This window comes from Pseudomonas syringae group sp. 247E2, from assembly GCF_032587795.1.
Lineage (GTDB): Bacteria > Pseudomonadota > Gammaproteobacteria > Pseudomonadales > Pseudomonadaceae > Aquipseudomonas > Aquipseudomonas amygdali.
In genome coordinates this window covers 1-57,405 of the sequence record NZ_JAWHPK010000011.1, presented here as the reverse complement: position 1 = coordinate 57,405, position 57,405 = coordinate 1, and the positions used below count along the sequence as shown (strand labels likewise).

Sequence of the window (57,405 nt, the reverse complement as noted above, 5' to 3'; positions counted from 1 at the left end):
TCCGGTGGCGGGCCTCGGCATGAGTCGGCGACCGGCACGGCGTTTGTGGTCGGCCCGGCGCACGTCATGACCTGTGCGCATGTCATCGAAGACATGGGCGTGTTCTACATCACTTCACTGGAGGGCCGTTACAAGGCCGAGCCGGTGGTGATCGACCGTCGCAACGACATCGCGCTGCTGCGAGTGCAGGGCGCGCCGCCGTTGTCTCCGGTTACATTCCGGGACGGGCAGGGCTGTGAGCCGGGTGATACCGTAGCGGTCCTGGGTTACCCGTTGGCGTCCATTTCCGGTGGCGGGCTGCAGGTGACGCAGGGCGGAATCTCCGGTCTGTTCGGCCTGCACAATGACGCCAGCCTGTTTCAGTTCACGGCACCGATTCAGCCAGGGTCCAGTGGCAGCCCGCTGTTCGACAACGGTGGCGCGGTGATCGGCATGGTGACGTCCACCGTGCCGGACGGGCAAAACATGAACTTCGCAGTGAAGTCCGCACTGCTGCTGTCCTTTCTGCAGGCATGCCGTATCGATGCGCCGCATGCCCGCCCGGAAAGGTCGTACACCACCACAGAAATCTCACGCGCCGCACAGTCATCGTTATGGCTCGTTGAAGCTTCTCGCCAATGACGTCGGTGTTGCCTGCTCAAGTGGCAGGCGTCTGGGGCTGCGGCCCCGTTACTCAGGAATTTATCAATGGACAGCAGCGCAGCTTTTTCCAACTCTACAAAGCTTCGTGCTGACCTGCTTCGTGGTCGTCTCGACGTCAGCGTCGATTCGTCCACTATTGCCCCGGATTCTCTGTTCGGCTTCGCTGAACGGCGCAACCCCAAGCGTGCATTTCTGTTCGTGTCCCGGGTGCTTGGGCGTCATATTCCCGCGCGTCCGGGCGTGATGCTGAAAAGTTTTCAGGACCTGGCGCACAAGATTCCGGCAGACCTGCCCGGCCCGGTGCTCGTCATCGGCATGGCCGAAACCGCAGTCGGTCTCGGTGCCGGCGTGCACCGTGCCTACAGCGCAACGCGATCTGATGCCTTGTATCTGGTCAGCACGCGTCATCCTACCGGCAGCGAGCTGTTCGCCCGCTTTGAAGAAGAGCACAGCCACGCCAGCGCTCACCTTATCCATCTGCCTGTCGATCCGGCGCTACGCGAGATGATGCTCGGCGCACGTTCGCTGGTGCTGGTCGATGACGAGGCGTCGACGGGCAAGACCTTCATTAATCTCCATCAGGCGCTGGTCGAGGCCGGGCTCAGCAACATCGAGCGGGTGGTGACGTGTGTGCTTACCGACTGGTCGGCAGGTGCAGTCAGCACGTCGATGGGCGCAGTGGCCGAGCAGGTCTCGCTGTTGCAGGGCTCGTACTCTTTCGATGAAGACGTGAGCGCGCCATTGCCGGATATGCCTGAGGTTGGCACCGTCGCAATGGGCAACTGGCCGCTGGTAACCGCCAATGACTGGGGGCGGATGGGCGTGTTGTCGGTTGCCGATACGCTGGCGCCAGGGCTTACCGTGCAAAAGGGTGAACGCGTTCTGGTGGTGGGCACCAGCGAGTTCGTCTGGCGGCCGTTTCTGCTGGCCGAGCGTCTGGAAAAAGCCGGTGCCGATGTGCATTTCAGCTCTACCAGCCGTTCACCGATTGCACTGGGGCATGCCATCGACCATGCGCTGTCGTTCTCCGACAACTATGGCCTGGGCATTCCCAACTTCCTGTACAACGTGCGGCCGGGTCAGTTTGACCGGGTGCTGATCTGCACCGAAACCCCAAGGCAGGCCGTACCCGCCGAGCTTATCGAAGCGCTGAACGCCGAGGTTATCTGCGATGAGTAACGACCGCCCGCTGATCTTCGTCGATCTGGACGACACACTCTTCCAGACCGCCCGCAAAACGCCCGCGAACATTGAAAAACATGTCGCAACGCTGGATATCAGCGGTAACGCCAATGGCTACATGACCAACGTGCAGAAGTCCTTCGCGCACTGGCTGCTGGCGCATTCCGATGTGGTGCCGGTGACGGCGCGCAGTGTCGAGGCCTACAGCCGGGTCAAACTTCCGTTCACCGCAGGCGCGATCTGTTCGCACGGCGGTGTGATGCTCGATGTCATGGGGCGGCTGGACCAGGACTGGAACGAGCAGATGAAAAATACCCTGGCCAGCTATCAATCGCGGTTGCATGAATTGTCTGCCGCCACACTGGCGATTGGTCATGAGCTGGGCTTTTCACTGCGCGGCTGGGTGGTTGAAGAGGCGCAGCTGTTTCATTACGTGGTGACAAAGCATAACGAGAGCGATGACAGCGTGCTCAGCAAGGTGCTGGCCGAAGTGCAGGCCCGCGGCCTGCTTGACGGCATGCACATCCACGGCAATGGCAACAACCTGGCCTTTCTGCCCGAGGGGCTGGCCAAGCGTTACGCGGTTCAGGAGTGGCTGAGGCGCGACAAGGCCATCAATGGCGAACGCCCGGTGCTCGGTTTTGGCGACAGCATTACCGACCTGGGTTTCATGGACGAGTGCCACTGGTGGGCGACACCCGCCCGCAGTCAGTTGGCGAAAATGTTTGTCGGAGCAGAGCATGAGTGATCCCGTTCACGGGCTCGATACGGTAGGCAGTGGCAGTTATCTGTACGACGACGTGCATTTTCTGCTGCGCAGCGTTGCGATGCAGACCACCAGCGTGGTGGAGAAGGAGCGCCTGATCCAGACACGCCAGAAGCACTACTCGGAAATGATCAGCGAGGAGTCGCCTCCCAGCGCCGCTCACAAGGCGTTGTATGAGCGGGCGCTCAGTCAGAACGGTTTGCGCATGGCCGATGACGTGCAAGCTCTGGCGCAGGCGCTTGACCGCGAATGCACCGGCGCTGAAATCGTTCTGGTGTCTTTCGTGCGTGCCGGTTTGCCGCTGGGTGTGTTGTTGCGTCGGGCGCTGATCGATCTGCACCGCGAAGCGCATCACTACGGCATCAGTATTGTTCGTGATCGCGGCATCGATAAAGTCGCGCTGGAGGCCATCATTCTGGCCCACGGCGCGCAAAACATCGTGTTTGTCGACGGCTGGACCGGCAAGGGCGCAATTTCGGGTGAAATCCGTCGCAGTCTGGCAGGTGACACGCGCTTCCCTGAACAGCCACGACTGGTAGTGCTGGCCGATCCCTGCGGCAGTGCCTGGCTGGCGGCGTCGGCAGAAGACTGGGTGATTCCGTCCGGTATTCTTGGCGCGACCGTGTCCGGGCTGGTGTCGCGCTCTATCTGGCCGACGGACGGCGGGCTGCATGGTTGTGTGGTTTACGAGCAGTTGCAGGGCCACGACGTCACGCAGTCTTTTATTGAATACATCGACAGCCAGCGTCGTCAAAACGGTTCTACGCTCACGCTGACACCCTGGACGCTGACTCAGCGAGCCGGACTCAAGTACGCCGCATCGCAGGTGGTCGACCGCTTGGCCGAGCGCTTTGATATCACTAACTTCAATCGCATCAAACCGGGCATTGCCGAAGCCACTCGCGCGGTCATGCGCCGTGTTCCAGACCATGTGCTGGTACGCAATCGGGCGGACAGCGATGTGCAATTGCTGCTGCACCTGACCGAAAAAGCGGGGATTCCCGTTGAAGAAGTCGGCGATGTGCTGGGGCCTTATCGGGCAGTGACCATCATTCGGAGTCTGAGCTAATGGCCTTATTTTCGCCTTATGCGTTGGGGGCAACGCTGTACATGCCCGCCACCCGCGATGACATCGTCGATGTGGTGTTCGGTGAAAAGATTCCCGAACTGCGTTCGCTGGTCGTGTGCCTGGAAGATGCGGTAGCGCTGATTGATGTCGATACAGCGCTGGTCAACCTTCGCCAGGTGCTGACCCGCATTCAGGACCGTGGCGGCCGCCCGGCCAACGGTCCGCTGTTGTTCGTTCGTCCGAGAGATGCCGCGATGGCGCGGATTCTCAATGACTGGCCGCTGATGGCGCACATTGATGGGTTCGTTGTCCCCAAGCTTTCGCTGAAAAGTCTGACGAGTTGGGAGCAGTCCGTTACCAACCCGGCACTGGCGTTGATGCCTACACTGGAAACGCCGGAAGTGTTCGATCCGACGGCAATGGTCGAGCTTGGGCAAGCGCTGAAAGCCAGTCTGTACGAGCGGATCATTGCGTTACGTATCGGTGGCAATGACCTGATGGGCTGTCTGGGGCTGCGCCGCAACCCGGCCATGACGCTGTATTCGACGCCCATGGGCTATGTGATCCCGATGCTGGCAGGAGTGATGGGTTCGCAGGGTTTTGCACTCACAGCGCCGGTGTTCGAGCAACTGGCCACACCTGACATTCTGGAACATGAACTGGCGCTGGATATTACCAATGGGTTGGTCGGTAAAACGGCAATTCACCCCTCGCAGGTCAATATCATTCAGAATGCACTACGCGTCAGTCTGGAGGACATGAACTCCGCCCGGATGATTTTGAACTCTGTGGCCCCCGCAGTGTTCAAGTACAACGATGCGATGTGTGAACCGGCTACCCATTACAAATGGGCAACCCACATCATGGAGCGCGCCAAATGGCATGGAGTGTTATCCGCACCCGCTTCGATCATGGATGCCAGCATTCGACTCGCTGAGGCAGTTAGCTAGATGATAGAACCTGACCTTGAAACCGTAGAACCTGATCTTGAACCTGTAGGACCTGATCTTGAAATCGAAGTGGAACAACGCCTGCTGGCTGTTTTCGATTTCGACGGAACCATCACCCGGCACGACAGCTTTGTGCCTTTTCTCAAGTTCGCCTTTGGGCAACGTGCCTTTTCCGTGCGCATGGCCCGCCTGGTGCTGCCGAGCATCGGCTATCTCGCCAAGCGTGTGACCCGCGACGAACTGAAGGGGCGCTTGATCAAGGCGTTTCTCAGCGGCGTTGAAGTGCAATGGCTGCAGCAAAAGGCCGAGGCGTTCTGCCAGTCGCACTGGAGCCGCCTGATGCGCCCGGCTGCGCTGGAGTCCATCGCCGCCGAAATCGACAAGGGCGCCATTGTCACGCTTTGTTCAGCATCGCCTGCTATGGTTCTGCAACCCTTCGCTGATCGCTTGAAAGTAGAGCTGATCGGCACCAATCTGGAAGTCATCGACGGCAAACTGACTGGATTGATCGAAGGCAGCAACTGTCGTTGCGATTCGAAAGTCGCACGCCTTGAAAGTGTTTATGGGCCGCTCACGCAGTTCCGGGTTCGTGCCTGGGGCGACACGCGTGGTGATCACGAATTGCTCGCCGCTGCTCAGGATGCGCACTGGCGTCTGTTCCATCCGACGTGGCGTCGAGGCCGTTATAAAGGCCCCGTTAACGCCAAGTTACACAATCCTGATGGCAAAGATGGGCCAACACGGTAAGGCTGTAACACTTTTATCCGAATTCCGACGTTCACATGGAGCGAAAAATGGCACTCACTTTGGCAAAGAACCAGACGATCTCACTGGAGAAAACCGCTGGTACCGGCCTCAAGAAAGTCAGTATGGGCCTTGGATGGGACCCTGAAAAAGCCAGCGGTTTCTTCGGCAAGTTGCTCGGCGGTGGCGGCGGCGATATCGACCTGGATGCCTCCTGCATCATGCTCGACGCCGACAAGAAGCCCCTCGATCTGGTCTGGTTCCGCCAGTTGCAGTCGCGCGACGGTGCCATTCAGCACTCGGGTGACAACCGCACCGGCGAAGGCGCGGGCGACGATGAAACCATCAGCGTTGATCTGGAAAAACTGCCAGCCGCGGTCAAATACCTGGTGTTCACCGTCAACTCGTTCACCGGTCAGAATTTCGAAAAAGTCGCCAACGCCTACTGCCGCATTGTCGATCTGGGCAGCCGCAACGAACTGGGCCGCTTTGATCTGTCCGAGAAAGGTCAGCACACCGGCGTTGTGATGTCCTACCTGGCGCGCACCCCCGCAGGCTGGGATTTCACCGCAGTTGGTCAGGTTACCAACGGCCGTACTGCAGATGATCTGGTCGAACTGGCCATCGGAGCTGTACGCGCATGACCCAACTTGTCCCAGGCGCCAACGCGCCAGTCGCTGCCGGTCCGTTGACGGTCGAGGTCAGCTATTCCCCGCTGGCGGATGCGGATATCGACGTGTCTGCATTCCTGCTGACCGCCTCCGGCAAGGTGCGTGGCGATCAGGACATGTGTTTCTACGGCCAGAAAAGCGTCAACGGCGGTGCGGTCCAGCAGACGGAAGCGTCGGCCGGGCGTGCTGTGTTCAGTCTTGACCCGAGCCGTCTGGATTCAGTCATCGAGAAGGTCGCCCTGACGGCAACCATCTATGAGAACAAGGCCAGTTTTGGCAGCGTGTCACGGTTGGCTCTGAGCATCACTGGCGGTATCGAAGCCGATATCCCTACCAGCGGCATGAAAGAAACCGCATTGATTCTGGGCGAGTTTTATCTGCGTCAGGGCGCGTGGAAATTCCGCTGCGTCGCCCAGGGTTTTGCCGGCGGGCTTGAACCGCTGGCAAAAAACTTTGGCGTAGAGGTCGCAGCGCCCCAGGATCAACCTGCACCTGCACCTGCACCTGCACCTGCACCTGCACCTGCACCTGCACCTGCACCTGTTCCCGCGCCTGCACCCAAGTCGACCGTCAGTTTGAGCAAGATCACGCTCGACAAGACCCGTGCTTCGATCAGTCTGGAGAAATCCAGCGCCGGTTTCGGTGAGATTCGGGTCAACCTGAACTGGAACCGTCGTAACGACAGCAAGGGCGGCGGCTTCTTCTCGATGAAGAAGAGCAATGCCATCGACCTTGATGTAGGCTGCCTCTTCGAAATGCAGGACGGTCTCAAAGGCGCTGTGCAGGCGCTGGGCAATTCGTTTGGTTCGCTCAACACCGAGCCTTTCATCAAACTGATGGGCGATGACCGTACTGGCTCGATCAGTGACGGTGAGTGGCTGCATATCAATGGCGCGCACTGGAGCAAGATCCGTCGCATTCTGGTTTATGCGTTCATCTATGAAGGTGCGCCGAACTGGAAAGAAACCGACGGTGTTGTCACCATTCATGCGCCGGGCCAGCCGCCCATTGAGGTTCGCCTCAACGAAGAGGGTGGTCGTCAGGGCATGTGTGCAATTGCCTTGCTGGAAAATGACAACGGCGCAGTCAAGGTGACCCGCCGGGTGGATTTCCACAATGGCCACAGCAACATGGACAAGGCCTATGGCTGGGGCATGCGCTGGGCTGCCGGTTCCAAGTAAACAATACCGTGGTATTTCTGGGCTGGCTGTGCCGCCTCATGGGAGATAGACATGCTGGACTGGTTGAAAACAAACGCAACGGCTGCTCGCGACAAGCTGGCTTCGGAAGTTTCGAAGTTCAAGAACCGCGAATTCATGGAAGCTGTGGTTTCCGGCTGTGCGCTGGTATCGGCCGCTGACGGCGATATCAGCTCCAGTGAAAAGCAGAAAATGGCTGGCTTCATCCAGAACTCTCAGGAACTGAAAGTTTTTGACATGAAGGAAGTCATCCAGGGTTTTCAGGAAGCGTGCTCCAAGTTCGAGTTCGATTTTGAAATTGGTCGTGCCGAAGCGTTGAAAACCATCGGCAAGATCAAAAAGAAAGAAGATGCCGCCCGTTTGCTGGTGCGCGTCTGCTGTGCTATCGGTGGCGCTGATGGCAGCTTCGACGAGAAAGAGCGGGAAGTCTGCCGCACGATCTGCCGAGAGCTTGGCCTGAACCCGTCCGATTTCGACCTGTAATTTTTTACCCTAAGGAACGCAGTTAAATGGAAAGCACCTCTCTAGGCTTCCCTCCACTCACGATGGCGGTTTTCGTCGGCCTGGCCATTACGGCCATGGCTATCGACATGTTCTCCCACCGGGGAAACAAGCCGATCACCCTCGCGCAAGCCTCGGCGTGGTCGATTTTCTGGGTCGCCATTTCGCTGGCTTTTGCCGGTTTCCTGTATGTGCAGCACGGCTCCGAAGTCGCCACGCTGTTCGTTACCGGTTACGCGCTGGAAAAAGTGCTGAGCGTCGACAACCTGTTCGTGTTCATGGCGTTGTTCTCCTGGTTCAAGATCCCGGATGGCCTGCGCCACCGCGTTCTGTACTGGGGCATCATCGGTGCCATCGTCTTCCGCGGCATCTTCGTCGCCATCGGTACAGGCCTGCTGGCCCTGGGGCCGTGGGTCGAAGTGGTGTTTGCGGTCATCGTTGCCTGGACAGCCATCATGATGCTCAGAGCGGGTGATGACGACGACGAAGAAGTCGACTACTCGCAACACATGGCGTATCGCTTCGCCAAGAAACTGTTCCCGGTATGGCCGAAGCTGCACGGCAGCAACTTCTTCGTCCGTCGCTCGGTTCTGGAAGAAGAAGTCAAAAAACCGGAAAACGCCGGTATCACCCTGGCCGCCAAGGGCGCTCTGTTTGCGACCCCGTTGTTCCTGTGTCTGGTTGTGGCTGAAATCTCCGACGTGCTGTTCGCGTTCGACTCCGTGCCGGCAATCATTGCAGTGAGCCGCGAGCCGCTGATCGTGTTCTCGGCCATGCTGTTCGCGATTCTTGGTCTGCGTACCCTGTACTTCGTTCTTGAAGCCCTCAAGCGCTATCTGGTGCATCTGGAGAAAGCGGTTATCGCCTTGCTGTTCTTCATCGCCATCAAACTGGGCCTGAACGCAACCAACCACCTGTTCCACCACGGTTACGAGATCAGCGCCAATACCAGCCTGCTGGTTGTGGTCGTCGTGTTGATCATCGGTATCGTTGCAAGCCTGCTCTTCCCGGGTAAAGAAGAACCCGCTGAAGAAAAAGCGTAAACACTGGATAAAGGAGATAACCGAATCATGGCTTTGACTCTGCAAAAAGGTGGCAACCTTTCGCTGTCGAAAACCGACCCTACCCTGACCAATGTACTGATTGGTCTGGGCTGGGATCCGCGTGCCACTGACGGCCAGGAATTTGACCTGGACGCCAGCGCATTTCTGCTGGGCGCCAATGGCAAGGTCCGCAGTGAAGCTGACTTCATTTTCTACAACCAGCTCAAGAGCGCCGATGGTTCCGTCGAGCACACCGGTGACAACCGTACCGGTGCTGGTGATGGCGATGACGAAGTGCTCAAGGTCAATCTGACCAGCGTTCCTGCTGACGTGGACAAGATCGTCTTCGTTGTGACCATTCACGACGCTGACAGCCGCAAGCAGAACTTCGGTCAGGTGGGCGGCTCGTTTATCCGTGTGCTGAATGAAAAATCCAGCTCGGAAATCGTTCGCTACGACCTGGCGGAAGACGCCTCGACTGAAACCGCGATGATCTTCGCCGAGCTGTATCGCAACAATGGCGAGTGGAAGTTCCGCGCAGTGGGTAGCGGCTTCGCCGGTGGCCTGAAAGCTGTGGCCAACTCTTTCGGCATGAATTTCTGATTCGCGCCTAACCATTTTTCCAGAAAGGATTACGAACATGGCAGTAAGTCTGAGTAAAGGCGGTAACGTTTCGCTGTCGAAAGAGGCTCCGGGCCTGACAGAAATCACCGTGGGCCTGGGCTGGGATCCACGTGTTACCGATGGCACCGAGTTCGACCTGGACGCATCGGTCTTCATTGTTGGTGAAAGTGGCAAGGTGTTGGATGACAACAGCTTCATTTTCTACAACAACAAGAAATCGGCTGATGGCTCGGTCGAGCACTTGGGCGATAACCGTTCCGGCGCTGGCGATGGTGATGACGAGTCGGTAAACGTCAAACTCACCGGTCTGGCTGCTGCGGTCAAGAAGCTGGTTTTTGCGGTCACTATCCACTCGGCTGAAGAGCGCAAGCAGAGCTTTGGTCAGGTGTCCAACGCTTACATTCGCGTTGTGAACAAGGCTGACGGCAAGGAAATCGCTCGTTACGACCTGTCGGAAGACGCGTCGACCGAAACCGCGATGATTTTCGGCGAGCTCTACCGCAATGGCGACGAGTTCAAGTTCAAGGCCATTGGCCAAGGCTTTGCAGGCGGCCTGAAGCCGTTGGCAGAAGCGCACGGCGTGGCAATCGGCTAAACCCCGAGCAGCGCACGACAAAAACCCCTGCCAGCAATGGCGGGGGTTTTTTATTGGGGCTGATTACGAGGCTATCGTTGCGCACGCTCCAGCGTAGGACGCATCTTGCGACGCTCTGCATCGCAAAGAGGACGCAGAAGAGCGATAGTTGATGATCGTTCCGCACGCTCCAGCGTGGGAATGCAGTTCTCGACGCTCTGCGTCGCAAAGAGGACGCAGAGCGTCCGGAACGGCATGCGACGCGGAGCGTCGCACGATAGTTGAGATAGTTGAGATAGTTGAGATAGTTAAGATTGTTGTTCCGCAGGCTCCGGCTGGGAAAGCAGTTCTCGACGCTCTGCGTTGTACGATAGCTGAGAGCTCGATGCGTTACAAAATCCCTGCACCCTTTGCCGCTTTCAGCCAGTCGGGAAACTCTTCCATCAGCAGGTCATAAAGCTTTTCTTCCGGGATCTCGTCCAGGCGGTCGAGGGCGAAGAAGTTGCAGTTGTCGACAACGCGACCGCCCAGGTCATCAAGTTTTTCCAGAATGCCGTAACCGCGTCCGCCAAGGCCGACGAACTGCCAGAAGATCGGCAGCTTCGCCGCTTCGGTCATCAACCTTGTAATTTCGCGATCCTGATGCACGCCGCCGTCGCTGATGAACAGGATGTAGACCGGAGTCTTGTCACCGGACTTCTTGTAGTAGTCGATGACCATGCGCATTGCCTTGGGCTCATCGTTGATGCGTGCGCCCAGTTCCCAGTCTTTCCAGCCGCCATGGTCGGTTCTGATGAAGTTCTGAAAGTTGCTCAGCGTCACCGCATTCAACTGCTGTGGCTTCGCCCCGAAAGCCCAGCAGTCCAGTGCGCCGTCGTCGTCGAAATGCACAGCAAGCGGAATCAGGCGATCTACCACTTCCTGAACATGACCGCGGGTGTACTGCGGATTCATCGAACCGGACGCATCCAGTACCAGACCAACCCTGGCCTTGGTATCGGTCAGTCTGGCTTTTTCCAGGCTGACCTGAGCCTTCTTGGCCAGGCTTATCAATTGCGGCGCGGCGTCAGCGATTTTCTTTTCCAGCGAAATACGCGGGGGTGCTGCTGGCGCGGGTGCTGGAGCATCAGCCACCTCGCCGCCGAAATGCATCACCAGCGCGTCCAGCCCGGCGTTATAACCCTGCAGATTTGAGGCGATGCGCCACTCGCCGTTCTTGCGATAGATGTCGGCAACCATGATGGCTTTTTCGGCGGTGAAGGTTGCGCCGGAGAACTCACCGCGAGCCACTTCGCGGCCCTGACTGTGGATACTGAAATGGCTCGCCTGAATCTCGCTCATGGTGCCCGCACCATCGATGGACGCAGTAAATACCAAGCGCTCTATCGAGGCAGGCAAGCCCGCGAGCGATAGCTGAAAATCTCCGCCATTGACTTGTTTGACGCTGTTACAGGGGCTGCTCGGCTGATTGAAGAAAACCATGTAGCGGTCGTCCGACAGCTTGCCGTTGGCATCGACGCCGAAGCAGACGTAATCGATGACCTGTGCGGACTTGATGGCAATCGACAGGGTGAGATCAGAGCCCTGAACCAAGCTGGATAGGGGAACGCGTTGACCTTGAGTAATCTGCATGTCTCTTCCTTGGCAGTGAGGGCGCAGCATGGCCCTCGGTCGAATGGCGATGTGCTGACGTTAACGTTCGCTTCTGCCCACCCCGGCAGGCCCTGCTGCCAGCATGCGCCCGGCCAGTCGTGAGAAGGGCAGGCTTTGCAGCCACACAGTGCCAGGCCCGGTCAGCCTGGCGAAAAACACGCCTTCGCCGCCGAACAGCATCGACTTGATGCCGCCACCAACCATGCGGATATCGTAATCGACTGTCTGCGTCATGGCCGCCAGACATCCGGTATCGACATCCAGCGATTCACCTGCCGCCAGCTCGATCTTGCGCACTGTGCCGCCCATGTGCACGAATACCCAGCCGTCGCCTTCCAGCTTTTGCAGAATGAAACCTTCGCCACCGAACAGGCCAGTGAGGATTTTTTTCTGAAACTGGATACCAATGGATACACCTTTGGCACCGGCCAGAAAGCTGTCCTTCTGGCAGATCAGTTTGCCGCCGAAATCCCGCAGGTTCAGTGGCAGGATGGTGCCGGGGTAGGGCGCTGCAAACGCCACGCGTCCTTTGCCCGAACCCTGTTGCGAAAACACCGTGGTGAACAGGCTTTCGCCGGTCAGCATGCGTTTGCCTGCACCGAACAGCGAGCCCAGCAGCCCTGAAGACTGGTTGCTGCCGTCGCCGAAAATGGTTTCCATCTGCACGTCGCAGGTCTTGTACATCATTGCCCCGGCTTCGGCGACGGCGCTTTCGCCGGGATCAAGCTCCAGCTCGACAAATTGTGTTTCCGCACCGTACAGCTTGAAGTCCACGCCATCGGTGGTCTGCGCCAGGCCATAGCCGCCCGAGGCGTTCGGGTCTGGCGTGAATGAGGGACGCTTGGCAGGAGGTGCAGGTGCCGCAGGTGTGGATGCCGCCTGTGCGGGCAGCCCGGACGGCTTCGGCTGGATCATGTCTGGCGTCGGGTCCGGGAAGGGCGTCACGCCGTCCTTCTTCATGGCGCGCACCTGCGCCACCTGATAGATCGGCTGCCAGTCCGGCATGCCCTGTTTCCAGCACCATGCGCCGGGCGACTCACGGGCAATCAGCCGTGCAGCGTCCGCATCCATCGGGCCAAGCTGTCGGCCCGCATTCATCACAAACCATTGTTCCAAAGCGTCTACTCCCGAGCGAATCGTGACAGTCGTTTGTGCGCGATATCAGAGGCTCAGGCGCATGGACAGGTCCACGGCCTTCACGTCCTTGGTCATCGCACCAATGGAAATGTAATCCACACCGGTCTCGGCAATTACCCGCAGGGTGTCGTCATTGATGCCGCCGCTGGCTTCCAGACGGGCGCGGCCTGCGGTCAGACGCACGGCTTCGCGCATGTCATCGAGGCTGAGCTCATCGAGCATGATGATATTGGCACCTGCGTCCAGCGCCTGCTTGAGTTCACTCAGGCTTTCCACCTCCACTTCCACAGGCTTGCCCGGCGCAATCCGGTGGGCTGCCTCTACTGCCTGGGCAATGCCGCCACAGGCTGCGATATGGTTTTCCTTGATCAGAAACGCGTCGTACAGACCGATGCGATGGTTATGACAGCCACCGCAGGTGACGGCGTATTTTTGCGCCAGGCGCAGGCCCGGCAGTGTCTTGCGGGTGTCCAGCAATTTGACCTGGGTGCCCGAGACCATGTCTGCGAAGTACTGTGCACGCGTGGCCACACCCGAGAGCATCTGCAGAAAATTGAGCGCGCTGCGTTCGCCGGTTAGCAGCGAGCGAGCCGGACCTTCCAGGTGAAACAGCGCCTGATTCGGGCTGACCCGGTCGCCATCGGTCACCTGCCAGTGCACCGCCACGCGAGGGTCCAGTTGGCGGAAGACCGTATCGACCCATGCGGTGCCGGCGATCACCGCTGCATCGCGGGAAATGATGGTGGCCTTGGCCAGCCGTTCCGCCGGAATCAATTGGGCGGTGATATCGCCGCTGCCGACATCCTCAAGCAATGCGCGGCGCACATTGGCTTCGATCTCGGCGGTCAGGTCGGCAATTCGTAAATTCGGCATAGCGGGCTCCAGTAGCAAAGTCGTCCGAGTATAAGGCACCGCACACCGCTAACCCACCTGCGGCGATGCTCCGGTGCAGCCTTGAGAACATGCAGTTGGTCGGTTTGGCAAATTCGTTTGCGATGGAAAGCGAATATCGCGGTCTATCGCAGCATATGAGTGCCTTGTCACAGTTCCAACGACAACCATAGAAGTGTCACTGGCGTTGATGACAAGTTTTGAAAGATAATCCGACTTGTAATTGACGTCATGACTTTGACGTTTTGCAAGGCCAAGCGGGTCGCTTCACAGTGCGAGGGTAGCAAGCCACGTTTGTGATGGGGTTCAGGTTGTTTCCTGTCAGGGGGTGTAATGCCGAACGACGAAAAAGTAGTGCCGTTGAGCAAACTGCTCCCCGCGCAGGGGGCCGGTACTCCTTTGGCCCGATTACCTGTTGTGTTGTTGCAGGTCCGCGACAAGGCGGCCCAGCAGCTCAAGGATGCGTTGCAGGCGCTGTTCGACAACGCCGACGATACGCTGTTCGAAATGGCTGACCGCGCCCGCAGCAATACTGATCAGAACATCTTCTTTGAAGCCATGCGCGACCTGCGCCTCAAGCGTAAAAGTATCGAGCGTGGCTTCCTCGACAAGTTTTATGAGTCTTTTCTGGCTTTGGGCCAGTATCAGATTCACGAGCCCGTGCTGCCCACCGCCGTGTCGTTCGATAAGCTGGCGCTGGTGCATAACGATGATCTCGAGAAGACTGTGGCGGTGGATGCCATGGTCAGCAAGGTCATGAGCCGCGACAGCCTCGCGCTGGGCCAGCTCACTGCCCGCCTGAATGTTCTGATTCCGCAAACCATCGCCGAGGATGCCAACCCGTTGGGTCCGGCAATGCTGTGCCGGTTTTTCCTCGATGCAGGACGTAGCCTTGGCGTCGAGATCAAGGTCAAGCTGATCATTCTCAAGCTGTTCGAGAAATACGTCCTGGCCAATACTGACCACCTTTACAGTGAAGCCAATCAACTGCTGATTGCCACGGGTGTGTTGCCGGACATGAAAGCACTGCCGGCCCGTCGATCGTCTGATCGGGCGGCTCCCAGGAATCGCGTCTCCGAGATGTCCGATCCTGGGCTGAATGAAGCCGCCGACAAGCTCGACAAGGGGGTGCAAGAGGTTTTCTCTGCCCTGCAGGAATTGTTGCTGCAGGTTCGCGGCAACCTTGCTCCGCGTCATGAGCCCAATGCCGAGGTTCGGCCGATTTCCAGCAGGGACCTGCTGCGCCTGCTTTCTCACCTGCAGCAGTACGTCCCGTCTCAAGACACCGCAGACGATTTTGACCTGCGCAATCAGCTGGAACAGTTGCTGACCCGAGTCAACGTCAAAACCGGCAAATCCAGGATTGTTGGCGGCGGCGACGAGGATGTGATCAACCTGATTGCCATGCTCTTCGAGTTCATCCTTGATGATCGCAACCTGACGCCTTCATTGCGTGCGCTGATCGGGCGCTTGCAGATTCCGATGCTCAAAGTGGCGGTGCTCGATAAAAGCTTTTTCAGTCGCGGCAGCCATCCGGCCCGCCGCCTGCTCAACGAAATTGCCACTGCCGCGCTGGGTTGGGGCAGCCGTGATGACTATCAGCGCGACTCGCTTTATCAACGCGTCGAGCAGATCGTGCAGCGCCTGCTCAATGACTTTGTCGATGATCCGGCAATCTTCTCTGAATTGCTGGCGGATTTTCTGGCGTTCACCAGTGACGAACGTCGTCGCAGCGAGCTGCTTGAACAGCGCACCCGCGATGCCGAAGAGGGGCGCGCTCGTGCCGAACTGGCACGGCAGCAGGTGCAGCATGAGTTGAATCAGCGCCTGCTGGGCCGCACATTGCCGGAGGTGGTTGTGCGTCTGCTGCAGGAGGCCTGGAGCAAGGTGCTTCTGCTAACCTGCCTCAAGCATGGCGAAGAGTCCAGCGAATGGCAGGCCGGACTGGCAACCATGGATGAGCTGATCTGGAGCGTCGAACAACATGACGACCCCCAGGCGCTGCAGCGCTTGCTTGATCTGGTGCCCGGGCTGCTCAAGTCCCTGCGCGATGGCCTGACCAGCGCTGCGTTCGACCCGTTTGCCACCAGTGAATTCTTCAGCCAGCTGGAATCGCTGCATGTTCAGGCGTTTCAGCACTTCTCGCGCTTGCAGGAAGGCGGTGAGGATGCCCAAGGTGGTGAAACGTCGTTGACAGGCGCACAGCTCGTTGAAAGCCCGCCGATGATGGCCGTTGTTGAAGAAATCGTTCTGGTCACACCCGAAGAGCGGATGCTCAATGAGCCGACTGTGCAGCTGCCTGCCGACGATGCCGGTCTGCAGATGGTCGACAAATTGCGCGTCGGTTGCTGGGTCGAGATTCAGGAAGATGAAGAGCACAAGCTGCGCTGCAAACTGACCGCGATTGTCGAGCCGACCGGGCGCTATGTGTTCGTCAACCGAACCGGTATGAAAGTCCTGGAAAAGACCCGTATCGGTCTGGCCATCGAGTTTCGGCGCGGTGCCGTGCGGATTCTCGATGATGCGCTGCTGTTCGACCGGGCACTGGAGTCGGTCATCAGCAACCTGCGCAAGCTCAAGGGTGCCTGATCGTTATCTGATTGACCGTCTTGCCGACGCTCCGCGTTGGCATGCAGTTCGACGATCTGCGTCACACGTCTCTGGTGTGTAGAGCGTGTTTCCTACACCGCGGGTCAACGGCTAAACCTCCACATCCATTCCTGTCGCGGGCATAATCAGCGCCACTTATCCGCCCGTTCAAGGAGCGCTCATGCAACTGGACTCCGCAAGCGGCTGGTGCGATGGCGTACAGCATTGCCCTTCACCCAACTTCAATGCGCGACCCGAAGGCGAAATCTCGCTGCTGGTCATCCACAACATCAGTCTGCCGCCTGCGCAATTCAAGACCGGCAAAGTGCAGGCTTTCTTTCAGAACCAGCTCGACAGCACCGAGCATCCCTACTTTGTGGGGATTGCCGATCTGCGCGTTTCAGCGCATTTTCTGATTGAACGTGATGGCGAGGTCATTCAGTTCGTCTCCTGTCTTGATCGCGCGTGGCACGCAGGGGTTTCCAGTTTTCAAGGGCGTGAGGGCTGTAATGACTTCTCTGTCGGCATTGAGCTGGAAGGAACTGACGAGCAGCCGTTCACCGAGGCGCAGTACGACGCTCTGATCGAGCTGACGCGTCAATTGCGTCGGGCTTTCGTGGCAATCACCCCCGAGCGCATCTGCGGTCACAGTGACATAGCGCCGGGACGCAAGACTGACCCTGGCCCCTTTTTTGACTGGGCCAGGTTCCAAGCGGCTTTGCTGGATTGATGTGAGGGACGAACAATGAGTTTTCTGGTGCTACTGCTGGCCGTTCTTGTCGAGAAGTTTTCGGCTCTGCGTCAGCGCGTTCAGCGTGACGGGCCCTGGCTGAAGGAGCTGGCCAGGCTCGAAGCCAGCCCGCGGACGGCGGCACGTCCCTGGGTCATGCTGGCGCTGCTGGTTCTAGTGCCTGTCCTGCTGCTGCAACTGGCACTGACCATCATCGGCTCGGTGGCTTACGGCTGGCTGGTCCTGCCTATCCACCTGCTGGTGCTGATCTACAGCCTGGGTCGGGTTGACCTGATCGCGGTACTCGGGCCGTTTCGTGATGCCTGCAGGCGTGGTGATACGCAGGCTGCGGTGCACGTGGCCGGTCGCGACATGGGTGTGCAGGCAGATAACGGCGAGCAATTGCTGCACGGCGTGCAGGGCTACATGCTCTGGCAGGCGTTTCAGAGTTTCTTCGCCGTTATTTTCTGGTATTTCGTGCTCGGCCCGGTAGCGGCATTGGCCTACAGGCTGTTGGCGCTTGCCGCTGAACAGGGCACGACACCTGCACTGGTAGAGCGGGCAGGGCAACTGCGCCACGCCTTTGAATGGGTGCCGGTCAGGCTGCTCGCCGCAAGCTTTGCGCTGGTCGGCAACTTTGTAGCCGTGAGTCGCGTGATGTTGCACGAGCTGCTCAACTGGAATATCAGTGCCGCACAGCTGATTACGCGTGTGGGTTGCGCTGCCAGCGAGGTGCCGCCGCCGGTGATCGGTCCGCAAGGTGTCACCAGTCTCGACATGCTCTGGGAGCTGCTGGTTCGTGCTGCAATTGTCTGGTACGCAGGATTTGCGTTGTGGACTCTGCTGCGCTGATTCGGCTCGGCAGTTTTGACACAACGATTTTGACTTATGCGCTGGCCGTACGAGGCCAGCCGAACAGCTCGCAGGCGTTCTCGGTGCTCGCCTGGGCCAGGCGCTCCGAGGGGATCTTCATCAGGTCGGCGAGCGCTTGGCAAATGTCAGGCAAGTGCTGCGGGCTGTTGCGCGAGTAGGGATGCATGGCAGGTGCCATGTCCGGTGAGTCGGTTTCCAGCACGACGCTGTCCAGCGGCAGCTCGGCGATGACACGATGCATGCGCAGCGCCTGGGGCCATGTCGCTGCGCCGCCGAGGCCCAGTTTGAAACCCAGCTTTATGTATTCACGCGCCTCTTCACGACTGCCTGCAAAGGCATGAACGATGCCGCTGCGTTTGAGTTTGTGGCGTTTGAGGGCGGCAATTACGTCAGCGTGACTGCGGCGCACATGCAGCAGGGCGGGCAGCTTGAAGTCTGATGCCAATTGCAGTTGTGCTTCAAAGAGCTCCTGCTGACGTGGCTTGTCCGGATGCTCGACGTAATAATCCAGACCGATCTCGCCCACTGCACACAGCTGCGGATGGCCTTGTAGACGCGTCAGCCAGTCCGCCAGCTCGTTCAGATGTTCGGTCCGGTGCTCATCGATATACACCGGATGCAGCCCGAAAGCTGCGTGCAGGGCAGGGTTTGCTTCGGTCAGCTCCCACAGCCGCTGCCAGTTGCGCTGATACACCCCAAGCACCACGATGCGCTGCACGTCGAGTGCCAGGCAGCTATCCAGGACCTGGGCGCGGTCGGCATCGAAATCCGCAAAGTCCAGGTGGGTGTGGGTATCGATCAGCGTCACATTCACACCTCGTGAATACGTTGCTTGAAGGCGCGTGCAATGGCATGCACACCAGGCTGATAAGTATCCTTCTCGATAGCGGCCAGGGCTAGTCGCAGCGCCGTGTCGGCGATCAACTGATGCTGCTGGGCCATGGCATTGACGGGCAGCGGCAGGAAGTCCAGCAGTTGTGTATCGCCGAAGGTTCCCAGATGCAATTGAGTCGATTGCAGTGCCTGACTTTGCAGCACATCGAACACGCCTTGCAGCAGCACATAGGACGTGGTGATCAGCGCATCGGGAAAATGCCCCTCACGCTGTAGCATCTCGGTCATCAAACGCTGGCCACACTGACGGCTGAACGCTTCGCCGTGCTCGATGATGGTGGCCCCGGTAAAGCCGTCGAGTGCATGTTCGAAGCCTGCGGCACGTGCGCGACTGATGCTCAGCTCAGGGCGTGCTCCGATCAGGGCGATGTGTCGCGGTCGGGTTTGCAAGAGGCTGCGGGTCAGTTGAAGGCTTGCGTCATGGTCGTCGCTGACTACCGAGCAGAAAAATTCGGGATTCATTTCCCGGTCGATGGCGATGATCGGCATGCCCTTGAGCTGCAAGTCGCGGTAGCTGTCGTCATCAGGTGGCAAGCAACTGGCGACCAGTAGCGCATCGCAACGGCGTGCACGGAAAAGCTGCAAGAGCTGTAGTTCGCTGACCGGGTCGTCATCGGAGCTGGCAATCAGCAGTTGATAGCCGAGACTGCGCGCGCCTTGTTCAAGCAGTTTGGCGATGCGCGCATAGCTGGGGTTTTCCAGGTCCGGCAGGATGAAGCCCAGCGTTTTGCTATGACGGCTGCGCAGGCCCGCCGCTTGTGGGTTGGGTCGGAAGTCGTGCTGCTCGACCACTGCCTTGACGCGTTCGACCGTTGCCGGGCTGATGCGTTGTTGTTCGGCCTTGCCATTGATCACGTAACTGGCCGTAGTGACAGAAACACCTGCCAGACGTGCGATATCGCTCAGTTTCACCCCGAAATTTCCTTTAGTCAGGTAAGTGGCTCTGGACAGTCGAATTATTTTTGCTATGACGATGATCTTTACACCAGACCGTAGGAAATTCCCATGTGCTTCAAGTATTTTGGGAAGTGTCCCACAGTGATCAGACCGACTGGGCTTCAATGAATCCCCAGAATCGAGTAACGTGCCGGGCAATTGTAGATTAAACGATTCAGCACGCCTGTTGTCTGCTGCAATCGAGATGAAAGTGATGTCCGATACGATGTCCGGACAAGCATCGCTTGCATCCCCCAAGCTGTCGATCACGTGATCGTCATTAAAACAAGAATCAGGTGGCGCCTTGGCGCTGCACAGGAGTCAAGGCAATGCTCGAACTCACTCTGGAGCAAATATCCATGGCCCGGTCGGCTGTGGATAAAACTGCCGCACTTAAGCTGATTGCCGACCACCTGGTCGCTGATGGCCTGGTTGCCGAGGGCTACCTCACCGGGCTGATGAGCCGTGAGCAGCAGGGCTCGACCTTTCTCGGTCAGGGCATCGCCATCCCGCACGGTACTCCCGAAACCCGCGATCTGGTGGTTACCACCGGTGTGCGTCTGATGCAGTTCCCCGAAGGGGTGGACTGGGGCGACGGGCAAATGGTCTATCTGGCGATTGGTATTGCGGCCAAGTCCGATGAGCACTTGCGTCTGCTGCAACTGTTGACCCGCGCATTGGGTGAAGAGGATCTGGGCCAGGCGCTGCGCGAAGCCAGGACGCCGGAAGACCTGCTCAAATTGTTGCAGGGCGCACCTCAGGAACTGGCGCTCGACGCACAGATGATCAGCCTCGGCGTATCGGCCGACGATTTTGAAGAACTGGTCTGGCGCGGCGCACGCCTGCTGCGCAAAGCCGACTGCGTGAGCAACGGGTTCGCTGCCGTGCTGCAGCAGGTTGAAGCGTTGTCGCTGGGTGATGGCCTGTGGTGGCTGCACAGCGAGCAAACCGTCAAACGTCCTGGTCTGGCGTTCGTCACGCCGGACAAACCTATCCGCTATCTGGGCCAGCCGCTGACCGGTCTGTTCTGTCTCGCCAGTCTGGGTGAGGCGCATCAGGCGCTGCTGGAGCGTCTGTGCCTGTTGCTGATCGAAGGCCGTGGTCATGAGTTGGGCCACGCCACCAACAGTCGCGTTGTACTGGAAGCCCTGGGCGGCGAAGTGCCTGCCGAATGGCCGACCCAGCGCGTCCAGCTGGCCAACGCCCACGGCCTGCACGCCCGTCCGGCGAAGATACTGGCGCAACTGGCCAAGGAGTTTGACGGCGAGATCCGCATGCGCGTGCTGGAAAGCGGTGAATCTGCGGTGTCGGCCAAGAGCCTGAGCAAGCTGCTCAGCCTCGGTGCGCGCCGTGGTCAGACGCTGGAATTCATTGCCGAGCCGAGCATCGCCGACGACGCGTTGCCAGCCCTGATCGCCGCAGTGGAGCAGGGCCTGGGTGAAGAAGTCGAACCGTTGCCCGTTGCTTCAGAGGCTCAAGCTGCGCCAGCGCCTGCTGCTGTAGCCAAGCCGCTCAACGCCCCGGCTGCCGGCAGCGTGTTGCAGGCCGTGCCTGCTTCGCCGGGCATTGCTATCGGCCCGGCCCACGTTCAGGTGCTGCAAAGCTTTGATTATCCGCAGCAGGGTGAGTCTGTGGCTGCCGAACGCGAGCGTCTGCACAAGGCGATCGGTGAAGTCCGCAGCGACATCGAAAACCTCATTCAGCGCAGCAAGTCCAAGGCCATCCGGGAAATCTTCATCACCCACCAGGAGATGCTCGAAGACCCGGAACTGACCAACGAAGTCGAGGCGCGCCTCAACAACGACGAAAGTGCGGCCGCGGCCTGGGCCACGGTCATCGAGACCGCTGCCGTTCAGCAGGAACAACTGCAGGACGCACTGCTGGCCGAGCGTGCCGCCGACCTGCGTGATGTGGGGCGTCGCGTGCTGGCGCAGATCTGCGGCGTCGAAACCGTTGCGGCCCCGGACGAACCTTACATTCTGGTGATGGACGAAGTCGGCCCATCCGACGTAGCCCGTCTGGACCCGGCGCAGGTCGCTGGCATCCTCACCGCCCGTGGCGGCGCGACCGCGCACAGTGCCATCGTGGCGCGTGCGTTGGGCATTCCCGCACTGGTCGGTGCCGGTGACGAGGTGTTGCTGTTCAAGCCAGGCACCGTGCTGCTGCTCGACAGCCAGCGCGGGCGGCTGACCGTCGCACCTGACGAAGCAACCTTGCAGCGCGCCGCTCAGGACCGTGATGCCCGCGAAGAGCGCCTCAAGGCCGCAGCGGCAGCGCGTATGGAGCCTGCTGTGACGCGTGATGGGCATGCCGTCGAAGTCTTCGCCAATATCGGCGACAGCACCGGGACGCCAGCGGCTGTGGAGCAGGGCGCGGAAGGCGTTGGCCTGCTACGCACCGAGCTGCTGTTCATGGCGCATTCTCAGGCCCCCGATGAAGCCACGCAGGAAGCTGAATACCGTCGCGTGCTGACTGATCTGGGTGGCCGCCCGCTGGTGGTGCGTACGCTGGACGTGGGTGGCGACAAACCACTGCCTTACTGGCCGATCGCCAAAGAAGAAAACCCGTTCCTTGGCGTACGCGGTATCCGCCTGACCCTGCAACGCCCGGATGTCATGGAAAGCCAGTTGCGCGCCCTGTTACGCGCGGCAGACAGCGGCCCGCTGCGCATCATGTTCCCAATGATCGGCACGCTTGAAGAGTGGCGTCAGGCGCGGGAAATGACCGAGCGGTTGCGCGAGGAGATTCCGGTCAGCGACCTGCAACTGGGGATCATGATCGAAGTGCCATCGGCGGCTCTGATTGCCCCGGTGCTGGCCAAGGAAGTGGACTTCTTCAGCATCGGCACCAACGACCTGACGCAGTACACAATGGCCATCGACCGCGGCCATCCGACTCTTTCGGCTCAGGCTGACGGCCTGCACCCATCGGTGCTGCAACTGATCGACATGACCGTGCGCGCTGCGCATGCCAACGGCAAATGGGTGGGCGTGTGCGGCGAACTGGCCGCCGACCCGCTGGCGGTGCCGATTCTGGTCGGGCTGGGCGTGGATGAATTGAGTGTCTCGGCGCGCAGCATTGGCGAGGTCAAGGCGTGCGTGCGTGAGCTGACCCTGAGCAGCGCGCAACAACTGGCGCAAAATGCGCTGACGGCGGGCAGCGCCGCCGAAGTTCGCGCGCTTGTGGAGGCTGTGTAATGGCTAAGATTCTTACCCTGACCATGAACCCGGCGCTGGACCTGACTGTGCAGTTGGGCCAGCTGGAACTGGGCCAGGTCAACCGCAGCAATGCAATGCTCACTCACGCAGCGGGCAAAGGCCTGAATGTGGCGCAGGTGCTGGCTGACCTGGGCCACGACCTGACCGTTGCCGGTTTTCTCGGTGTCGACAACCAGCAAGCGTTCGAGGCGTTGTTCGAACGTCGCAACTTTGTTGACGAGTTTGTCCGTGTGCCGGGAGAAACCCGCAGCAATATCAAGCTGGCCGAAGGCAGTGGCCGCATCACCGACCTCAACGGTCCTGGCCCGCAGGTCAGTGAAGAGGCACAGCAAGCGCTGTTCGCCCGTGTGCAACAGATTGCATCAGGTTTCGACGTTGTGGTCGTTGCTGGCAGCCTGCCGCGTGGTGTCACGCCGGAGTGGCTGCACAAACTGCTGGTGATGCTCAAGGACCTCGGTCTGAAAGTAGCGCTGGACAGCAGCGGCCTGGCCCTGCGCGCCGGTCTTACCGCCGGGCCGTGGCTGATCAAGCCCAACACCGAAGAACTGGCCGATGCGCTCGACGCACCGATCATTTCCATCGCCGCGCAAGCCGAAGTGGCTGCTCGCCTGCACACGCAGGGCATCGAGCATGTAGTGATCTCTCAGGGCTCTGAAGGCGTGCACTGGTTCAGTCCAAGTGTGGCGCTGCACTCGCTGCCGCCCAAGGTCACGGTGGCCAGCACGGTCGGTGCGGGTGACTCGCTGCTGGCAGGCATGGTGCACGGCTTGATCACCGGTCAAGAGCCGCAGAAGACCTTGCGCACTGCCACAGCGATTGCCGCCATGGCAGTGACCCAGATCGGTTTCGGTATCACCGATGCCGCGCAACTCAAACGGCTTGAAGGCGGCGTCACTGTACGCAGCCTTTCAGAACAATAAGAGAGGATCGTCATGAAGTTAGCCATAGTTACGGCCTGCCCGAACGGCAAGGTCAGCAGCGTACTCAGCGCACGATTGCTCGAAGCGGCGGCATTGCGCCAGGGCTGGGAAACCAGCGTCGAAATCATCGATCCCAACAAATCGGACCAGCAGTTGTCCGCTCAGGACATCGAAGCCGCCGACCTCGTTCTGGTGGTCAATACCGGTCCTGTGGATTTGAGCCGCTTTGTCGGCAAACGTCTTTTTCAGGATTCGCCTGCCCATGCGTTGCAGGACGTCGACGGTTTTCTGCAACGCGCCGAGCGAGAAGCGCAGGTGCATGCGGCGTCTGAGGCGGTCACGCCTCAAGCAGCCGATAGCTCGGGTGCGCAGCCGCGCATTGTTGCGATCACCGCCTGCCCGACCGGGGTTGCGCACACGTTCATGGCCGCCGAAGCCATCCAGCAAGCAGCCAAGCGTCTGAATTACGACCTTCAAGTCGAAACCCAGGGCTCGGTCGGCGCGCGCAACCCGCTCAGCGCCAAGGCCATTGCCGAGGCTGACGTGGTGCTGCTGGCGGCAGATATCGAAGTCAATACTGATCGTTTTGCAGGCAAGAAAATCTACCGGTGTGGCACCGGGATCGCGCTCAAGCAGTCCGAAGCAACATTGAAAAAAGCCTTGGCAGAAGGTCAGGTAGAGTCTGACGAGGCTGCTGCCCAATCACCTGCCAGGCAAGAAAAGGCAGGTGTGTACAAGCACCTGCTGACCGGTGTTTCGTTCATGCTGCCGATGGTGGTGGCAGGCGGTCTGTTGATCGCCCTGTCGTTTGTGTTCGGCATTACCGCGTTCAAAGAGCAAGGCACGCTGGCGGCAGCCTTGATGCAGATCGGCGGGGAAGCTGCGTTCAAACTCATGGTGCCACTGCTGGCCGGTTACATCGCGTATTCGATTGCTGATCGCCCGGGGCTTGCGCCTGGCATGATCGGTGGTCTGCTGGCGAGTACGCTGGGGGCCGGCTTCATTGGCGGTATCATTGCCGGTTTTCTGGCCGGTTACAGCGCTGCGGCGATCAACCGCTATGCACGCCTGCCAGCCAGCGTCGAAGCGCTCAAGCCGATTCTGATCATCCCGTTGCTGTCGAGCCTGTTCACCGGTCTGGTGATGATCTACGTGGTCGGCAAGCCGGTTGCGGGCATGCTGGAAGCGTTGACACACTTCCTCGACAGCATGGGTACCACCAACGCCATTCTGCTGGGCGTGGTGCTGGGTGCAATGATGTGCGTCGACCTTGGCGGGCCGATCAACAAGGCGTCCTATGCGTTCTCGGTCGGTCTGCTGGCGTCCCAGAGCTACGCGCCGATGGCCACTGCCATGGCTGCCGGTATGGTGCCGCCCATCGGTATGGGCATCGCCACGATTCTGGCCCGTCGCAAGTTTGCCCAGAGCGAGCGAGAGGCAGGCAAGGCGGCGTTCGTGCTGGGGCTGTGCTTTATTTCCGAAGGCGCCATTCCGTTTGCCGCCAAGGATCCGTTGCGGGTGATTCCGGCCAGTGTCGTGGGTGGCGCGCTGACCGGTGCATTGTCGATGTACTTCGGCTGCAAACTGATGGCGCCACACGGCGGCCTGTTTGTGATGCTGATCCCCAACGCCATAAACCATGCGCTGTTGTATCTGCTGGCGATTATCGCCGGTAGCGTGCTGACCGGCGTGGTCTACGCGCTGATCAAGCGTCCAGAGCCGGTGGACATGGAAGTGGCGCCCGCAGGCGCCTGATTAAGATAGTAAGCGCCCTCAGCGTGCCAGCGCGAGGGCAACCCCCTGGCCACCGCCGATGCACAGCGTGGCCAGGCCCTTCTTGGCATCGCGCCTGATCATCTCGTGCAGCAACGTCACCAGCACGCGGCAGCCCGACGCGCCAATCGGGTGGCCAAGGGCGATGGCGCCACCATTGACGTTGAGCTTTTGCGGGTCCAGCCCCAGTTCCTTGCCGACCGACAGCGACTGTGCGGCAAAGGCTTCGTTGGCTTCGATCAGGTCCAGCTCGTCCAGCGTCCAGCCAGCCTTGTCCAGACAGCGTCGGGTTGCACTGACCGGGCCGATGCCCATGATGGCCGGGTCGACACCTGCGTTGGCGTATCCGGCGACGCGCGCCAGCACTGGCAGGCCCAACTGCTCGGCTTTGGCCGCGCTCATCAGCATCACGGCGGCGGCACCGTCGTTGAGCGAAGACGCGTTACCAGCGGTGACGGTGCCGTCCTTCTTGAACGCAGGTTTGAGTTTGCCGAGTGTTTCGGCCGTGGTGCCAGCGCGGGGCTGTTCGTCAGTGGCGAATGATAATGGCTCGCCCTTGCGCTGAGGGATCAGGATCGGGGTGATCTCATCGACAAAGCGCCCGCCTTCAATGGCCGCAATCGCTTTTTGCTGAGACAGGGCAGCGAACTGATCCTGGGCTTCACGGCTGATGTCGTACTGCTGCGCGAGGTTCTCGGCGGTGATGCCCATGTGGTAGTCATTGAATGCATCCCACAGACCATCAGTGATCATGGTGTCGACCATGCTGGTGTGGCCCATGCGCAAACCGGTGCGTGCGCCCGGCAGTACGTAGTTGGACAGGCTCATGTTTTCCTGGCCGCCAGCAATGATGACCTCGGCATCACCGCAGCGAATCGCCTGGGTCGCCAGGTGCAGTGCCTTGAGACCCGAGCCGCAGACTTTGTTCAGGGTCATGGCCGGTACCGAGAAGGGCAGGCCCGCCTTGATGGCGGCCTGTCGCGCCGGGTTCTGGCCTGCGCCGGCGGTGAGCACCTGGCCCATGATGACTTCATCGACTTGCGCGCCGTCCACGCCGGTCTGCACCAGCAGTTGACGAATGACTGCAGCGCCAAGATCTACAGCAGCAATGGCAGCCAGAGAACCCTGAAAACTGCCGACGGCGGTACGGGTGGCGGCGACGATAACGACGTCCTGCATGGTGCTGATCCTCATTGTTATTGAGAGCTCATGGTGGCACAGATAGGCAGGCAGGTTCCAACCGTGAACCGCTCGGTCACGTTTTGCCGAAAACCTTTACGTAACGTCCATGCGGCGTCTGGCACGTTGCGCTGATCCGTCCCGTACGGCCCAACGCAAAATGGGCGCGGTGTTGTTGACGCCCAGGCGGATCATCCGGCGCTGCACGGGACCCTGGGTAATATCGAGCATTTCGCTGGCCCAGTCCGGCAGCAAGTCGATACCGGCACGCATCATCAACACGCCGAAAGGCTTGGCCAGCCAGTTGGGCGCAGGGGCATCGAGCAGCAGGCGCAGCACTTCGTGACTGCGTTCGTCACATACCAGTTGCCCGCGAATGTCTGCCAGATAATCAGCGATGGCCTGACGTGAGCGCGGAGCATTACGAGCCCCGAGCCGTTCGGCAACCAGCGCTGTTTCAGCGTAGTACGCGTCCTGATCGGCGAGCGACATATCCGGGTTGAAGTAGCGCAAGTGGGCTGCGAGAAAGCTGCTGACTTCGGCCACATGCACCCAGGTCAGCAAATCCGGATCGCTGGCGGCATACGGCCGGCCATCGGGCGCGGTGCCGACGATATTGAGATGAATGTTGCGCACCTTGTCGATCAGCCAGTTGGCATCTCGCGTGGAGCCGTAGGTAGTGCCGGACAGAAACTGCCCGGTGCGCCGCAGGCGGCCGAGCATGTCCTGACGAAAGTTGGAGTGGTCCCAGATGCCCGCCAGTGCCAGCGGGTGCAAAGCCTGCAGCATCAAGGCGCTGATGCCGCCGACCAGCATGCTGGTGAAGTCGCCGTGTACCTTCCAGCACACTGCCTGAGGACCAAACAGACCGGGGTCGCCCTTGGGGTTCTCCAGATCCAGCTGGCCCAGGGCCAGGCCGGTAAGGCTGATGACCTGGGTTTCGATGCGGGTGCGGATGAATTCCATGTCGTGCTCGTGCATCGGGGAGGGCGTGTATAAAACTGACTGAAGCTCGTTCGAAGCGCGGAGCGCTCATCGCCTGGCTGACTATCGTGCCGACGCTCCGCGTCGGCATGCAGTTCTGGACGCTTTGCTTCCTCTTTATGACGCAGAGCATCAGGCACGGCATTCCCACGCAGAGCGTGGGAACGATGGTCATCACCATGAGAGGGACAAATCAGCCGCGGTGACGGCCGCGGAAGTAGTTGATCAGCCCTTGGGTCGATGCATCGTCAGCCGGCTCTTCGGTGCCGCCGGTCAGACGCTGGTACACGGCCTTGCCCATCTCCTTGCCCAGTTCCACGCCCCATTGGTCAAAGGCATTGGTGCCCCAGATCACGCTCTGCACGAACACCTTGTGCTCATACATCGCCACCAGTGCGCCAAGACGACGAGGGCTGATGCGTTCGACCACCAGGGTGTTGCTCGGACGGTTACCGGGGATGACCTTGTGCGGTGCCAGTTTCTGCACCTCTTCCTCGCTCATGCCCTTCTCGCGCAGCTCGGCTTCGGCTTCGGCGCGGGTCTTGCCCATCATCAATGCCTGGCTCTGTGACAGGCAGTTCGCATACAGCCACTGGTGATGGTCGGCAACCGGGTTGAAGCTGACGATCGGCACAATGAAGTCGGCCGGAATCATCTGTGTGCCTTGATGCAGCAACTGGTGATAAGCATGCTGACCGTTGGCACCCACGCCGCCCCAGATGACCGGGCCGGTGTCGGTGGCGGTTGGCGTACCGTCCTGACGGACGCTCTTGCCGTTGGACTCCATGTCCAGTTGTTGCAGGTGTTTGGTGATGTTACGCAGGTAGTGGTCGTACGGCAGGATCGCGTGGCTTTGCGCATTCCAGAAGTTGCCGTACCAGACACCCAGCAGCGCCAGCAGCACCGGCATGTTCTGTTCGAAAGGGGCGCTCTGGAAATGCTGGTCCATCGTATAGGCGCCGGACAGCAGTTCCTTGAAGTTGGACATGCCGATAGCCAGCGCGATAGGCAGGCCGATGGCCGACCACAGCGAATAGCGACCGCCAACCCAGTCCCACATCGGGAAGATGTTTTCTTCACGGATGCCGAAGGCTACGGCTGCCGCGTTATTGCTGGAAACCGCGATGAAGTGGCGATGCAGTTCAACTTCGGAGCCGCCCTGCGCCAGGTACCAGGCGCGTGCAGCCTGAGCGTTTTTCAGGGTTTCCAGCGTGTTGAAGGACTTCGACGAGACGATGAACAGCGTGGTCTCGGCGCGAATTTTCATCGACAGTTCATGAAACTCGCTGCCATCGATGTTCGCCAGGTAATGGCAACGCACACCTTTGTGCGCGTAGGCCACCAGCGCTTCGGAGACCAGCTCCGGGCCGAGGAACGAGCCGCCGATGCCGATGTTCACCACGTCGGTGATCGGCTTTTCGGTGTAACCGCGCCACAGACCGTCGTGAATTCGGCCGACCAGTTCGGTCATCTGATTGAGTACGCGGTGTACGTCCGGCATCACATCGACACCGTTGACTTTCAACTTGTCGCCGACCGGCCGGCGCAGAGCGGTGTGCAGCGCCGGGCGACCTTCGGATGAGTTGACCAGCTCGCCATCGTATTGAGCCTTGATGGCGTCCTTGAGGTTCACTTCGCCCGCCAGGCTGACCAACAGATCACGGGTTTCGGTGGTGATCAGGTTTTTGGAGTAGTCGAGAAACAGACCGGCGCTGCTGAGGGTGAATTGGCTGAAGCGCTGCGGATCAGAATTGAACGCTTCGCGCATGCTGAAATTCTGCATGGACTGGCGGTGTTTGCTCAACGCTTGCCAGGCGGGCAGAGCGGTCACATCGGAAGGATTGCGGTAGTACGCCATCGCTGCGGGTTTCCTTTAACTGGTTCTGTCTTTGGATATTCTTGGGGCGAGGTCGCAAGCTTTCTCACGGGCTATACATAGCAGACTACCCTTCGCGTACCCGTTTGTCTGCGCCTCGCCTTACATGACCCCGGTACTTTTTCGCACACAAGAAACCGGGGCTTGCGCTCAAATGCTGTCGGTTGTGGTTCAGGCAACCTGTACCGGTATGGCATTGCCGGTGTGGCTTAGTTCATTGCCCCGGCGCATCCCGTCAGCTTCTGGTCAGGTGCAGATTGTCGATCAGGCGGGTTTTACCCAGGAATGCGGCAGCGAGGATGACCACGTCGCGATTTTCGGCAGTGGTCGGACGCAGGCTGGTGGCGTCACGTATTTCCAGATAATCGATACGAAAACCGGCTGCCTCCAGTTGCTGCTTCTTGCTCGTCAGCAGTGCGTCGAAATCCTGCTCGCCTGCGCTGATCGCGTCGGCAGTCTGGCGGATGGCCTGATACAGCGCGGGTGCCGCAGCGCGCTGAGCTTCATTCAGATAACCGTTACGCGAGGACAGCGCCAGACCGTCGTCGGCACGCACGGTAGGTTCTCCGATGATCTGGATCGGCATGTTCAGGTCACGGACCATGGCGCGAATCACCGCCAGCTGCTGGAAGTCTTTTTCGCCGAAAATCGCCAGGTCTGGCTGCACCATGTTGAAGAGCTTGCTGACGACTGTAGCAACGCCCTCGAAATGGCCGGGACGGCTCGCACCGCACAGGCCTTGCGACAGGTGTGGCACGCTGACCAGCGTCTGATCGGCCATGCCGTGCGGGTACATTTCCTCGACGCTTGGGGTGAACAGCAGGTTGCACCCGGCCTGCAGAAGTTTTTCCTGATCGGCCGCCAGGGTGCGAGGGTAAGTGGCCAAGTCTTCGTTGGGGCCGAACTGCAGCGGATTGACGAAAATGGTGGCGACCACGAAGTCGGCACGTTGGGCCGCCTTGGCAACCAGTGCGGCGTGGCCGCTGTGCAGGTTGCCCATGGTCGGGGTCAACGCGATCCGTTTGCCTTCGCTGCGTGCCCGCGCAACGGCGGCACGCAGTTCCTGTACGGTCTTTACTGTGTTCATGCCGAGAATCCGTGTTCAGTTGCTGGAAAGCTGACGTCTTTGACCGCGGCCACGTAGGCCTGGATAGCCGACTGGATATCGGGCTGACCGGTCATGAAGTTTTTCACGAATTTGGGTACGCGCCCGCTGATGGACAGGCCCAGCATGTCGTGCAGCACCAGTACCTGGCCGTCGGTAGCGCTGCCTGCGCCAATACCGATGACCGGAATTTTCACCGCCTGGGTGATTTCTTCGGCGAGTTCGCTCGGCACACACTCCAACAGGATCATCGCTGCGCCCGCCTGTTCCAGCGCGATCGCGTCGGCACGCATCTGCCGTGCCTGTGCTTCCAGTCGACCCTGAACCTTATAGCCGCCCAGTACGTTGACTGCCTGCGGCGTCAGGCCCATGTGTGCGCACACCGGGATGCCGCGTTCTGCCAGCAAACGGATCGACTCGCCAAGCCATGCAGCGCCTTCGACCTTGATCATGTGCGCACCTGCCTGCATCAGCGTCGCGCTGTTGATGAAGGTTTGCTCCAGCGTGGCGTTGGCCATGAACGGCAGGTCAGCGAGAATCATCGCGCCCTGATTACCGCGTTTCACACAGGCAACGTGGTACGCGGTTTCGGCGGTCGTGACGGGCAGGGTGCTGTCGTGACCCTGCAGGACCATGCCCAGCGAGTCGCCTATCAGCAGCACTTCGACACCCGCCTGGGAGGCCGTGTGGGCGAAGGTTGCGTCGTAGCAGGTCAGCATGGTGATCTTCTCACCCTTCTGCTTCATGGCCAGCAGCGACGTAACGGTTATGTTCGGCATGTAAAGTCCTCCATCAGGCGCTGTGAAGACGGGTGTTCAGCGCGTGAGAGTCATCCTGGAAAAGCAGGCACACCGTCGTGTCGCGGTGTTTTGCAAAGGCCTGTTTCGCGCCCGTTCGCCTGTGGTGCGGCGGCGGGAGGCCTATCTTCGTGAGGAGGGGGCGTGAAGTCAATTGAAGGTGTTACCTGTGCGTCGGACCGGTTACACATGTGCGGTGACAGACAGGCTTTATGCCTCGGCGGGCAGGCGTTCAAGGCCCGTAAACGGGCAGTCTTCGAGTAGACGATCGAGTTCGCGTCCGTCGGCCAGCGTCAGGCCTGGGGCCAGCTCTGCCAGCGGGTACAGCACGAATGCCCGCGCCTGCATGTGGTAATGCGGCACCTTGAGGCGCGGTTCATCGATCAGGCGATTGCCGAACAGCAGAATGTCGAGGTCCAGCGTGCGAGGCCCCCAGCGTTCATGGCGTTCGCGGCCCTGATCCAGCTCGATGGCCTGTAGCGCGTCAAGCAGGGTCAGTGGCGTCAGGGTAGTGTCGAGTGCTGCGACGGCGTTGGTAAAGCGCGGCTGGCCGGGCAGCAACGAGTCGCTGACATAGAACGAAGACACGCCGGTCAGTTCACAATCGGGTAGTTGCGCCATTGCCTTGAGGGCACTGCGCAGTTGCTCGGCCGGGTCAGCAAGATTGCTGCCCAGGCCGATGTAAACGCGTTCAGTGGTCAACAGCGGTTCATTCACCGCTTTGCGCCTCGCCGGTGGTGCGCTTGCGTTTGGCACCGCTGTTACGACGACGCTTGCGTGGCGCTGCGCCCGCCGCTTCGGGCTTGTTACTCAGGTCACGAATCATGTCGCGGCGTTCGCTGTCGTTGCAGTCCTGATAATCGGTCCACCACTGGCCCAGACCATCGGTCTGCTCGCCCGCAGCTTCACGCAACAGGAGGAAATCGTAACCCGCACGGAACCTTGAGTTGTCCAGCAACAGGTCTGCACGTTTGCCCGAACGGCGCGGCAGGCGCTCCTGCATATCCCAGATCTCGCGGATCGGCAGCGTGAAGCGCTTTGGAATCGCGATGCGCTGGCATTGCTCGATAATCAGTTCGTGAGCGGCCTCCTGCATGGCTGCAATCGGCGGCATGCCGCGCTCCTGGGCGCGCAGTACCTTGGCCGGCAGGGCAGGCCAGAGCAGCGCGGCAAACAGGAATGCCGGCGTGACCGGTTTGTTCTGCTTGATGCGCAGGTCGGTGTTGATCAGGGCATTGCTGATCAGTGTATGGGTGTAGGTCGGGTTGTATTCCAGCGCCTTGGAACTGGCCGGGAACAGCGGTTCGAACAGTTCAAGGTCCACCAGCATTTCAAAGGTGGGAGCAGCATGCCCGGAGAGGAACAGTTTGAGCACTTCTTCGAACAGGCGTGCCGACGGAATATCGCGCAGCATCGGTGCCAGCGAGCGAATCGGTTGGGCGCTGTGCTTTTCGATGCCGAAGTCCAGCTTGGCAGCAAAGCGCACCGCACGCAGCATGCGCACCGGGTCTTCCTTGTAGCGTTGCTCGGGGTCGCCGATCAGGCGGATCAGACGGTTACGAATGTCGTGTACGCCATTGGCGTAATCCAGAACACGCTCGCTGACCGGATCGTAATACAGCGCGTTGATCGTGAAGTCGCGACGCTGGGCGTCCTCTTCAAGCGTGCCGTACACGTTGTCACGCAGAATGCGCCCGCTTTCATTGCGCGAGGACTGGTTGCTGTCCTCTTCTTCGTCATCCTGGGGATGATTGGCGCGGAAGGTCGCCACTTCGATGATTTCACGACCGAAATGGATATGCACCAGCTTGAACCGGCGGCCAATGATTCGCGCATTACGGAATTCGGCACGCACTTGTTCCGGCGTGGCGCTGGTGGCGACGTCGAAATCCTTGGGCGTGATATTGAGCATCATGTCGCGTACACAGCCACCGACCAGATAGGCCTGGTAGCCAGCGTTCTGCAGGCGTTCGACGATATTAACGGCATAACGGCTGAACTGGCTGCGTTGCAGCGAATGCTGGCTGCTATTGAGCACTTCAGGCGTGGTACGCGTATGTTGCTGCGGTTTGCGCAGTGGGGAACGAAATGACTGGAACAACTTCTTCAGCATGGGATGCACTGTTTGAAGGAATATTCGGCCAAAAACGTGGAATGACCGCATGATGGGCGGGGATTCTAGCATTTAGTCGGGGGATGGTGTAGGAAGCTGTCGCGGAAGGGCAAACGATGGCGCGTATTAACGCTGGGGAAGCTACTGGGGGAGCCGAAGCTCCCCCAAAGTGTGTGCTCTTTATTATTGTTTTCTGTATGGGCTTCTTGTTTTTGTTGAGTGCCCATTCACGAGACCTTCGTCTGTGAAACCTCCCAATCGGGAGTCAAGAGCAAACGGATTGCTTTGGTCGCTGCGTTGCAATGATCATTCGATCCAACCAGTTCAGGCTCTACCTAAGGGTAGTTTTTGTTGTTCTCGGCCTGGTTGCGGGGCAAGCCCCAAATACAACTCCTCTCCAAAAGAATCAGTTAGCTGCGCCTCCGCCGTGTTGTTCTTGTTATGCGTGAGTCGATTCGTGTTGTTTTTATTATGGGTGTCGTACTGCTTGTTGTTTTTCTTGTACTAAGCATATAGCAGAAGCTGTGCCAACTTTTGCGAAGCCCCGTAAACCGGGCGTTTGCGGGCGAAAGGCGGTTGTTGCGGGCATAAAAAAGCCGGGCCTGCGTTACCGTAAGACCCGGCTTTTGTTACGTGAAGTGTTTGCGGTAACAGTTTCTACCCGCTCTGCGCACCGCGTGCCAGAGCCTTTTGCCGCTTTTTACGTCTCGTTGGCGACGCCCTTGCGACGCGGAATGCCCAGACGCTGACGACGTTCCCACAGACACTTGCGACTGACGCCCAGTTTGCGCGCCAGCTCGGTTTCAGTCATGTGGTCCTGATGCTCCAGAACGAAGTGTTGGAAATAGTCCTCAAGCGACAGGTCTTCGGCCGGCTCATTGCCCGTCGAGCTGGAAGACCCCGGCAGCGGTGCCATGCCCATGTACTCGTCGTCATCCAGACCGTCGAGCTCGATGTCGATGCCCAGCAGGTCTGCGGTGATTTCCGGGTTTTCGCACAGGATCACCGAGCGCTCCACCGCATTTTCCAGTTCGCGTACGTTGCCTGGCCAACTGTAATGGCGAATGGCTTGTTCGGCGTCGGGGGAAAACTTCAGGTCGTCGCGACCGACCTTGGCGCTCTGGCGTACCAGAAACGCACGGGCGATTTCCAGAATATCGCTGCCACGCTCGCGCAGAGCGGGGAGTTTCAGGGCGATGACGTGCAGGCGGTAGAACAGGTCTTCACGAAACTCGCCATTTTTGGCCAGTGTCTTGAGGTCGCGGTGGGTTGCGGCGATCAGGCGTACATCAACCTTTTGCGATTGCACCGAGCCGACACGACGAATCTCGCCTTCCTGCAAAACGCGCAGTAGGCGTGCCTGGGCTTCCAGAGGCAGCTCGCCGATTTCATCGAGAAACAGCGTGCCCCCGTCAGCAGCTTCAACCAGACCAGCACGACCTGCACTGGCACCGGTGAATGCGCCTTTCTCGTGACCGAACAATTCAGACTCGATCAGCGATTCAGGGATGGCCGCACAGTTGACCGAAATCATCGGCGCCTTGGCACGGCGTGACAGGTTGTGCAGGGCGCGGGCGACCAGTTCTTTACCGGTGCCCGACTCGCCCTGAACCAGAACATTGGAATCGGTCGGTGCCACTTTGCGGATCTTGCTGTAGAGATCCAGCATGGGCGGGCAAGAACCGATAATGCCTATCTCGCCATTATTATTCTGTGCCGGGCCTTTTTCAGCGCCGTTAGCCTTGGCAAGGGCGTTACGCTCGTCCTGAAGCCCCTTGACCGTCTGGCGATCACGCAGGATTCGCGAGACTGCCTGCAGCATTTCATCGTGATCGAAGGGTTTGGCGATGTAATCCACAGCCCCCATCTTCATCGAATCGACCGCTGAGCGCAGGCTGGCGTAACTGGTCATGATCAGCACCGGTTTGCCTTCGCCGAGCTTGATCAGTTCGGTACCCGGCGCGCCTGGCAGGCGCAGGTCGCTGACGATCAGATCAAAAGACGGAATGCTGAAGCGCTCCTGAGCTTCCTGAACGGAGCCGGCCTCACTGACTTCATACTGATTGCGTTCAAGCAGGCGACGCAGGGCTGAGCGGATAATCGTTTCGTCTTCGACGATCAAAATATGCGGCATTGATTCAGTTCTCTCGACGGTCTCAGTTCACGGTGGACGTCGCGTCGACATGACGTGGCAAGGTCACCCGAATACGGGTTCCACGCTGCTGCTCGGGATCGGCCGGGCTGTCGATAGTGATTTGTCCATAATGCTCTTCAACGATGGAATAGACCAGCGCGAGGCCAAGTCCGGTTCCTTCGCCAGGCTCCTTGGTAGTGAAGAACGGCTCGAACAATCGGTCCATGATTGCCTTTGAAATCCCACTGCCTTCGTCTTCGACGATCAGGTCCACCGTGTGCTCGGATACTTCGCTTCTGACCCTGACCGCACTGCCTGCCGGGGACGCATCGCGGGCATTGGAGAGCAGGTTGATCAGCACTTGTGCCAAGCGCTGCGGGTCGCCGACAGCCCAATGTTCGGGGTTGCACAGGTTATAGAAGTGTACTTCGAAATTGCGCCGGTTCAGCGCCAGCAGACCAATAGCATCCTGAGCCACCACAGCCAGACAAACGGCCTCGTCGCTGTGCTGATGAGCCCCCGCGTGGGCAAAGCTCATCAATGACTGGACAATGCGCGACACACGTTTGGTCTGTTCAAGTATCTGACTGCTGATTTCTTTCAGTTCGCCGTCTTCTTCACGCTCTTCACGCAGGTTTTGCGCGAGACAGGCAATGCCGGTGATCGGGTTGCCGATTTCGTGCGCCACGCCTGCTGCCAGTCGACCAATGCTGGCCAGCCGCTCTGAGTGCACCAGCTTGTCTTCAAGCATCTGCGTGTCGGTCAGGTCCTCGACCAGCACCACCAGGCCACTGTTGCCAGGGGCGAGAGGCTCGTTGATGGCCGCCTTGTGCAGGTTTAGCCAGCGGGTCTGGCCGTCCAGACCGAGTTTCTGCTTGTGCAGGTGCTCATCGGGCAGGCTGGCAAAGCCGGTAAGCAGGCTTTTCCAGGGTTCGGCAATGGTTTCCAGTCGCGAACCGACCACGCGCTGGGCGACGATGCCGGTCAGCTCTTCCATCGCCCTGTTCCACATCAGTATCTCCTGATCTTCGGCCAGCGAGCACACACCCATCGGCAGTTCCTGCAGGGTCTGGCGGTGGTAGCGGCGCAGGGCGTCGAGTTCGGCAGCAAGGCCGGTCAGGCGCGAGTGGTAGTCCTCAAGACGGCTTTCAATAAAATGTATGTCTTCGGTGACATATTTTTCGCTGCCCGATTTGTACGGCAGGAAGGTTTCCACCATGTCCTGGGCGACACTTGGCCCCATCAACCCGGACAGGTTGGCCTCGATCCTGTCGCGCAGGCGGCGCAGGGCATAAGGACGGCGCTCGTCGAATGGCAGGTACAGATCGCGCAGCGCCTGTTCGACTTCCTTCTGTGCGGCTTTCGCGCCCAGCGGCTTGGCCAGTTGGGTGGCGAATTCCTGGGGCGACACGGCATGCAGTTCACGGCGTTGCGGTCGGCGCACGTTATCGACCGCGCAGGCCTCGGCTGCACCGACTTCTTCAGGGCTGGCATTGGTGAACAGGGATATCAGGGTGAACAACAACACGTTGGCCGCGAGAGACGCGATAGCTGCCATGTGCCAGCTGGTGTCGTCCAGCACGTAGATCATGTTCAGCCAGGGGATATAAAAGCCCTGCAGGTTGCCGATCAGCGGCAGCAGCATGCTGACTGCCCAGACCGCAATGCCGGCCAGCAGGCCTGCGATGAAGCCTCGCCGGTTGGCGGTCGGCCAGTAAAGCACCGACAGTACGCCCGGCAGGAATTGCAGCGTCGCAACGAAAGCGACGATGCCGAGATTGGCCAGATCCTGCTGGGCACCGAGCAGCAGATAGAAGCCGTAACCCAAGGCAATGATCGCCACGATCAGCCCGCGTCGCGTCCACTTCAGCCAGCGGTAGATGTTGCCCTCGGCTGGCGGCTGATAAAGCGGCAGCACCAGATGGTTGAGGGCCATGCCGGACAGCGCCAGCGTAGTCACGATGATCAGCCCGCTGGCCGCCGACAGTCCACCGATATAGGCGAGCAGGGCCAACGACTTGCTGTTGGCCGCGATACCGATCCCGAGGGTGAAGTATTCCGGGCTGGTCGTGGCCCCGAGTTTGAGCCCGGCCCAGAGGATCAGTGGAACAGCGAGGCTGATCAACAGCAGAAACAGTGGCAGCCCCCAACTGGCGCTGACCAGCGAGCGCGGGTTGAGGTTTTCAGTGAAGGTCATGTGATACATGTGCGGCATGACAATCGCCGAGGCGAAGAACACCAGCAGCAGGGTGCGCCAGGGGCCTTCCTGCAACGGCGTGTGCAGCGAGGCGAGGGCGGTCTGGTTCTGCAACAGCCACAGTTCCAGCTGTTGCGGGCCGTCGAACACGCCATACAAGGCGTACAGCCCGACACCGCCCAGTGCGATCAGCTTGATCAGCGATTCGAAGGCGATGGCGAATACCAGCCCTTCGTGCTTCTCACGGGTTGCGATGTGCCGTGAGCCAAAGAAAATAGTGAACAGGGTGATCAGCGCGCAAAACGCTACGGCCACCCGATCCTGCACCGGTTCGCGGGTCAGAATGCCGATGGAGTCGGCCACTGCCTGAATCTGCAAGGCCAGCAACGGCAGTACGCCGATCAGCATGAATACGGTGGTCAGCGCACCAGCCCAGGTGCTGCGAAAGCGGAAGGCAAACAAATCGGCCAGCGATGAAAGCTGATAGGTGCGGGTGATTCTGAGGATCGGGTAGAGCAGCACTGGCGCAAGCAGGAATGCACCGGAAACCCCCAGGTAGCTGGACAGAAAACCGTAGCCATACTGATAGGCCAGGCCGACCGTGCCATAAAACGCCCAGGCGCTGGCGTACACGCCCAGTGACAGGGTGTAGGTCAACGGATGACGGATGATCCAGCGTGGAATAAGGCCATGCTCGCTGACCCAGGCTACACCGAACAGCACCAGCAGGTAGGCGGCGCTGACCATCAGCATCTGCGTCAGACTAAAGCTCATCGGCATCTCGCTGGCTCTGCAGAATGAAAGTCACCACGATCAGGATCAGCCACAGCATGTAGGGGCGATACCAGGCACCGGTCGCATCGATCCACCAGTCCATGATGGCCGGAGAGAACAGATAGATGCCTACCACCAGAAGCAAAACCAACCGGTATATGTACATCTGGTCTCCCTGTGCTGGTAGATGAGGAGCGGCATGTTAACGGATGCCGGATAACCTGCAAGCATACTTGCGTCGCAGTTTGCGGCGACCGCTCTGGATCAGTCTATCCGGGCTTCTTCAATATTGCGTAGTCTGGGGATCAGGTCGGCGTTCCAGTGGCGGATTCCCCAGGCAAGCACTTCCTGCGCGGTGCCATCGGTCATGTGCGTATCGAGTGGTTGCCCCAGTGCCCGCAACGCCCGAATCAGCAGAGGGGTGGCCTGTTCGGCCGGCAACGGTGGCGAGCGATAGGATTTGCCGAGCTTGTGGCCATCCGGCTGGGTGATCAGCGGCACATGCAGGTAGCGTGGCTGGGGCAAGCCCAGCAGTTCCTGCAAGTACAACTGGCGGGGCGTCGAGTCCAGCAGGTCGGCACCGCGCACGATATCGGTCACGCCTTGCCAGGCGTCATCGATTATCACGGCGAGCTGATAGGCATACAGGCCGTCGCGCCTGCGGATCACGAAGTCACCGCTTTCGCGTCCCAGGTGCATTTTGAATGTGCCCTGCACACGGTCTTCGAAGCGATATTCAAGCTCCGGGACCCGGATGCGGATTGCGGCATTCTCGGGCGCATGTCCCGCATTGCGGCAAAAACCGGGATACACGCCTTCAAACGGCTCGAGCTGTTTGCGTGAGCAGGTGCAGGCATAGGCCAGGCCATGATTGAACCAGCGCTGGAGTATTTCGGCGTATGCATCATGGCGCTCGCTCTGCCGAGCCATCTCGCCATCCCATTCAAAGCCGTAGCGCTCAAGGGTTTCAAGAATCGCGGCTTGCGCGCCGGCCACCTCGCGCGGCGGGTCCAGGTCTTCCATGCGTAACAGCCACTGGCCGCCGACTGCGCGAGCGTCCAGATAGGACGCCAGCGCTGCGACCAGCGAGCCAAAATGCAGATAACCACTGGGAGTCGGCGCAAAGCGCCCGATATAGGCCGGTTTTTTCATGGGCGGGATGTTACGGGTGGCTAGCTTGAGTGGGCAAGCGAAACGCGGTTGGTCTTCACGCGGACTCTAGTGACGATGTTCACTCTGCGCCGCGTTGCTCGTCCAAGACCGGACGCAGAGCGTCCAGAATGGCATGCGACGCGAAGCGTCGCACGATAGTTAATACTGTCACGCCCTACACGCAGCCGCTGCCAACGCAAAGCTTTTCGGTCGCGATAGCACTGGCGACGCAAATTGCGACGTTAGTGACGGCTGAGTCCTGGCGCTGATCCGGGGGTAGCCTGGCAGGACGCCAGGCTAGCCGCACCGGGCCATGGATGGCCCGTTGCGGCGACCCCCGGATCAGTGACAGGGCGAAGGAACACGACGAAGTCGGGCCGGAAACAGGAGCGAGGGGATTTGCCTACTTTGGCCCCATCAAAGTAGGTCGCCGAGGGGCGAAAAGGGGACTTGAGCAGAATCCAACCCACCTGACATCACAGAACTGCCATGTGACGCAGAGCGTCCAGAACGGCATGCGACACGGAGCGTCGCACGATAGTTGAGATTATCGTTCCTCACGCTCCAGCGTAGGAATGCCTTGGGCGACGCTCCGCGTCACAGATTTGTGCCGCATCGCACATTCAAGATCGGACGCAAATCCAGAACGACGAACCGAAGTGAAGCGTCGGCACGATAGTCAACGCGCGTATTGGCACGAGGGGCGTGATTCCAACAGGCACAAAAAAAGACGCCGAAGCGTCTTTTTCAGTCAAAGGCGGCCCCAGGTCACTTACCGACCTGTTTTTCCTTGATTTCAGCAAGTGTCTTGCAATCGACGCACTGGTCGGCAGTCGGGCGCGCTTCAAGACGGCGAATGCCGATCTCTACGCCGCACGATTCACACCAGCCGTATTCTTCGTCCTTGATCAGTTGCAGCGTCTTGTCGATCTTCTTGATCAGCTTGCGTTCGCGGTCACGGGCACGAAGTTCGAGGCTGAACTCTTCTTCCTGACTGGCACGGTCGGCCGGGTCGGGAAAGTTGGCTGCTTCGTCCTTCATGTGGTCTACCGTTCGGTCGACCTCTTGCATCAAGTCCTGCTTCCACTTGTTCAGGATCTTGGTGAAGTGCGCGCGCATGGGCTCGCTCATGTACTCCTCACCCTTTGTTTCCGGGTAGGGTGCAAAGCCGCCGATTAGATGGCTGTGTTGCTTTTCTGGGGTGGGCATGTCTGGACCGCCTCTCACTCTTCTAATCTATTGCGCAGGATTGTTCCATCACCGACACCCGTCGGCCCTGCAGCTGCAAGCGGGCGAACTTACCAGATCAAATCGGAGTGCGCTACTCCCGGTTGTCGAGCATGACGACGCCGTCCGCGTATAGAGATGGCTATTTCACATCTGCCCTTCACTTAAATGAACTCTAGTCGATGCGTACCGTCGTAGCTTTCTTTTATTCAGCATTCGACGACTGGGTTTTTCAGCCCGTTAAAGCACCGTAGTGCGGTCGGTTCGGTAGAATCATGCCGCGTCGTCATGACAATCATGTTTTTAATACCCGCACCCATAAAGGAATATCCATGCCCCAGCCTTACAGTGCACGTAGTCGCGCCATCGAACCTTTTCATGTCATGGCGTTGCTGGCGCGTGCCAATGAACTGCAGGCAGCGGGTCATGACGTTATTCACCTTGAAATCGGCGAGCCCGATTTTACGACTGCGCAGCCCATCATCAAGGCTGGCCAGGCGGCGCTGGCAGACGGCAAGACTCGCTACACCGCCGCTCGTGGTCTTCCGCAACTGCGCGAAGCCATTTCCGGATTCTATGCCCGACGCTACGGCGTTGATATTGATCCCCAGCGCATTCTGGTCACGCCGGGCGGTTCGGGCGCGTTGTTGCTTGCCAGCAGCCTGTTGGTCGATCCGGGCAAGCATTGGTTGCTGGCCGACCCTGGCTACCCTTGCAATCGACACTTCCTGCGTTTGATCGAGGGCGAGGCGCAACTGGTGCCGGTCGGTCCGCAAGAACGCTATCAACTGAATCCCGAACTGGTGGCGGCTCACTGGAACCAGAACAGTGTCGGCGCACTGGTGGCATCGCCTGCCAATCCTACCGGCACGCTGCTGAATCGCGACGAACTGGCAGCCTTGTCACAAGCGCTGAAAGCTCGTAACGGCCACCTGGTGGTGGATGAGATTTACCACGGCCTGACCTACGGCGTGGAGGCCAGCAGTGTGCTGGAGGTGGATGACGAAGCGTTTGTTCTTAATAGTTTTTCAAAGTATTTCGGCATGACGGGCTGGCGCCTCGGTTGGCTGGTTGCACCGCAAGACGCCGTGGTCGATCTGGAAAAACTGGCGCAGAACCTCTACATCAGCGCACCAAGCATGGCGCAACATGCCGCGCTTGCCTGCTTTGAGCCTCAGACACTTGAAATATTCGAGCAGCGGCGCGCCGAGTTCGGCCGTCGCCGGGACTTCCTGTTGCCTGCGCTGCGCGAACTGGGTTTCGGTATTGCCGTCGAGCCGGAAGGGGCATTCTATTTGTACGCCGACATCTCGGCGTTTGGCGGCGATGCCTTCGTGTTCTGCCGGCATTTTCTGGAAACCGAGCATGTCGCTTTTACGCCAGGCCTGGACTTTGGTCGCCATCAGGCTGGGCATCATGTGCGCTTTGCCTATACACAGAGCCTGCCGCGCCTTCAGCAGGCAGTCGAGCGAATTGCTCGCGGTTTGCGTAGCTGGGGTGCCTGATGCGCTTTGCTCCGCAGCTTGAACAGGGACGCCTGCTGATCCGTTACAAACGCTTTCTGGCTGATATCGAAACCGACAGCGGCGAGCTGTTGACCATTCACTGCCCCAACACCGGTTCGATGCTCAACTGCATGATGCCCGGTGGGCGTGTGTGGTTCAGCCGTTCAAGTGACCCGAAGCGCAAGCTGCCGGGCACTTGGGAAATCAGCGAGACGCCGCAGGGCAGGCTGGCCTGTATCAACACCGGGCGAGCCAATACGCTGGTTGAAGAGGCCTTGCGCGCCGGGGTTATCAGCGAACTCGAGGGGTTTACGACGCTCAAGCGCGAGGTGGCCTACGGGCAGGAAAAGAGTCGTGTGGACTTTCGCCTTGAATACCCTGATGGCTATCTGTATCTGGAAGTGAAAAGTGTCACGTTGGGTTTCGATGATTCCAGTGTCGCTGCGTTTCCCGACGCGGTTACCCAGCGTGGTGCGCGGCACTTGCGTGAACTGGCCACGCTGGCGCGCGAGGGCGTGCGGGCCGTGTTGTTGTATTGCGTCAACCTCACCGGTATCGACGCCGTGCGACCCGCAAAGGAGATCGATCCGGCTTACGCGGCTGCGTTGCGCGAAGCCATTGACGCTGGTGTGCAAATTCTTGCCTACGGTGTGCACCTGACGTCAGACGAAATTGTTATTGACCGACGACTGCAGGTGCACTGGCTGGATTGAAGCGTTCTGGGCGTGGCGAGTCAGTCCTCGTCATCCTCCATGGGCAGCGACACCCAGATCCCCTCAGCATCTTCACGGCTCTGGATCGCCGTCAATGATTGGCCTTCGCAGGGGCCGGCAACGCATTCGCCATTCTCGATCAGAAACAACGCCCCATGCATTGCGCACCGGATCAGGCTGGCGCTGCTGTCGAGGAATTGATCCGGCTGCCATTCCAGGGCGATACCGCGATGCGGGCAGCGGTTTTTGTAGATGAACACTTCACCCTGACGACGTACTGCCAGCAATGCGTGTCCGCCTAGCTCGAAACCCCTGCTTTGGGCTTCGTGCAAGTGACTTGAGGTGCAAAGGAATTTCAAGAAGCCTCCACAGGCCTGTTTTTTGTGTAGACGCCTGACCTGGGTAGTCTGACAGCTTCTTTGGATTGTCGCGTTGTCGTACGCGGGGCTTGTTACAGGCTGCGTCAGTTTTTTCCTGTCTTCCTGTGGCTTTTTTCTCTGAGCATGGTCCTAGCGCCTTCTGGCCTTCAAGCCCGTATATCGTTCTGCCCATGTTTTGCAGAGCGAATACGCCATGAAAGAGATGACAGCAGATGATGAGCGGCTGGCGCGTCAGGTCATAAGGCTGCTTGAGCTGTTTGCCCTCAATGCCGACGATACGGAGCAGCGCATCGTCGGCATTTGTCAGCGCGCATGGACGCCTGTGGGGCAGGTTGCCGCGGTCTGCGTGCAGCCGCGTTTCGTGTGTCTGGCGCGCACCACCCTGGACCGTATGCTGGCGCATGACATCAAGGTTGTCGCCATAGTCAATTTCCCTCACGGCAGCAGCAACATTCAGTCAGTGACCTCGCAAGTTCGCGCTGCGCTGCTGTCCGGCGCGGACGAAATAGATGTCGTGTACCCCTTTCGCGCACTGCTCGGTGGGGACAGGCAGCCCGGCCTTGAGATGATATCGGCGTGCAGCTCATTGTGTGCAGGGCGGGTCAAACTCACCGCGACACTTGAAACCGGCGATCTGCGCGATTCCCAAATGATCCTCAATGCTTGCCGCGATGCGATTGTTTCGGGTGCCGACTTTATCAAGACCAGCACAGGCAAATCAGCCACCCACGTTACACCGCAGGCTGCGCGGGTGATGCTCGAGTCTATCGCGGACTTCGGCGGGCAGGTGGGGTTGAAGGTTGCGGGAGGGATCCGGACGTTCGACGAGGCACGTTTTTACATGACGCTGGCGCGTGCCCGTTTTGGTCGGCAATGGATGAACGCCGGGCGCGTGCGGTTGGGCGGCTCAAGCTTACTGGACGATTTGCTGGCCAGACTTGGCCTGTATGAGTCGTATGGCAACGGTTTTTGAGCGGTGGGCAGCTTTTTGAAGGACAAAAAAAGACCCGGCAAAGAGCCGGGTCAAAAACCGTGATTAGCCTGATGAGGAGATAATCTGAAAGTCCGAACCAAGGTCTTTCAGTTACCGTCCAGTCTCTCGACCGGATGTGATAATCATAACGATTCTCATTTCTAAGTCAACAGTTCTTTTGAACCTGTCCATGCTCATCACCTGACAGCTATCCATAGGCCAAAAATGCCTTGCACGGCATAACGGCTGGCTGCGCATGGCCGCGATATTTAGAGGGGGAGTTTCGGAAATGAAGCGACGCAGCGCCAGCCTGACATGCATTGCGCATGCAGGCTGCGAAGGTTTTACGGTTTTAGCGGGTGCGATAGCGCAGGCGTGTACCGAAATTTACCGACATCAGAATCTCGTCAGCCGAGAGCTCGGCGGGGAAGAACACGCCTGAAATCTGTGCGTGAGCGATACTCGCACCTTCCATCGGCGTGTGCCGCAGGTCCAGGCCGCGAAGGTCGGCAGACCGGAAGTAGGCGTCGGTGAAGTCGATACCGGCGGTGTCCAGTGCCCGCAGGTCCAGCCCTCGAAAGTCGCCCCCGGCCATGTCAATTGTGCCGGTCCGCGGTTTTTCCTGGTTGAAACCTTCGACATCATCTTTGCGCAGCAGCATATAAAGCGGTGAGTCGATCTGTTTGGGCTGGCTCATGATGGCCTCGGACATGTGGTTGCGTTGGAATTATGACGCCATTATATCGCCATCATTGCGAGGCCGTGAAGCGTTACCCGCTCAACGGCCATGTACCGGTTTTACAGCCCCGGCAGGCGCTGGCGCAGGTTGTCGATGAGGCTGTCCAGCTCACTGCTGATGTGGGTGGCAACCTTCTTGCTGCGCAGCGTTTCCTCTGCGCTCAGCGGTTCGCGGTTGGCCTGCTGGGCCTCGATGACCTCCAGGGTGGCGTCGGAAGGATCATTGTTCTGTGCCTGACGCTGGGCAAGCCAGCCAGCGATCACTGCCTGTGGTGCTTCGCAATCGAGGATCATAAACGGCACGCCGGTGTTTTCGGCGACTTTTGCCGCTGCATCACGCTGCCCATGCTTGAGGTAGGTGGCATCGATCACTACCGAGAAGCCTGCGCGAAGGGTTATACCGGCAAGTTCGTGCAGGTGTGCATAGGTTGCATCGTTGGCTTGCGCGCCATACATCTCTTCATCTCGCCCGGCAAATAGGCGCTTGCGCTCTATGTCCGAACGCAGGCGAATGGCGCCCAGCGATTCCACCAGGCGCATTGCGACATGGCTTTTGCCGACGGCTGATACACCGTGGGTAATTGTCAGGAACGGTGAGGGAATGGCGCTGTAGCTTTCGGCCAGATTGGCGTAGTTGCGGTATTGACGAAGCGTCGCTGCGCGCTGCACACCGTCGGCATCGGATGGCTGGCTGAACAGCGCCACTTTGGCACGAACCATCGCCCGATAAGCCTTGTAGAAATTCAGCAGTTCCAGGCCTGCGTAGTCGCCGGTGACTTCCAGGTACTGGCTGATCAGGCGCCGGGAAAGGGATTTCAGGCCGCGGTCCTCAAGGTCCATTGCCAGGAAGCCGATGTCGGCGTACACGTCGGTCTTGCGGAACGGTTCGTTGAACTCGATGCAGTCAAACAGCACGACCTTGCCGTCAATCACTGTCGCGTTGCCCAGATGGATGTCGCCGTGGCATTCGCGGATGAATCCGTCGGCCTTGCGCTGAGCCAGCAGTGGCTTGAGCCGCGCAAAGCTAGACTCTGCCCACGCCTGCAGGGCATCGAGCTGTGCCAGGTCGGATTTTTCGCTGATCAGTGGACGAATCTGCTCAAAATTCTGTACCACGGGGGCCATCACGCTGTCTGGCGAGCCCAGTTCGCTTTCGGTTCCGACCTGCGGCGAGCTGAGGTGGAAGCCTGCGATCTGGCGCGCCAGTTCGTCGATATGCGCAGTGGTCACCTCGCCGTTGGCCTGCAGGGTGCTGAGCAGGCCGTCCTGTGAAAACTGCTTCATCTTCAAGGCGTATTCGATGACTTCGCCGTCGCCGCCCAATTGCGGCGCGTCGACTGTGCCGGTGATCGGCAGCACTTCGATGTAGAGGTCGTCGGTCAGGCGCTGATTGAGGCGCAGCTCTTCTTCGCAGAAATGCTTACGCAGAGCCAGCGTAGTAAAATCCAGAAAACCGAAGTTCATCGGCTTCTTGAATTTGTAGGCATACGGGCCAGTCAGCAGAACCCACGAAATGTGCGTTTCGATGAGCTGGAAATTCTCCACCGGATGTGGGAAAAGAGCAGGGTTCTGCAGGGCAGCGATCAAAGACTTGCTCACGGGCGATCCTTCAGGAATGTGTTCAAAATGTAAGTACGCGATGCCGCCATTATGGCCGCTTGGCGCGAGGCTGCAAACCGCTGACTCGGGCGTCTGTCGATCCTTGCTAAAGTGCGTATAATCCGCGCCCATGACTCGATCCCGCACCTCTCGTTCTCCTAAAAAGCAACCTCCTCGCAGCCTGAACAAGTGGCTGGGCTGGGCGTTGAAGCTCGGTATTGTCGGCCTGGTTCTGCTGGGCGGCCTGGCCATTTACCTCGATGCAATCGTTCAGGAGAAGTTCTCCGGCAAGCGCTGGACCATTCCGGCCAAGGTCTATGCACGACCGCTGGAGCTGTTCGTCGGACAGAAGCTGAGCCGCGATGATTTTCTCATCGAACTCGACGCCTTGGGTTATCGCCGCGAAAGCGTCGCGAATGGTCCTGGCGCTGCGGCGGTGAATGGCAATACCGTCGACCTCAACACGCGGGGTTTCCAGTTCTACGAAGGCACTGATGCGGCGCAGCAGGTGCGCGTGCGCTTTTCCGGTGATTACGTCGCCGACCTGTCGTCGGGCAATGGTGCCAAGCTTGCCGTGGCGCGGCTGGAGCCCTTGCTGATCGGCGGGCTTTACCCGAAGAACCTCGAAGACCGGATCCTGATCAAGCTTGATCAGGCACCGCCGTATCTGCTCGACGGGCTGGTGGCGGTCGAGGACCGCGATTTCTATCACCACTTCGGCGTGTCGCCCAAGTCCATTGCCCGGGCTATCTGGGTGAATACTTCGCAAGGGCAGATGCGCCAGGGCGGCAGTACGCTGACCCAGCAGTTGGTCAAGAACTTCTACCTGACCAACGAGCGCAGCCTGACCCGCAAGCTCACCGAGGCCATGATGGCGGTCTTGCTGGAGATCCATTACAGCAAGCAGGAAATCCTTGAGGCTTACCTCAATGAAGTGTTTGTCGGTCAGGACGGTCAACGTGCAGTGCACGGTTTTGGTCTGGCCAGTCAGTATTTCTTCAGCCAGCCGCTTTCCGAACTGAAGATTCATCAGGTGGCGATGCTGGTCGGGCTGGTCAAGGGGCCGTCCTTCTACAACCCGCGCCGCAACCCCGAGCGTGCTCTGGAGCGTCGTAATCTGGTGCTCGACCTGTTTGAGCAGCAAGGTGTGGCAACCCCCGAAGTGGTGGCCGCCGCGAAGAAATTGCCACTGGGTGTGACCAAGACCGGCACGCTCGCCGACAGCTCGTTCCCGGCTTTTCTGGATCTGGTCAAGCGCCAGTTACGCGAAGACTATCGCGATGAAGACTTGACCGAAGAAGGGCTGCGGATCTTTACCAGCTTTGATCCGATCCTGCAGATGAAGTCCCAGGCCGCTATGGACGACACGTTCAAAAAGCTCGCCGGGCGCAAGGGTGTTGATGAAGTAGAGGCGGGTATGGTCGTCACCAACCCGGAGACCGGTGAAGTGCAGGCGCTGATTGGCGGTCGCGAGGCCGGGTTCTCGGGTTTCAACCGGGCGATCGATGCAGTGCGTCCGATAGGCTCGCTGGTCAAGCCGGCTATTTACCTGACCGCACTGGAACGTCCGAGCCAGTACACGCTGACCAGCTGGATTGCCGACGAACTGTTTCAGGTCAAGGGCGCTGATGGCCAGATCTGGAAACCGCAGAACTACGATCACAAGTCGCATGGCAACATCTTTCTGTATCAAGGGCTGGCGCATTCCTACAACCTGTCGACTGCCAAGCTGGGCCTTGAGCTGGGTATTCCAACTGTCTTCAAGACACTGGCCAAACTGGGTGTAACGCGTGAGTGGCCTGCTTATCCGTCGATGCTGCTGGGTGCGGGCGGCTTGAGTCCGATGGAAGTCGCCACCATGTACCAGACCATCGCCAGCGGCGGGTTCAATACGCCGATGCGTGGTATTCGCAGTGTGCTGACCGCCGAAGGTGAACCGCTCAAGCGTTATCCGTTCAAGATCGAGCAGCGTTTCGATCCGGGTGCCATTTACCTGGTACAGAATGCGATGCAGCGGGTCATGCGCGAAGGGACGGGCAAATCTGTTTACAACGTGTTGCCGAGCTCGCTGAATCTGGCGGGCAAGACCGGCACCAGTAATGACTCGCGCGACAGCTGGTTCGCCGGTTTCAGTCAGGATCTGCTGGCTGTGGTGTGGATGGGCCGTGATGATAACGGCAAGACTCCGTTTACCGGTGCCACTGGTGCCCTGCAGGTCTGGACCAGCTTTATGCGCAAGGCCAATCCGCTGCCGCTGGACATGGCGATGCCGGATAACGTCGTTCAGGCGTGGGTCGATGCGCAGACAGGCCAGGGTTCTGATTCGAGCTGCCCGAATGCAGTGCAGATGCCGTATATTCGCGGCAGTGAGCCCCAGCCCGGCGCGACATGCGGCGGCGCTCCGGCACCTGCCACTGAGGTGATGGACTGGGTCAAGGGTTGGTTGAACTAGGCAATCGAGGTTTTGAAGTGAATAAATGGTGGATTCCAGCTTTAACGGCACTGGCCTTGCTGAACGGCTGCGCCAGTGTGGAACGCGGCTCGATTCCGGTCGTGGATTCGAGCTCCAAGGTGTCCAACGGCGAGCGCGCGGCAGCGTCGCGTAACGGCACTTACCGAACCAACACCGCTCCAGTCCAGCAGCCGCAAGCCGTGCCGCAGGATTCGGGCGTCGTGGTGATGGTGCCTGGCGCGGGTGGTGCCGATGCAGGGCAGAGCTTCTCTGCGCCGACCAGTCAGGCGCCGTTCAGTGTCAACACGCCGCCTGTCGACGCCGCTCCGGTCAATCAGGCCCCGATCAGCCCGGCTCCGGCGAACAACAGTTACAGCATGCCGGCTGCCTCTGCACCGACCGGCATTCCGTCCAGTGGCGGCGGTCTGTCAGAGGACGAGCAGCTTGACGGGCCGGTACTGGCGTTGCTGACCACGGCACAGCAACAGCAGAGCAGTGGCGACCTCAACGGCGCATCCTCAAGCCTGGAGCGCGCGCAGCGTGTTGCCCCGCGGGAGCCTCAGGTGCTTTATCGTCTGGCTCAGGTGCGTCTGGCTCAGGGCGATGCAGCCCAGGCCGAGCAACTGGCTCGTCGCGGTCTGACCTACGCCAACGGGCGTACCAGCCTTCAGGCCAGCCTTTGGGGTCTGATCGCCCAGTCTCGCGAAAAGCAGGGTGACGCGGCCGGTGCTGCGCTGGCTCGCCAAAAGGCTCGCTGATGGACGTGCGTTTGCCTGAGGTGGCCGAGCAGTTGTTGTTGATAGAGCGCGAGTTGCGCGCGCTGGGCTGGTGGGATGCGACGCCGCCCAGCGAGCAGGCGCTTGCCAGTCAGGAACCGTTCAGCGTCGATACGCTCGAGTTCGCGCAGTGGCTGCAATGGATCTTCCTGCCGCGCATGAAAGTCATCCTCGAGCGTGACCTGCCGCTGCCCAATGCGTCCGGCATTCTGGAGATGGCCGAGATGGTCTATGCCGGGCGCCTGAGTGAAACCCGGCTGCTGCAGCAGCATCTGGCACGGTTCGATCAGTTGATTACGGCCGCTCGCTGAGCCAATCCTCTAGCGACAGAATTCGCTGATGGCTTTCTCGGTTTCTTCGATACGCGTCTTGCGGTTTTCATCCGTGAGACGCCTCGACTCTCCTCCGACCTGCTCGCGCACTCGCGGATTGTTCTGCAACTGCGCGAGATTGGTGCGCAGGGTTTCGCAATTCTCCGCGCGTTTCGCTTCCTGAGCCTTCACCTGACTTTTGACTTTCTGGTCAATAGCGCGTTGCTGTGCAGCTCCGTCGTCCGCAGGAGTGCTGGGCGCAGAGGCAGGCGGCGGCGTCTGCACATTAATTTCCTGCACCTGCTGGCCGGTGGGGGGTTGAGCATCAAAATGCGTCACGCCCTGAGCGTCGACCCACTTATAGATTGAGGCGGCCTGGCTGGTTGTGCTGAGGGCCAGTGCGGCGGCGAGAATCATCCAATGCATGTCGTGTCCTTGAGAGTCTGTGCACACAGAAAACTACCATAACGGTGCATTTCAGTCCGAAACGGTGCGATTTCGCCGGTCCTCTGTCAAGAAAGCGCACGGATCACTTGACTTGAAGGGGGGGAATCACAACAATCCAAAGTTCGCTGTAGAAGGACTGCCAGAAGCAGACCCTCTCAGTAGATCATGAGGCGCACACCCGCGCCGACCTGTAACACCCGCAACGCGTTACCTCGCGCTGGGTGGGAATGTTCCGCAACACTCAGGGACCTCCCAATACTTGCTCAGTCAGTGCTGACGTAGTCGGCGACCACCGTCGCTCATGCTCTGCTGGCAGTAAACCTATTAAGACCCGTCCCGGAGTGGGCGGTATTCTGGCGTTTTAGAGGTGAACAACGTGGAGCTTTTATCTGGCGCTGAAATGGTCGTCCGCTTTTTGCGTGACGAAGGCGTTGAGCATATCTATGGGTACCCGGGTGGTGCTCTCCTGCATGTCTACGATGCCCTGTTCAAAGAACCGGCGGTAAGCCATATCCTTGTTCGCCACGAGCAGGCTGCCACGCACATGGCCGACGGCTATGCGCGGGCTACCGGCAAGGCGGGCGTGGTGCTGGTGACGTCCGGTCCAGGTGCAACCAATGCCATTACCGGTATCGCCACGGCGTACATGGACTCCATTCCGATGGTGGTTCTGTCTGGTCAGGTAGCGAGTACGCTGGTGGGTACCGATGCCTTCCAGGAGACCGACATGATCGGTATCTCCCGGCCAATCGTGAAGCACAGCTTCATGATCAAGCACCCGTCGGAAATCCCGGAAGTCCTGAAAAAGGCTTTCTACCTGGCGCAGTCCGGTCGTCCGGGCCCTGTAGTGGTCGACATTCCGAAAGACATGACCAACCCGGCCGAGAAATTCGAATACGTCTTTCCGAAAAAAGCCAAGCTGCGCTCCTACAGCCCAGCGGTCCGTGGCCATTCCGGCCAGATCCGCAAAGCCGTCGAGATGCTGCTGGCGGCCAAGCGTCCTATCGTCTACGCCGGTGGCGGCGTGATCATGGGCAATGCTTCGGCGCAACTGACCGAACTGGCGCAACTGCTCAATGCTCCGGTCACCAATACCCTGATGGGGCTTGGCTGCTATCCGGGCACGGATCGTCAGTTCGTCGGCATGCTCGGGATGCACGGCAGCTACACCGCCAACCTCGCGATGCACCACACCGATGTGATCCTGGCAGTCGGCGCGCGCTTTGATGACCGTGTCATCAATGGCGCGAGCAAGTTCTGTCCGAACGCAAAAATCATCCACATCGACATCGACCCGGCTTCGATCTCCAAGACCATCAAGGCCGACGTGCCTATCGTCGGTCCTGTCGAAAGCGTGCTTACCGAAATGGTCGCCACTTTGAAAGAGATCGGCGAGACACCTGACAAGGCATCCGTTGCCGCGTGGTGGAAGCAGATTGACGAGTGGCGCGGTGCGGGTGATCTGTTCCCGTACAACCGTGGCGATGGCACCGTCATCAAGCCGCAAGCCGTTATCGAAACGCTGTGCGAAGTCACCAAGGGCGACGCTTACGTCACCTCGGACGTTGGCCAGCATCAGATGTTCGCTGCGCAGTACTACCGTTTCAACAAGCCGAACCGCTGGATCAACTCGGGCGGTCTGGGCACGATGGGCTTTGGCTTCCCGGCTGCGATGGGCGTAAAGCTGAGCTTTCCGGATGCGCACGTTGCCTGTGTGACCGGTGAAGGCAGTATCCAGATGAACATTCAGGAACTGTCGACCTGCCTGCAATACGGCTTGCCGGTGAAGATCATCCTGCTCAATAACGGTGTTCTGGGCATGGTCCGTCAGTGGCAAGACATGAGCTATGGCTCGCGTCACTCGCATTCCTACATGGAATCGCTGCCTGATTTCGTCAAGCTGGTCGAAGCCTATGGCCACGTCGGCATGCGTATCACTGACCTGAAGGACTTGAAGCCGAAGATGGAAGAAGCTTTTGCCATGACTGATCGTCTGGTGTTCATGGATATTCAGGTCGATGTGACCGAGCACGTCTACCCGATGCAGATCAAGGACGGCTCCATGCGCGATATGTGGTTGAGCAAGACGGAGCGGACATAATCATGCGCCATATCATTTCCCTGCTGCTGGAAAACGAACCGGGTGCATTGTCTCGCGTCGTCGGTCTGTTCTCCCAGCGCAACTACAACATCGAAAGCCTGACGGTTGCGCCGACCGAAGACCCGACCCTGTCGCGTCTGACGCTCACCACCGTAGGCCATGATGAGGTGATCGAGCAGATCACCAAGAACCTCAACAAACTTATCGAAGTGGTCAAGCTGGTCGACCTGTCGGAAAGCGCTCACATCGAGCGCGAACTGATGTTGGTCAAGGTCAAGGCCACTGGCGCGCAGCGTGCCGAGATCAAGCGCACCACGGATATTTTCCGCGGGCAGATCGTCGACGTGACCGCCAGCGTTTATACCGTGCAGCTGAGCGGCACGAGCGACAAACTGGACAGCTTCATTCAGGCCATCGGCACCGCCGCTATCCTGGAAACAGTACGCAGCGGCGTAACGGGCATTGCCCGTGGCGACAAAGTGCTGAGCATTTAAATCAATTAAGCAAATGGCCTGAACGGCCAAGATAACAGGGGATTTCCATGAAAGTTTTCTACGACAAAGACTGTGACCTTTCGATCATCCAGGGCAAGAAAGTCGCCATCATCGGTTACGGTTCGCAAGGCCACGCTCAAGCGTGCAACCTGAAAGACTCCGGCGTTGATGTCACTGTTGGCCTGCGTAAAGGTTCGGCTACTGTCGCCAAGGCCGAGGCTCATGGCCTGAAAGTGACTGATGTTGCTTCTGCCGTTGCTGCTGCCGACCTGGTCATGATCCTGACCCCGGACGAGTTTCAGTCCCAGCTGTACAAGAACGAAGTCGAGCCGAACCTGAAAAAGGGCGCAACACTGGCGTTCTCCCACGGCTTCGCGATTCACTACAACCAGGTTGTACCGCGCGCTGACCTCGACGTGATCATGATCGCGCCAAAAGCTCCAGGCCACACCGTACGTACCGAGTTCGTCAAGGGCGGCGGTATTCCTGACCTGATCGCGGTTTATCAGGATGCTTCCGGCAACGCCAAGAACGTTGCCCTGTCCTACGCTTCGGGCGTTGGCGGCGGCCGTACCGGCATCATCGAAACCACCTTCAAGGACGAGACTGAAACCGACCTGTTCGGCGAGCAGGCTGTTCTGTGCGGCGGTACTGTCGAGCTGGTAAAAGCTGGTTTCGAAACGCTGGTTGAAGCTGGCTACGCGCCGGAAATGGCCTACTTCGAGTGCCTGCACGAACTGAAGCTGATCGTTGATCTCATGTACGAAGGCGGTATCGCCAACATGAACTACTCGATCTCCAACAACGCCGAATACGGCGAGTACGTGACCGGCCCTGAAGTCATCAACGCTGAATCCCGCCAGGCCATGCGCAACGCTCTGAAGCGCATCCAGGATGGTGAATACGCGAAGATGTTCATCAGCGAAGGCGCTACCGGCTACCCATCGATGACCGCCAAGCGTCGTAACAACGCTGCCCACGGCATCGAAATCATCGGCGAGAAACTGCGCTCGATGATGCCTTGGATCGCTGCGAACAAAATCGTCGACAAAGACAAGAACTAAGCTTTAGCTTCGCAAAAAAACGCGGCCAATCGGTCGCGTTTTTTCGTTATGGGTCAGGCTCTGGTATAAAGCTGCATCGTTTGCCGCCGAACCCTCGCGGCAGACCTCTGTCGAACCTTTTCATACCGCTGCAAGGTAATCTCCATGAGCGAACGTCCCGAGGAGCCCAACAAGGCCTCCGACGCTGAAAGTCTGCTACCTATCGATGAACATGTGGAAGAAGGGCATGACGCCGAAGGCCGGCAGGTCCGGCATCGCGGTATCTATCTGCTGCCCAACCTGTTTACCACTGCGAACCTGTTCGCTGGCTTTTACTCCATCATCAGTTCCATGAGCGCACAAAGCGCGATGAGTGCGGGTGATACCGCCGGCGCGAGCAAGTATTTCGCGTTCGCTGCCATTGCGATCTTCGTCGCCATGGTTCTCGACGGGCTGGATGGTCGCGTTGCGCGCATGACCAATACCCAGAGCGCGTTTGGTGCCGAATACGATTCCCTGTCCGACATGGTCGCCTTTGGTGTGGCACCCGCGCTGCTGGCATTCGGTTGGGCATTGGGTGACATGGGCAAGGTGGGCTGGATGGTCGCCTTCATCTATGTGGCGGGCGCGGCATTGCGTCTGGCGCGCTTCAACACTCAGGTCGGCAAGGCTGACAAACGTTACTTCATCGGTTTGGCTAGCCCGGCTGCGGCAGGTGTTGTGGCCGGCACGGTCTGGGCGTTCAGTGATTTCGGGATTCAGGGTTCGAAGCTGTCGTTCCTGGTGGCCTTGCTGGTTGCGGCGGCAGGCATGCTGATGGTCAGCAACATCAAGTACAACAGCTTCAAGGAGCTGGACCTGAAAGGGCGTGTACCTTTTGTTGCGATTCTGGCCGTGGTGCTGGTGTTTGCCGTGGTATTCAGCGATCCGCCACGTATTCTGCTGCTGATATTCCTCGCCTATGCCCTGTCTGGACCGATTCAGTACCTATTGCGTCGCCGCAAGGCCTAGTCAATGATCTAATTTCCACCATACTCCGTAGTCTATTGGTGCATCAGTTCCCTGGCCTGCGGAGTCATCATGCTAATCAAGCTTCCTTCTTCGTCCGACTCCAAAGAGTCGGACGTCACGCCTGAATCCATCTATCTCTCGCGACGTACGTTGCTCGGCGGCTCGCTTGCGGGTCTGGCCGTCACGGCACTGCCACGCTGGGCAAGCGCTGCAGACGCTTCGCGCTATGCGGATGTAGAGCCCGGGAAAGCGCCGGGCTGGTTTGCCGACAAGCTGCCTTCTACAAAATGGCAGGCGGTCAACGTCAAGGATGAGGCGATCACGCCGTTCAAGGACGCGACCCACTACAACAACTTCTACGAGTTTGGTACCGACAAGGGCGATCCGGCAAAGAATGCCGGTTCCTTGCAGACCGAGCCGTGGAGTGTCGTGATCGATGGCGAAGTCGGCAAGCCGGGCCGCTATGCGCTGGAAGACTTCATGAAGCCTTATCAGCTGGAGGAGCGGATCTACAGGCTGCGCTGCGTCGAAGCCTGGTCGATGGTCATTCCCTGGATGGGCTTTCCTATCTCTGCACTGCTTAAGCAGGTAGAGCCGACCTCGAAGGCCAAATACATTCGCTTCGAAACGCTTGAAGACCCAAAGTCCATGCCTGGGCAACGCTCTGACTTTGCCCTCATCGACTGGCCGTATGTAGAAGGGCTGCGGCTGGATGAGGCGATGAATCCATTGGCGATTCTTGCGGTGGGCATGTATGGGCGTGAGTTGCCTAATCAGAACGGCGCGCCGCTGCGTTTGGTGGTGCCTTGGAAGTATGGCTTCAAGAGTGTGAAGTCAATTGTGCGTATCAGTCTGGTCAGTGAGCAGCCGAAGACCACATGGCAAAGCATTGCGGCAAATGAGTACGGCTTCTATGCCAACGTTAACCCGACGGTGGATCACCCTCGTTGGACTCAGGCCCGAGAGCGTCGCTTGCCGAGCGGCCTGTTCAGTCCGAATCTGCGCGACACGAAAATGTTCAACGGTTATGAGGAGGAGGTGGGTGCCTTGTATGCCGGTATGGATTTGCGGAAGGACTATTGATGCGATACCCGTTCTGGCGTCTGGCTGTATTTCTCGCCGCGTGCGTTGCGCCGGTCTGGTGGCTCTATCAGGCATGGATCTTTGCCTTGGGGCCTGATCCGGGCAAGGTTCTGGTAGAAGATTTCGGGCTAGCGACTCTGGTGATGTTGCTGATCACAATGTCCATGACCCCTTTGCAGCGTCTGACTGGCTGGCCGGGGTGGATCGTCGCTCGTCGTCAATTGGGGTTGTGGTGTTTCGCTTATGTGGTGCTGCACATGACGATGTATGCGCTGTTCATTCTCGGGCTGGATTTAGGACAGCTAGGCGTGGAGCTGGTCAAGCGTCCCTATATCATCGTGGGGGCGTTGGCGTTTCTCGGGCTGCTGGCTTTGGCTGTGACGTCCAATCGCTATAGTCAGCGTCGACTCGGCGCGCGCTGGAAGAAGCTACACCGGCTTATATATGTGATTCTGGGGCTGGGCTTGCTGCACATGTTCTGGATTGTCAGGGCTGACCTTAAGGAATGGGCGCTGTATGCGGGGATAGGTGCGTTCCTGTTGCTGTTGCGGATTCCAATGATTACAAGGCGAATCCCGCGTCTTGGAGGTTCTGCCGGGACAGGATCGAAGAAAGTTCAAAATAACGGTTGACGCCCTCTGCGATCTGTCTATAATTCGCCC

The 57,405-nt window shown here is 59.2% G+C and carries 51 protein-coding genes (1 of these 51 only partly in view); 30 read left to right on the top strand and 21 right to left on the bottom strand.

The genetic code is table 11. The annotated features are described in order from the left end of the window. The 12 genes from RYC18_RS13305 to RYC18_RS13250 form a co-directional block, all read left to right on the top strand. Positions 1-621, top strand: partial view of a trypsin-like peptidase domain-containing protein gene (locus RYC18_RS13305; RefSeq protein ID WP_316886222.1) — the 3' portion only. 519 nt of this gene lie to the left of the window's left edge; only the last 621 of its 1,140 coding nucleotides appear in the window; the start codon falls outside the window, past its left edge; its stop codon occupies positions 619-621. A gap of 66 nt (positions 622-687) precedes the next feature. Then, the gene (locus RYC18_RS13300) at positions 688-1,821 is read left to right on the top strand and encodes a phosphoribosyltransferase domain-containing protein (RefSeq protein WP_316886221.1); all 1,134 of its coding nucleotides are present in this window, start codon (positions 688-690) and stop codon (positions 1,819-1,821) included. Beyond that, complete coding sequence (locus tag RYC18_RS13295; protein ID WP_002552030.1) at positions 1,814-2,572, top strand: hypothetical protein; 759 nt, start codon at positions 1,814-1,816, stop codon at positions 2,570-2,572. Before RYC18_RS13300 ends, RYC18_RS13295 begins: the two co-directional genes overlap by 8 nt. Then, a complete protein-coding gene (locus RYC18_RS13290; RefSeq protein WP_316886220.1) occupies positions 2,565-3,659 on the top strand; it encodes a cysteine protease StiP family protein in 1,095 nt (364 codons plus the stop codon). Before RYC18_RS13295 ends, RYC18_RS13290 begins: the two co-directional genes overlap by 8 nt. Further along, positions 3,659-4,609, top strand: a complete 951-nt coding sequence (locus tag RYC18_RS13285) for an HpcH/HpaI aldolase/citrate lyase family protein (RefSeq protein WP_004658653.1) — start codon at positions 3,659-3,661, stop codon at positions 4,607-4,609. Before RYC18_RS13290 ends, RYC18_RS13285 begins: the two co-directional genes overlap by 1 nt. Then, a complete protein-coding gene (locus RYC18_RS13280) occupies positions 4,610-5,356 on the top strand; it encodes an HAD-IB family hydrolase (protein WP_054077612.1) in 747 nt (248 codons plus the stop codon). 47 nt (positions 5,357-5,403) lie between these two features. Then, entirely contained in the window at positions 5,404-5,997 is a 594-nt protein-coding gene (locus RYC18_RS13275) for a TerD family protein (protein WP_005757133.1), read from the top strand. Beyond that, on the top strand, positions 5,994-7,205 hold the full coding sequence (locus RYC18_RS13270) for a TerD family protein (RefSeq protein WP_316886219.1): 1,212 nt from the start codon (positions 5,994-5,996) through the stop codon (positions 7,203-7,205). The genes RYC18_RS13275 and RYC18_RS13270 overlap by 4 nt, the downstream gene beginning before the upstream one ends. Before the next feature lie 51 nt (positions 7,206-7,256). Then, complete coding sequence (locus RYC18_RS13265; protein ID WP_002552036.1) at positions 7,257-7,706, top strand: tellurite resistance TerB family protein; 450 nt, start codon at positions 7,257-7,259, stop codon at positions 7,704-7,706. Positions 7,707-7,732: 26 nt separating this feature from the next. Then, positions 7,733-8,767 carry a TerC/Alx family metal homeostasis membrane protein gene (locus RYC18_RS13260; protein ID WP_004663703.1) on the top strand — a complete coding sequence of 345 codons (1,035 nt, stop codon included), beginning with the start codon at positions 7,733-7,735 and terminating at the stop codon, positions 8,765-8,767. Positions 8,768-8,794: 27 nt separating this feature from the next. Further along, entirely contained in the window at positions 8,795-9,370 is a 576-nt protein-coding gene (locus RYC18_RS13255) for a TerD family protein (protein ID WP_002552038.1), read from the top strand. A gap of 37 nt (positions 9,371-9,407) precedes the next feature. After that, entirely contained in the window at positions 9,408-9,986 is a 579-nt protein-coding gene (locus RYC18_RS13250) for a TerD family protein (protein ID WP_002552039.1), read from the top strand. Positions 9,987-10,355: 369 nt separating this feature from the next. Here RYC18_RS13250 and RYC18_RS13245 read toward each other — a convergent pair whose 3' ends face one another. From RYC18_RS13245 to nadC, 3 genes are read right to left on the bottom strand one after another with little or no spacing between them, the layout of a single operon-like run. Continuing rightward, positions 10,356-11,597: a VWA domain-containing protein gene (locus tag RYC18_RS13245; protein ID WP_316886218.1), complete on the bottom strand. Its 1,242-nt coding sequence runs from the start codon at positions 11,595-11,597 to the stop codon at positions 10,356-10,358. A 60-nt stretch (positions 11,598-11,657) separates the two neighbouring features. Next, positions 11,658-12,734: a TIGR00266 family protein gene (locus RYC18_RS13240; protein ID WP_004667371.1), complete on the bottom strand. Its 1,077-nt coding sequence runs from the start codon at positions 12,732-12,734 to the stop codon at positions 11,658-11,660. A gap of 45 nt (positions 12,735-12,779) precedes the next feature. Continuing rightward, the gene (gene nadC / locus RYC18_RS13235; protein WP_005745503.1) at positions 12,780-13,628 is read right to left on the bottom strand and encodes a carboxylating nicotinate-nucleotide diphosphorylase; all 849 of its coding nucleotides are present in this window, start codon (positions 13,626-13,628) and stop codon (positions 12,780-12,782) included. Between the two features lie 351 nt (positions 13,629-13,979). On the opposite strand from nadC, the gene RYC18_RS13230 reads away from it, so the two are divergent. The 3 genes from RYC18_RS13230 (at position 13,980) to ampE (ending at position 17,817) form a co-directional block, all read left to right on the top strand. Next, positions 13,980-16,235 carry a DUF1631 domain-containing protein gene (locus RYC18_RS13230; protein WP_005745504.1) on the top strand — a complete coding sequence of 752 codons (2,256 nt, stop codon included), beginning with the start codon at positions 13,980-13,982 and terminating at the stop codon, positions 16,233-16,235. Between the two features lie 181 nt (positions 16,236-16,416). Further along, positions 16,417-16,965, top strand: coding sequence for a 1,6-anhydro-N-acetylmuramyl-L-alanine amidase AmpD (gene ampD / locus RYC18_RS13225; RefSeq protein WP_004658638.1), 549 nt, complete (start codon positions 16,417-16,419; stop codon positions 16,963-16,965). Positions 16,966-16,980: 15 nt separating this feature from the next. Continuing rightward, on the top strand, positions 16,981-17,817 hold the full coding sequence (ampE, locus tag RYC18_RS13220) for a regulatory signaling modulator protein AmpE (RefSeq protein WP_005745505.1): 837 nt from the start codon (positions 16,981-16,983) through the stop codon (positions 17,815-17,817). Between the two features lie 34 nt (positions 17,818-17,851). On the opposite strand, the gene RYC18_RS13215 is transcribed toward ampE, so the two are convergent. Together RYC18_RS13215 and cra are read right to left on the bottom strand one after the other, a co-directional pair. Next, positions 17,852-18,652, bottom strand: coding sequence for a TatD family hydrolase (locus RYC18_RS13215; RefSeq protein ID WP_005745506.1), 801 nt, complete (start codon positions 18,650-18,652; stop codon positions 17,852-17,854). Then, a complete protein-coding gene (gene cra, locus RYC18_RS13210; protein ID WP_004658635.1) occupies positions 18,649-19,644 on the bottom strand; it encodes a catabolite repressor/activator in 996 nt (331 codons plus the stop codon). Before cra ends, RYC18_RS13215 begins: the two co-directional genes overlap by 4 nt. Positions 19,645-19,997: 353 nt before the next feature. Between cra and ptsP the strand changes: the two genes are divergently transcribed. The 3 genes from ptsP to RYC18_RS13195 are packed head-to-tail and all read left to right on the top strand — an operon-like array spanning position 19,998 to position 25,561. Continuing rightward, positions 19,998-22,865, top strand: coding sequence for a phosphoenolpyruvate--protein phosphotransferase (ptsP, locus tag RYC18_RS13205; RefSeq protein ID WP_005745507.1), 2,868 nt, complete (start codon positions 19,998-20,000; stop codon positions 22,863-22,865). Further along, positions 22,865-23,806: a 1-phosphofructokinase gene (gene pfkB / locus RYC18_RS13200; protein WP_005745508.1), complete on the top strand. Its 942-nt coding sequence runs from the start codon at positions 22,865-22,867 to the stop codon at positions 23,804-23,806. The genes ptsP and pfkB overlap by 1 nt, the downstream gene beginning before the upstream one ends. Positions 23,807-23,818: 12 nt before the next feature. Next, positions 23,819-25,561 carry a PTS fructose-like transporter subunit IIB gene (locus RYC18_RS13195; protein ID WP_016981148.1) on the top strand — a complete coding sequence of 581 codons (1,743 nt, stop codon included), beginning with the start codon at positions 23,819-23,821 and terminating at the stop codon, positions 25,559-25,561. Positions 25,562-25,579: 18 nt separating this feature from the next. Here RYC18_RS13195 and RYC18_RS13190 read toward each other — a convergent pair whose 3' ends face one another. From RYC18_RS13190 to dksA, 12 genes are all read right to left on the bottom strand, one after another. Further along, positions 25,580-26,758, bottom strand: coding sequence for an acetyl-CoA C-acetyltransferase (locus tag RYC18_RS13190; protein ID WP_005745511.1), 1,179 nt, complete (start codon positions 26,756-26,758; stop codon positions 25,580-25,582). Between the two features lie 96 nt (positions 26,759-26,854). Further along, positions 26,855-27,724: an oxygenase MpaB family protein gene (locus RYC18_RS13185; protein WP_316886217.1), complete on the bottom strand. Its 870-nt coding sequence runs from the start codon at positions 27,722-27,724 to the stop codon at positions 26,855-26,857. A 211-nt stretch (positions 27,725-27,935) separates the two neighbouring features. Further along, on the bottom strand, positions 27,936-29,600 hold the full coding sequence (pgi, locus tag RYC18_RS13180; RefSeq protein WP_005745513.1) for a glucose-6-phosphate isomerase: 1,665 nt from the start codon (positions 29,598-29,600) through the stop codon (positions 27,936-27,938). A 253-nt stretch (positions 29,601-29,853) separates the two neighbouring features. Continuing rightward, the gene (gene panC / locus RYC18_RS13175; RefSeq protein WP_004658627.1) at positions 29,854-30,705 is read right to left on the bottom strand and encodes a pantoate--beta-alanine ligase; all 852 of its coding nucleotides are present in this window, start codon (positions 30,703-30,705) and stop codon (positions 29,854-29,856) included. Continuing rightward, entirely contained in the window at positions 30,702-31,502 is an 801-nt protein-coding gene (gene panB / locus RYC18_RS13170) for a 3-methyl-2-oxobutanoate hydroxymethyltransferase (protein ID WP_005745516.1), read from the bottom strand. Before panB ends, panC begins: the two co-directional genes overlap by 4 nt. A 228-nt stretch (positions 31,503-31,730) precedes the next feature. Further along, complete coding sequence (gene folK / locus RYC18_RS13165) at positions 31,731-32,237, bottom strand: 2-amino-4-hydroxy-6-hydroxymethyldihydropteridine diphosphokinase (RefSeq protein ID WP_057422506.1); 507 nt, start codon at positions 32,235-32,237, stop codon at positions 31,731-31,733. Then, on the bottom strand, positions 32,230-33,633 hold the full coding sequence (locus tag RYC18_RS13160) for a polynucleotide adenylyltransferase PcnB (protein WP_005745518.1): 1,404 nt from the start codon (positions 33,631-33,633) through the stop codon (positions 32,230-32,232). Before RYC18_RS13160 ends, folK begins: the two co-directional genes overlap by 8 nt. Before the next feature lie 700 nt (positions 33,634-34,333). Beyond that, complete coding sequence (locus tag RYC18_RS13155) at positions 34,334-35,767, bottom strand: sigma-54-dependent transcriptional regulator (protein ID WP_004663726.1); 1,434 nt, start codon at positions 35,765-35,767, stop codon at positions 34,334-34,336. 22 nt (positions 35,768-35,789) lie between these two features. Continuing rightward, entirely contained in the window at positions 35,790-38,744 is a 2,955-nt protein-coding gene (locus RYC18_RS13150; RefSeq protein ID WP_005732364.1) for a sensor histidine kinase, read from the bottom strand. Beyond that, complete coding sequence (locus RYC18_RS13145) at positions 38,728-38,904, bottom strand: hypothetical protein (RefSeq protein ID WP_002552060.1); 177 nt, start codon at positions 38,902-38,904, stop codon at positions 38,728-38,730. Before RYC18_RS13145 ends, RYC18_RS13150 begins: the two co-directional genes overlap by 17 nt. A 98-nt stretch (positions 38,905-39,002) precedes the next feature. Beyond that, positions 39,003-39,890 (bottom strand): tRNA glutamyl-Q(34) synthetase GluQRS, encoded by an 888-nt coding sequence (gluQRS, locus tag RYC18_RS13140; protein WP_002552061.1) that lies wholly within the window; start codon positions 39,888-39,890, stop codon positions 39,003-39,005. Between the two features lie 768 nt (positions 39,891-40,658). After that, entirely contained in the window at positions 40,659-41,099 is a 441-nt protein-coding gene (gene dksA / locus RYC18_RS13135; RefSeq protein ID WP_002552063.1) for an RNA polymerase-binding protein DksA, read from the bottom strand. A gap of 350 nt (positions 41,100-41,449) precedes the next feature. On the opposite strand from dksA, the gene RYC18_RS13130 reads away from it, so the two are divergent. Together RYC18_RS13130 and sfsA are read left to right on the top strand one after the other, a co-directional pair. Beyond that, positions 41,450-42,622, top strand: a complete 1,173-nt coding sequence (locus RYC18_RS13130) for a pyridoxal phosphate-dependent aminotransferase (RefSeq protein WP_316886216.1) — start codon at positions 41,450-41,452, stop codon at positions 42,620-42,622. After that, entirely contained in the window at positions 42,622-43,335 is a 714-nt protein-coding gene (gene sfsA, locus RYC18_RS13125; RefSeq protein ID WP_005745522.1) for a DNA/RNA nuclease SfsA, read from the top strand. Before RYC18_RS13130 ends, sfsA begins: the two co-directional genes overlap by 1 nt. Positions 43,336-43,355: 20 nt before the next feature. On the opposite strand, the gene RYC18_RS13120 is transcribed toward sfsA, so the two are convergent. Continuing rightward, positions 43,356-43,694: a Rieske (2Fe-2S) protein gene (locus tag RYC18_RS13120; RefSeq protein ID WP_080164419.1), complete on the bottom strand. Its 339-nt coding sequence runs from the start codon at positions 43,692-43,694 to the stop codon at positions 43,356-43,358. A 214-nt stretch (positions 43,695-43,908) separates the two neighbouring features. On the opposite strand from RYC18_RS13120, the gene deoC reads away from it, so the two are divergent. Next, complete coding sequence (gene deoC, locus RYC18_RS13115) at positions 43,909-44,688, top strand: deoxyribose-phosphate aldolase (RefSeq protein ID WP_005745524.1); 780 nt, start codon at positions 43,909-43,911, stop codon at positions 44,686-44,688. Positions 44,689-45,040: 352 nt separating this feature from the next. Here deoC and RYC18_RS13110 read toward each other — a convergent pair whose 3' ends face one another. Both RYC18_RS13110 and RYC18_RS13105 read right to left on the bottom strand, forming a co-directional pair. Next, on the bottom strand, positions 45,041-45,385 hold the full coding sequence (locus RYC18_RS13110; RefSeq protein WP_002552068.1) for a pentapeptide repeat-containing protein: 345 nt from the start codon (positions 45,383-45,385) through the stop codon (positions 45,041-45,043). Between the two features lie 101 nt (positions 45,386-45,486). Beyond that, a complete protein-coding gene (locus RYC18_RS13105) occupies positions 45,487-47,025 on the bottom strand; it encodes a bifunctional aminoglycoside phosphotransferase/ATP-binding protein (protein WP_005745525.1) in 1,539 nt (512 codons plus the stop codon). A gap of 130 nt (positions 47,026-47,155) precedes the next feature. Here RYC18_RS13105 and mrcB point away from each other — a divergent pair, with 130 nt between their 5' ends. Genes mrcB through RYC18_RS13090 form a run of 3 tightly spaced genes read left to right on the top strand, consistent with a single transcriptional unit; the run spans position 47,156 to position 50,564 of the window. Further along, complete coding sequence (gene mrcB, locus RYC18_RS13100; protein ID WP_002552070.1) at positions 47,156-49,477, top strand: penicillin-binding protein 1B; 2,322 nt, start codon at positions 47,156-47,158, stop codon at positions 49,475-49,477. Positions 49,478-49,494: 17 nt separating this feature from the next. Further along, positions 49,495-50,235, top strand: coding sequence for a tetratricopeptide repeat protein (locus tag RYC18_RS13095; RefSeq protein WP_004658615.1), 741 nt, complete (start codon positions 49,495-49,497; stop codon positions 50,233-50,235). After that, positions 50,235-50,564 (top strand): YqcC family protein, encoded by a 330-nt coding sequence (locus RYC18_RS13090; RefSeq protein ID WP_004658614.1) that lies wholly within the window; start codon positions 50,235-50,237, stop codon positions 50,562-50,564. The genes RYC18_RS13095 and RYC18_RS13090 overlap by 1 nt, the downstream gene beginning before the upstream one ends. Before the next feature lie 9 nt (positions 50,565-50,573). Here the strand turns inward: RYC18_RS13090 and RYC18_RS13085 are convergent, their stop codons facing one another. Continuing rightward, the gene (locus tag RYC18_RS13085) at positions 50,574-50,990 is read right to left on the bottom strand and encodes a DUF4124 domain-containing protein (protein WP_005745528.1); all 417 of its coding nucleotides are present in this window, start codon (positions 50,988-50,990) and stop codon (positions 50,574-50,576) included. Between the two features lie 397 nt (positions 50,991-51,387). Between RYC18_RS13085 and RYC18_RS13080 the strand changes: the two genes are divergently transcribed. From RYC18_RS13080 to msrQ, 6 genes are all read left to right on the top strand, one after another. Beyond that, a complete protein-coding gene (locus RYC18_RS13080) occupies positions 51,388-53,112 on the top strand; it encodes an acetolactate synthase 3 large subunit (protein ID WP_002552074.1) in 1,725 nt (574 codons plus the stop codon). A 2-nt stretch (positions 53,113-53,114) separates the two neighbouring features. Then, on the top strand, positions 53,115-53,606 hold the full coding sequence (gene ilvN / locus RYC18_RS13075) for an acetolactate synthase small subunit (protein WP_002552075.1): 492 nt from the start codon (positions 53,115-53,117) through the stop codon (positions 53,604-53,606). A gap of 47 nt (positions 53,607-53,653) precedes the next feature. After that, positions 53,654-54,670, top strand: coding sequence for a ketol-acid reductoisomerase (gene ilvC, locus RYC18_RS13070; RefSeq protein ID WP_002552076.1), 1,017 nt, complete (start codon positions 53,654-53,656; stop codon positions 54,668-54,670). Between the two features lie 144 nt (positions 54,671-54,814). After that, positions 54,815-55,660: a CDP-diacylglycerol--serine O-phosphatidyltransferase gene (pssA, locus tag RYC18_RS13065; protein WP_002552077.1), complete on the top strand. Its 846-nt coding sequence runs from the start codon at positions 54,815-54,817 to the stop codon at positions 55,658-55,660. Positions 55,661-55,729: 69 nt separating this feature from the next. After that, positions 55,730-56,743: a protein-methionine-sulfoxide reductase catalytic subunit MsrP gene (msrP, locus tag RYC18_RS13060; protein ID WP_004667380.1), complete on the top strand. Its 1,014-nt coding sequence runs from the start codon at positions 55,730-55,732 to the stop codon at positions 56,741-56,743. After that, a complete protein-coding gene (msrQ, locus tag RYC18_RS13055; protein WP_316886215.1) occupies positions 56,743-57,375 on the top strand; it encodes a protein-methionine-sulfoxide reductase heme-binding subunit MsrQ in 633 nt (210 codons plus the stop codon). Before msrP ends, msrQ begins: the two co-directional genes overlap by 1 nt. Positions 57,376-57,405: the final 30 nt, after the last annotated feature.

Bases quoted from the DNA above. Each gene is read 5' to 3' on its own strand.
- RYC18_RS13280 (WP_054077612.1), top strand. From the start codon at position 4,610: ATGATAGAACCTGACCTTGAAACCGTAGAACCTGATCTTGAACCTGTA.
- panB (WP_005745516.1), bottom strand. From the start codon at position 31,502: ATGCCGAACATAACCGTTACGTCGCTGCTGGCCATGAAGCAGAAGGGT.
- sfsA (WP_005745522.1), top strand. From the start codon at position 42,622: ATGCGCTTTGCTCCGCAGCTTGAACAGGGACGCCTGCTGATCCGTTAC.
- RYC18_RS13130 (WP_316886216.1), top strand. From the start codon at position 41,450: ATGCCCCAGCCTTACAGTGCACGTAGTCGCGCCATCGAACCTTTTCAT.
- RYC18_RS13110 (WP_002552068.1), bottom strand. From the start codon at position 45,385: ATGAGCCAGCCCAAACAGATCGACTCACCGCTTTATATGCTGCTGCGC.
- RYC18_RS13295 (WP_002552030.1), top strand. From the start codon at position 1,814: ATGAGTAACGACCGCCCGCTGATCTTCGTCGATCTGGACGACACACTC.
- RYC18_RS13290 (WP_316886220.1), top strand. From the start codon at position 2,565: ATGAGTGATCCCGTTCACGGGCTCGATACGGTAGGCAGTGGCAGTTAT.
- RYC18_RS13090 (WP_004658614.1), top strand. From the start codon at position 50,235: ATGGACGTGCGTTTGCCTGAGGTGGCCGAGCAGTTGTTGTTGATAGAG.
- RYC18_RS13230 (WP_005745504.1), top strand. From the start codon at position 13,980: ATGCCGAACGACGAAAAAGTAGTGCCGTTGAGCAAACTGCTCCCCGCG.
- deoC (WP_005745524.1), top strand. From the start codon at position 43,909: ATGAAAGAGATGACAGCAGATGATGAGCGGCTGGCGCGTCAGGTCATA.
- pgi (WP_005745513.1), bottom strand. From the start codon at position 29,600: ATGGCGTACTACCGCAATCCTTCCGATGTGACCGCTCTGCCCGCCTGG.
- RYC18_RS13085 (WP_005745528.1), bottom strand. From the start codon at position 50,990: ATGCATTGGATGATTCTCGCCGCCGCACTGGCCCTCAGCACAACCAGC.
- RYC18_RS13275 (WP_005757133.1), top strand. From the start codon at position 5,404: ATGGCACTCACTTTGGCAAAGAACCAGACGATCTCACTGGAGAAAACC.
- nadC (WP_005745503.1), bottom strand. From the start codon at position 13,628: ATGCCGAATTTACGAATTGCCGACCTGACCGCCGAGATCGAAGCCAAT.
- gluQRS (WP_002552061.1), bottom strand. From the start codon at position 39,890: ATGAAAAAACCGGCCTATATCGGGCGCTTTGCGCCGACTCCCAGTGGT.
- dksA (WP_002552063.1), bottom strand. From the start codon at position 41,099: ATGCCCACCCCAGAAAAGCAACACAGCCATCTAATCGGCGGCTTTGCA.
- RYC18_RS13195 (WP_016981148.1), top strand. From the start codon at position 23,819: ATGAAGTTAGCCATAGTTACGGCCTGCCCGAACGGCAAGGTCAGCAGC.
- ilvN (WP_002552075.1), top strand. From the start codon at position 53,115: ATGCGCCATATCATTTCCCTGCTGCTGGAAAACGAACCGGGTGCATTG.
- msrP (WP_004667380.1), top strand. From the start codon at position 55,730: ATGCTAATCAAGCTTCCTTCTTCGTCCGACTCCAAAGAGTCGGACGTC.
- RYC18_RS13260 (WP_004663703.1), top strand. From the start codon at position 7,733: ATGGAAAGCACCTCTCTAGGCTTCCCTCCACTCACGATGGCGGTTTTC.
- RYC18_RS13250 (WP_002552039.1), top strand. From the start codon at position 9,408: ATGGCAGTAAGTCTGAGTAAAGGCGGTAACGTTTCGCTGTCGAAAGAG.
- ptsP (WP_005745507.1), top strand. From the start codon at position 19,998: ATGCTCGAACTCACTCTGGAGCAAATATCCATGGCCCGGTCGGCTGTG.
- ampD (WP_004658638.1), top strand. From the start codon at position 16,417: ATGCAACTGGACTCCGCAAGCGGCTGGTGCGATGGCGTACAGCATTGC.
- RYC18_RS13300 (WP_316886221.1), top strand. From the start codon at position 688: ATGGACAGCAGCGCAGCTTTTTCCAACTCTACAAAGCTTCGTGCTGAC.
- mrcB (WP_002552070.1), top strand. From the start codon at position 47,156: ATGACTCGATCCCGCACCTCTCGTTCTCCTAAAAAGCAACCTCCTCGC.
- pfkB (WP_005745508.1), top strand. From the start codon at position 22,865: ATGGCTAAGATTCTTACCCTGACCATGAACCCGGCGCTGGACCTGACT.
- RYC18_RS13160 (WP_005745518.1), bottom strand. From the start codon at position 33,633: ATGCTGAAGAAGTTGTTCCAGTCATTTCGTTCCCCACTGCGCAAACCG.
- pssA (WP_002552077.1), top strand. From the start codon at position 54,815: ATGAGCGAACGTCCCGAGGAGCCCAACAAGGCCTCCGACGCTGAAAGT.
- RYC18_RS13265 (WP_002552036.1), top strand. From the start codon at position 7,257: ATGCTGGACTGGTTGAAAACAAACGCAACGGCTGCTCGCGACAAGCTG.
- RYC18_RS13285 (WP_004658653.1), top strand. From the start codon at position 3,659: ATGGCCTTATTTTCGCCTTATGCGTTGGGGGCAACGCTGTACATGCCC.
- RYC18_RS13145 (WP_002552060.1), bottom strand. From the start codon at position 38,904: ATGTACATATACCGGTTGGTTTTGCTTCTGGTGGTAGGCATCTATCTG.
- ampE (WP_005745505.1), top strand. From the start codon at position 16,981: ATGAGTTTTCTGGTGCTACTGCTGGCCGTTCTTGTCGAGAAGTTTTCG.
- RYC18_RS13150 (WP_005732364.1), bottom strand. From the start codon at position 38,744: ATGCCGATGAGCTTTAGTCTGACGCAGATGCTGATGGTCAGCGCCGCC.
- RYC18_RS13155 (WP_004663726.1), bottom strand. From the start codon at position 35,767: ATGCCGCATATTTTGATCGTCGAAGACGAAACGATTATCCGCTCAGCC.
- RYC18_RS13190 (WP_005745511.1), bottom strand. From the start codon at position 26,758: ATGCAGGACGTCGTTATCGTCGCCGCCACCCGTACCGCCGTCGGCAGT.
- RYC18_RS13255 (WP_002552038.1), top strand. From the start codon at position 8,795: ATGGCTTTGACTCTGCAAAAAGGTGGCAACCTTTCGCTGTCGAAAACC.
- RYC18_RS13270 (WP_316886219.1), top strand. From the start codon at position 5,994: ATGACCCAACTTGTCCCAGGCGCCAACGCGCCAGTCGCTGCCGGTCCG.
- msrQ (WP_316886215.1), top strand. From the start codon at position 56,743: ATGCGATACCCGTTCTGGCGTCTGGCTGTATTTCTCGCCGCGTGCGTT.
- RYC18_RS13245 (WP_316886218.1), bottom strand. From the start codon at position 11,597: ATGCAGATTACTCAAGGTCAACGCGTTCCCCTATCCAGCTTGGTTCAG.
- ilvC (WP_002552076.1), top strand. From the start codon at position 53,654: ATGAAAGTTTTCTACGACAAAGACTGTGACCTTTCGATCATCCAGGGC.
- RYC18_RS13185 (WP_316886217.1), bottom strand. From the start codon at position 27,724: ATGGAATTCATCCGCACCCGCATCGAAACCCAGGTCATCAGCCTTACC.
- panC (WP_004658627.1), bottom strand. From the start codon at position 30,705: ATGAACACAGTAAAGACCGTACAGGAACTGCGTGCCGCCGTTGCGCGG.